This window comes from Streptomyces sp. NPDC001985 (genome assembly GCF_040296845.1).
Taxonomy (GTDB): Bacteria; Actinomycetota; Actinomycetes; order Streptomycetales; family Streptomycetaceae; genus Streptomyces.
This window is the reverse complement of the sequence record NZ_JBEOYB010000063.1, coordinates 1-50,256: the sequence shown is the minus strand read 5'-3', so window position 1 is coordinate 50,256 and position 50,256 is coordinate 1. Positions and strand designations below refer to the sequence as shown.

The following is a 50,256-nucleotide window of genomic DNA, read 5'->3' as shown; positions in this document are numbered from 1 at the left end:
GAGCTGCTCATAGCGCTGCATATCGGCGGTGGTGTCCGCGTGCAGACCGGAGACGAAGATGATCCCCGCCACCCCCCGGTCCACCAGCATCTCGGCGCGCCACAGAGCACCCGCACCGCGCGGGCCATGGTCGGGGACGAGCCCCCGGGCCCCCGTGCCTCGACACCGGCGCGGCCGGGTTCCCCCGGGCTCCGGGAGACAGCTCCGGCGGGGTCGGGAACAGCCTCCGGCCACACGGCCCCGCACGGCCGGACCGGCGACCGCTCAACCGCCCCCGCGCAGTGCGGCGCGCGCCGGCAGCGGACTCGCGGCGAGCGCCAGGACGAGCACGGACGCCACCGGACGGCTTTCACAGTGGCGGTGCGACAGCAATACTGTTGCACCGCACGGCGATCCGTGACCGGCCGGGGAAAGCGAGGCGCAGGGATGGCGACCGAGGCCGAGGAGCCGACCCTCACCATCGACGAGCTGGCCGCGCGCGCCGGGGTGACCGTGCGGACCGTGCGCTTCTACGGCACCCGGGGGCTGCTGCCGCCGCCGGTGATCGGGCCGCGCCGGGTCGGCCGCTACGGGCCGGGGCATCTGTCCCGGCTGGCGCTGATCGAGGAGCTTCAGCGCCAGGGCATGACGCTCGCCGCCATCGAACGCTATCTGGAGCGGCTCCCCGGGGACCTCGACGCCCACGATCTCGCCATCCACCGCGGTCTGGTCGCCGCCTGGGCCCCGGACCCCGCCGAGGAGACCTGCCGCGCCGAACTGGAGCGCCGGGCGGGCCGGCCGCTGGACGAGGAGGACATCGACCGGCTCGCGGCGATGGGCGCCCTGCGGCGCTCCGGTGAGCCGGAGCGCTACCGGGTCGATCCGGGACTGCTGCGGCTGGGGGTGCAGTTGCTGGAGGTTCCCCTGGCGCACGAGACGATCCTGGCGGCCCGCGCGGTGCTGGCGGAGCACACCCGCGCCGCCGCCCGGGAGCTGACCCGGCTCTTCCGGGACGAGGTGTGGAACCCGTACCGGGAGCGGGAGTCCGGTCCGGGGAGCGGTTCGGCCCCGATACGGCCGGTGGTGGTGCAGGCGCTGGTCACCGCGTTCCAGTGGTCGCTGCGGGAGGAGTTGCGCGGGGCCTTCGGCCCGGCGGCCGAGGAGCCGGGCTGACGGGTCCGCCGGGCACCGCCCCGGCGGACCGGCCCCGCGAGGGCGGCCCCCCGCGCCCGCCCGGCCCCGGCCGATCGGCCCCTCGACCGGTACGGCCCCCGCGATCAGTGCTCCCCGTCCTCGAACCGCTCCCCGCGCGCCGCCTTCTCCACCAGCAGCGCCGGAGGGTCGAACCGCTCCCCGTACCGCTCGGCCAGCTCCCGCGCCCGCGCGGTGAAGCCGGGGGGACCGCCCTCGTACCCGTTGATGTACTGGAGCACCCCGCCGGTCCACCCCGGGAAGCCGATCCCCAGGATCGAGCCGATATTGGCGTCGGCCACCGAGGTCAGCACCCCCTCCTCCAGACATCGCACACTGTCCAGCGCCTCGGAGAAGAGCATCCGCTCCTGGAGGTCGACGAACGGGACCGCCGCGTCGGACCGTGTGAAGTGGGAGCGCAGCCCCGGCCACAGCCCGGTCCGGCCGCCGCCGTCGTCGTAGTCGTAGAACCCCGCGCCGCCGCCGCGCCCGGTGCGCCCGAACTCGTCCACCATGCGGTCGATGACCGCGTCGGCGGGGTGGGCGGTCCAGGTGCCGCCGTCCTCCTCGGCCGCGCGCCGGGTCTCCTCGCGGATTCCGCGCGCCAGCGTGAAGGTCAGCTCGTCCATCAGCGCGAGCACCCTGGCCGGGTAGCCGGCCTGGGCCGCGGCCTGCTCGACGGAGGCGGGGTCGATGCCCTCGCCGACCATCGCCACGCCCTCGTTGATGAACCGGCCGATGACCCGCGAGGTGAAGAAGCCGCGCGCGTCGTTGACCACGATCGGGGTCTTGCCGATCAGCCGCACCAGGTCGAAGGCGCGCGCCAGGGCCGCGTCCCCGGTGCGCGGGCCCCTGACGATCTCGACCAGCGGCATGCGGTCGACGGGCGAGAAGAAGTGCAGACCGATGAAGTCGGCGGGCCGGGCGACCCCGTCGGCGAGCAGCGCGATCGGGAGAGTGGAGGTGTTGGAGCAGAGCAGCGCGTCCGGCTCGACGATTCCCTGGATCTCCTGGAAGACCTTGTGCTTGAGCGCGGTGTCCTCGAAGACCGCCTCGATCACCGTGTCGCAGCCGGCGAGGCCGGCGGGGCCGGCGGCCGGGGTGATCCGCGCGAGCAGCGCGTCCCGCTCGGCCCCGGTGGCGCGGCCCCGGGCGACGGCCTTCTCCAGCAGCCGGCGGGCGTGGTCCCGGCCGCGCTCGGCCGCCTCGGCGGACGTGTCCTTGAGCACGACCTCGATCCCGGCGCGGGCCAGCGCGTGGGCGATGCCCGCGCCCATCGTCCCGGCGCCCAGGACGGCGGCCCTGCGCACCGGGCGCGGTGCGACGCCGGCCGGGCGGCCCGCGCCGGAGTTCACGGCCCGGAGGTCGAAGAAGAATGCCTGGATCATGTTCTTGGCGGTCTGTCCGGTGACCAGTTCGGTGAAGTACCGGGCCTCGATGGTCTGCGCGGTGGCGAAGTCGACCTGGGAGCCCTCGACGGCGGCGGCGAGGATGTTGCGCGGCGCGGGGTAGGGCGCCCCGGCGGTCTGCTTCTTCAGATTCGCCGGGAAGGCGGGGAGGTCGGCGGCGAACCGGGGGCTGGCCGGGGTGCCGCCGGGGACGCGGTAGCCGGGGGTGTCCCAGGGCTGCCGGGACTCGGGGTGCGCCGCGATGAACGCGCGCGCCTTCGCCAGCATCTCCTCACGGGTGGCGGCCACCTCGTGGACCAGGCCGTGCTCCAGGGCCCGCCGGGGGGTGTACCGGGTGCCCTGGAGCAGCAGCTTGAGCAGCGCGTCGGTGATGCCGAGCAGCCGTACGGAGCGGACCACACCGCCGCCCGCGGGCAGCAGCCCGAGGGTGACCTCGGGGAGGCCGAGCCGGGAGCCGGGCGCGTCGAGGGCGACGCGGTGGTGGCAGGCGAGGGCGATCTCGTAACCGCCGCCCAGCGCGCTGCCGTTGATCGCGGCGACGACCGGTACGCCGAGGGTCTCGATGCGGCGCAGGGCGTCCTTGACGGCCATGGAGGCGTCGAAGGCCCGCTGGGCGTCCCCGGGGCCGAGTCCGATCATGTCCTTGAGGTCGCCGCCCGCGAAGAAGGTCTCCTTGGCGGAGGTGACGACGATGCCCCGGATGGAGTCCCTCTCGGCCTCCGCGCGGTCGGCGACGGCGGCGACGGAGTCGCGGAACGCCTGGTTCATGGTGTTGGCGGACTGGTGGGGGTCGTCCAGGACGAGGGTGACGATCCCGCTCGTGTCCTCGCGCTCCCAGCGGATGGCGGGGCTCGCGGGAGTGTCGGGGGCGGGGCCGGGTTCTGTGGCCGACGCGGGGTCCGTGGCCGACGCGGGGTCTGTGGCCGACGCGGGGTCCGTGCTCGCCGTGGGGTCCGTGCTCGCCGTGGGGTCCGTGCTCGCCGTGGGGTCCGTGCTCGCGCTCATGGTGAGGTTCTCCGGGAAGTCTGGGGTCAGGGCCTCGGGTCTGCTACTGGACGCGCTCGATCACCGTCGCGATCCCCATGCCGCCCCCGACGCAGAGCGTGGCGAGACCGTACCGCTTGTCCTGCCGCTCCAGTTCGTCGACGAGCGTGCCCAGGATCATCGCACCGGTGGCGCCCAGCGGGTGCCCCATGGCGATGGCGCCACCGTTGACATTGACGATGTCCAGCGGAACGTCCAGTTCTCGGGCGAAGCGGAGCACCACCCCCGCGAAAGCCTCGTTGATCTCGATGAGGTCGATGTCGCCGATGCCGAGACCGGCCCGGGCGAGCGCCTTGCGGGTCGCGGGCGCGGGCCCGGTGAGCATGATGGTCGGCTCGGAGCCGGAGACGGCCGCGGAGACGATCCGGGCGCGGGGCGTGAGCCCGTACCGCTCCCCGGTCTCCTTCGAGCCGACGGCCACGAGCGCGGCGCCGTCGACGATGCCGGAGGAGTTGCCCGCGTGGTGGACATGGTCGATCCGCTCGACCCAGTGGTACTTCTGGAGTGCCACGGCGTCGAAGCCGCCGAGGTCGCCGATGTCCGCGAAGGAGGGCTTGAGGGCGGCGAGGGTGTCGGCGGTGGTGCCGGGGCGCACATGCTCGTCGTGGTCGAGCACGGTCAGACCGTTGCGGTCGCGGACGGGGACGAGGGAGCGTTTGAACCGGCCCTCGTTCCACGCGGCGGCGGCCCGTTCCTGGGAGAGGGCGGCGTACTCGTCGACATCGCGGCGGGTGAAGCCCTCGATGGTGGCGATGAGGTCGGCGCCGATGCCCTGGGGGACGAAGCCGACGGAGAAGTTGGTCATCGGGTCGGCGAACCAGGCGCCGCCGTCGGAGGCCATGGGCACCCGGGACATGGACTCCACCCCGCCGGCCAGCACCAGGTCCTCCCAGCCTGAGCGGACCTTCATGGCGGCCATGTTGACGGCTTCGAGACCGGAGGCGCAGAAGCGGTTCTCCTGGACGCCGGCGACGGTGTCGGGGAGACCGGCGGCGATGGCCGCGATCCGGGCGATGTCGGAACCCTGGTCGCCGACCGGGCCCACGACCCCGAGCACGATGTCGTCGATGGCGGACGGGTCGAGGCCGGGGAAGCGGTTGCGCAGTTCATGGATCAGACCGACGACGAGATCGATCGGTTTGGTGCCGTGCAGGGCGCCAGTGGCCCTGCCGCGCCCGCGCGGGGTGCGGATGGCGTCGTACACATACGCTTCGGTGCTCACGTCAGCAGCCTTTCGGGGGTGGGGAGCCGTGATGGGTCGGGCCGGACCGGCGGGTCGGCGAAGCGTCGGGGCGGCGGGCGGAGGTGGGGGGAACGGCCCTTGTCGTGCTCCTTATCCGGCGCCCGGGCCCCCGGCGCGCGGAAGGCCGCCGCCGCCCGGGAGGCCCCAGTCGCGCGCCACCTCGGCGGTGTGCGCGCCGGGCAGGGCCGGACCGGAGCGGACGGCGGCGGGGGTGGCGGAGAACCGGGGCGCCGGGGCGGGCTGGACCACCCCGCCGTGCTCGGTGAAGGTGCCCCGGGCGGCGAGGTGCGGATGGCCGGGGGCCTCGCGCAGCGACAGCACGGGTGCCACACACGCGTCCGACCCTTCGAAGACGGCGGTCCACTCGGCGCGGGTACGGGTCGCGAACGCCTCGGCGACGGTGGCCCGCAGCTCGTCCCAGCGGGCGAAGTCCTTGCGGGCCGGGGCCCGGTCGGCGATGCCGAGAAGCCGGCTGAACTCGTCGTAGAACCGCTGTTCCAGTGCTCCCACGGCCATGTACCCGCCGTCGGAGGTCTCGTAACAGCCGTAGAAGGGGCAGCCCCCGTCGAGGAGGTTGGCGCCGCGCCGGTCCTGCCAGCCGCCGGCCGCCATCATTCCGTGGATCATGGTGGCGAGATGGGCCGCGCCGTCGACGATGGCCGCGTCGACGACCTGGCCCCTCCCGCCGTCGGAGCGGGCGTGCTGGAGCGCCGCCAGAACGCCGATGACGAGATAGAGCGAGCCGCCCGCGTAGTCGCCGAGGAGATTGGCGGGGACGGCCGGCGGTTCGTCGGAACGTCCGATCATGCCGAGGGTGCCGGTGACGGCGGTGTACGCGATGTCATGGCCGGCCCGCTCGGCCAGCGGCCCGTCCTGGCCCCAGCCGGTCATCCGTCCGTACACCAGCCGGGGGTTGCGGGCGAGGCAGTCGTCCGGCCCGACACCGAGGCGCTCGGCGACTCCGGGGCGGTATCCCTCGATCAGGATGTCGGCGCGCTCGGCCAGGTCGAGTACATGCGAGGGCCCGTCGCCGGCCTTCAGATCGATCAGTACGGAGCGCTTGTTCCGGTTGGTGAGGTCGTGGGCCGGGTCGATGCCGAGCCCCGGCCCGCCGGGCCGGTCGACGCGGACGACATCGGCGCCGAGGTCGGCCAGGACCATGGCGGCGAAGGGGCCGGGGCCGATGCCGGCGAGCTCGACGACACGGACTCCTGTGAGAGGGCCGTTCGTGGTCGGTTCCGTGGCGTTCGTGGTCATCGGGCCCCCAGCGGTGATGTGACACAAGTGATGTAACACCAGCGATGGTAAGAACGTGTTCCACCACGGGCAAGGGGCCGGTCCGGCCGGGCTGGGGTATTCACCCGCCCCCGGGGCCGCCCTCCGCCACCACGGCGGAAACCCGCTGTTGTTACCGGCGGGAAACACATCTTCTTCCGGGACGGAGGGACACGCTAGGGTCTCCCGACCGGACCGGACCGGCGAGGCCTGGGGATGGGATGTCGCGGGGCGCAGGACGGGAACGCGGGGCCTCCCGGGCCGAGGGACCGGGGTGTGGCCTCGCGGGGCGCGGGACGGGAGCATGGGGTCTCGCGGACCGAGGGACCGGGGTGTGGCCTCGCGGGGCGCGGTACCGGACGTGGGGCCGGGGGTGGCCTCCCGGATCGAAGGACCGGAGCATGGGGCCTCCCGGGCCGAAGGACCGGAGAGCACAAGACCTCCCCGGGTCCCAGGGGTTGGGGCCTCCCCGGGCCCCAAGGCCCAGGGTTGGGGCCTCCCCGGGCCCCCGGGCCCAGGGGAAGGTCGCGAGGCGGAGCATCGCCCCGCCGCCGTGGTCCCGCCCCCGCGCCGGAGGCCGCGACGGACGTGCGGCGCCGGGGCACGCGGGCCGGCATGACGCAGGCACAGAGACGGACGCAGACGCAGGCAGAGACACAGATACACACACAGACACAGATGTCAGAGGTCGGACATCGGACGAGGAGCCCCCGGGCTCACCCCGATCACCGCGCGGACGCCGGAGGAACCATTGGACACCCAGGACGGAACCGGTCGCGCGGAGCGCCCGTACGACATCGTGCTCTTCGGGGCGACGGGGTTCGTGGGCACGCTCACCGCCCGCTATCTCGCGGCCCACGCACCCGAGGGCTGCCGCTGGGCCATCGCGGGCCGCAGCCTCCCGAAGCTGGAGCGGCTGCGCGAGGAACTGGCCGCCGCGCACCCGCACTGCGCGGACCTCCCGCTGATCGAGGCCCGGGCTGACGATGCCCCGGCGCTGCGCCGGCTGGCCGCGTCCGCCGCGGTGGTGGCCACGACGGTGGGTCCCTATATGTGGTACGGCGAGCCCCTGGTCGCCGCCTGCGCGGAGTCCGGCACCGACTGTCTGGATCTGACCGGTGAACCCGAGTTCGTGGATCTGATGTACGTCCGGCACGACGCGCGGGCCCGTGAGACGGGGGCGCGGCTGGTCCACTCCTGCGGCTTCGACTGCGTACCGGCGGATCTGGGGGCGTACTTCACGGTCCGGGAGCTCCCGGAGGGGGTGCCGCTGACGGTGGACGGTTTCGTCAGCTCCAACGGGACCTTCTCCGGCGGGACCTTCGCCTCCGCTCTGCTGGCGATGAGCCGGTTCGCGCAGACCGCGCGGGCGGCGCGGCAGCGGCGGCTGCACGAGCCCCGGCTGATGGGGCGTCGGTCCAGGTCCCCGCTGGGCGCCCCGCGCCGCAGCCGGGAGACCGGCACCTGGGCGCTGCCGCTGCCGGTGCTCGACGGTCTGATCGTCGCCCAGTCGGGCCGGTCGCTGCCACGGTACGGCCCGGACTTCCGCTATCGGCACTACGCCACGTTCCGGTCGCTCCACATGGCGGTGGCCGGGGCCCTCGGGGTGGGCGCGCTCTTCGTCCTCGCCCAACTGCCCGCCGCCCGGCGCCGGCTCTCGGCGCGGCGCGCGCCGGGCGAGGGCCCCGATGAGCAGCGCCGGGCGAAGAGCTGGTTCACCGTGCGCTTCGTCGGCGAGGGCGGGGGGCGGACCGTGTTCACCGAGGTGTCGGGCGGTGACCCGGGGTACGACGAGACCGCGAAGATCTTCGCCGAGTCCGCGCTCTGCCTCGCCTTCGACGAACTGCCCCCCGCCTCGGGCCGGCTCACTACCGCGGCGGCGATGGGAGACGCGCTGCTGGAGCGGCTCCAGAGGGCGGGAATCCGCTTCCGGGTGGCCGCGCGGCGGTAGGGCCGGCGCCGGGGGGCAGGCCGGGCGCGCTCAGGTGACGGCCGCCGCGAGGGCCTCGCGGCAGAGCCGGTCGGCGCGGCGGGTGGTCTCGGGGAGGCGGTAGCGCGGGGTGAGCAGCAGGGTGTGGGCGCAGGCGCCGTCGAGGGTGGTGCGGTGGCCCGCCGAGACATAGACGGGCTTGACCCCGGGCTGGGTGCGCAGCGCCCGGCCCAGCTCCTCGCCGTCGCCGTCGGCGCGCAGGGCGGCGGTGTCGCCCCGGAGCGGGCCGAGCGGGCCGTGGCGGAGGAGGAAGGGGTTCTTGGCGACGCCGATGGCGGGCAGCCCGGTGAGTACGCCCAGGTGGGAGGCGAGGCCGAACCGGCGGGGGTGGGCCCGGCCGTAACCGTCGCAGACCACGAGACCGGGGTCCGAGGCGAGCGACCGCAGGGCGCCGAGCACGGCGGGGAGTTCACGGAAGGCCAGCAGTCCGGGGACGTAGGGGAAGGCGACCCTGCCGACGGCGGTGGCCTCCTCCACGACGGTGAGCGTGCGGGCGTCGAGGACGACGGCCGCCGCGGCGACGAGGTCGCGGTCGTCGTCGTAGGCCACGTCCACCCCCGTCACCAGCCCCGTCCCGGGCGCGGGCCCCGGCTCGTCCTGCACCACCCGGGCGCGCAGTTCGTCCTGGACGGCGCGGGCCTCCGCCTCGTCCGCCGGCCAGCCGGCGGGCACTTCGATGATCGTCATGGTGGGGTCAGCGTAGGGCGTGTCCGGATGCCCCCGAGGATCGGGCCCCGGCACGGCGGGGGTCGTCCCCGTACGGGACGCGGGCGGGCGAATCGGCCGCCGGGGCCGGGCGCCGCCGCTGTCGTCGCGGGCCCCGCGGGATCGCCCCGGACCGGGGTCGGGGGCCCGGGGGCGCCGCCGGAGGTGCCGTAGCCTGGCGGTCATGTTCGTACTGGAGTTGACGTACACCGCCCCCGTCGAGCGCGCCGACGCGCTGATGGAGGCGCATCTGGCCTGGCTGGACGCGCTGTACGAGGAGGGTGTGTTCATCGCGTCGGGGCGCAAGAACCCCCGGGACGGCGGGGTGGTGCTGGCCGTCGGGGACGACCGCGCGCGGATCGAGGAGATCGCGGCGGCCGACCCGTTCACGATCGGCGGGGTCTGCTCGTACCGGATCACCGAGTTCACGGCGACCCGTACCGCCCCGGCGCTCGCGCCGTACCGTCAGCGGCCCCTCTCCTAGGGAGTTTCTTCCGGGCCGGGCCGGGCCGGATCGGTGAGCGGGGTCCGGTGCAAGGGATCGCGAGGCGGGGGACGGGGCCCGTGCGCGGCGCCGGCGACGGACGACAGCGCGGCGAGGCGCGGTGCCGGGGCACAGCGAACCCGGCGAGATCCGAGAGAGACGCCCCAGGGCCCTGCGTCTGGATCGGGCTGGACCAGTGAGCGGGGTCCGGTGCCGTGCGTCGCGAGGCGGGGGATCGAGCCACCGCGGTGGGGGCCCTCCCGTGCCCGCCAGGGCACAGGGGGCGATGGGTCATGGACGACAGCGCGGCGAGGCGCGGCACCAGGGCTCGCGAACCCGGCGAGATCCCGGCGAACGACCCTAGGCCCCGGGTTCCAGCCGCGCGACCCTGCCCTTCTCGCCCGAGGCCCAGCAGCCCGCGCCGGGACCCGCCGCGCAGTCGACGGTGTCGTACGAGCCGGTGTCGACGGTCCGCCAGTTCCCGCCGCCGTCCACCGTGAGGTCGGTGCCGGTCGGGCCGACGGCGAGCGCGGCGCGGGTGCTGTGCGGCAGCCAGGCGACCCCGGAGCGGTAGGCGGGCGGGGGTGCGGAGGAGCGGTGCCAGGTGCGGCCGCCGTCCCGGGTGACCGACGCGGCGTGCGGGGAGGGCTGCCCGGGCCGGTAGTCCCCGCCGACGGCGATGCCGTGGGCGCGGTCGCGGAAGGCGAGGGCGAAGACCCCGCGCGCCGGATCGCCCGCCGGGACGGCCGACTCGGCGGCGGTCCAGTTCAGCCCGCGGTCGGCGGAGTGGAACACGCGGGCGGTGGCACCGCCCCCGGTCGCCAGCCAGACGTCCCGGGGCCCGGAGGAGACCAGACACTGGCCGCTCGCCGCGAACCCGGCATCGCCGGGCCGGGCGGCGGGCATCCCGGCGCTGGGCAGCGCCTTCCAGGACCTGCCGCCGTCGCGGGTGGCGAGGATGCGGTACGCGCCGTCCACCGGGTCGCTCATGGCGAGGCCGTGGTGGCGGTCGAAGAAGGTGAGACAGTCGTAGAAGGCCCGGGGGTCGGGGTTGCGGAACGACTCGGTCCAGGTGTCACCGCCGTCGGTGGTGCGGTAGATCCGCGACGCGTCGCCCTCGCCGATGGCGAGCACCACGGCACGGCGGCCGTCGAACGCCTCGATGTCGCGGAACTCCAGGCCCTCCGCGCCGGGCGGGGAGACGTCGTGCCAGCCCCGGCCCGCGTCGTCGGTGCGCAGCACGGTCCCCCGGGAGCCCGCCACCCAGGCGGTGGTGCGGCTGACGGCCGCGAGGCCCCGGAAACGCGCCTCCGTGCCCGTCTCCTTGAGGCTCCACCCCGGTCCCCCGCCGGCGGTGACCGTCTCCGCCTGCGTGTCCGCGGCGGCGGAGCGCCGCGGTCCCGCGGCGTGCGCCGGTCCGGCGAGCAGGGCGGCGACGGCCGCCGCGCACACCCCCAGCGCCACCGTGCGTCTCGTCTTCCCCATGGACGTCATGGCGCTGGAAGCTAGCCCACCCGCCGTGCCCCGTCCAGGGCGCGGCGCCGGCGAAGGGCGTCCCCGGCCCTCCCCGGTGACACACCTCACGCACCCGCCCGATGCACGGGACGCGCCCGCGAGGCGTCCTCAGGGGTATCAGGGGCATGTTTCAGCCAGGGAGCAGCCGGCCGGGGGTCGGCCAGGGAGAGGGAGTCGGTCGTGTCCACCGTCATCGAGCAGGCCGTCGAGGTCCGGATGGTCGCCTCCGCTCCCCTGATGGAGACCATTCCGGCGACGCTCCGGTACGACGGCGGCGACCCCTTCGCGGTACGGATCGACTTCCCCGGCCCGGCGACGACCGAGGGCACCGATGTGACCTGGGCCTTCGGCCGGGAGCTGCTGGCCGACGGCATCGAGGAGCCGGCCGGGAGCGGCGATGTGCGGGTGCGGCCCTACGGCTATGGACGCACGGTGCTGGAGTTCCACGCCGAGGAGGGGGTGGCGGTGGTCCATGTCCGCACCAGCGAGCTGCGCCGCTTTCTCCGCCGCGCCCAGGGTGTGGTGCCCGCCGGGGGTGAGCACATCGGGCTGGATCTCGACCATGGACTGGCCGAGCTGCTGCGCGACGCCCGCTGAGCCGGCCCTCCCCCGCCTCCGGCCCCCGGGCCCGCTCGCACCCCGCACCCCGTACCCCGTACCCCGTACCTCCGACGCACCACCGCCGGCATCCCCACCGCACCCCCGCCGGCACCACCGCCGTGACAATCGCGTTGACCGGCGCCGCGCCCGCTCTCTATGGTGGAAGTGCTTCTGTTGCCGCCGATTGGAGAAGGACGTTGCTCGTCTGAGGTCCGGGACACCGTGTGCCACCGCCGTCCACGGCGTGTGCGCTCTCGCGTGCGACCTCGGCGTTCGAGCCGTTCCTTGTGGCGGAGAGCCCTCTTCCTGAGCCTCCGGGCCCTGCCCGCTCCCGTCCGTCCGCTCCCGTCCGCGTCGTGCGCCTTCCCGGTGTCTCCACCCGTTGCCCCCACCCCTTCCACGCAACCGGGAGACCCCTGTGTCAACTGTTTCCACCCATGTGCTCTGCTCCTCCCTCTCCTTCTCCTGGCCCGACGGCACGGAGGTCTTCGACGGCTTCCAGCTCGCCGTCGGCCCCGGCCGGACCGGGCTCATCGGCCTCAACGGCTGTGGCAAGTCCACCCTGCTGAAACTGATCGCCGGGGAGCTGACCCCGGCGTCCGGCAGCGTCCGCACCACCGGTGAGATCGGCTGGCTGCCGCAGAACCTGGTGCTCGACACCGCGCTGCGGGTGGACGAGGTGCTGGGGATCGCCCCCACCCGGGCCGCGCTGCACGCCATCGAGGCGGGCGACGCGAGCGAGGAGAACTTCACCGCCGTCGGCGACGACTGGGATGTGGAGGAGCGCGCCCGGGCCACGCTCGACCAGCTCGGCCTCGGCCACATCGGTCTCGACCGCACCATCGGCGAGGTCTCGGGCGGCGAGGGCGTACTGCTGCGGCTCGCGGCGCTCCTGCTGGCCAGGCCGGATGTGCTGCTGCTCGACGAGCCGACCAACAATCTCGACCGGTACGCCCGGCGGCGGCTGTACGACGCCGTCGCCTCCTGGTCCGGCGTCATGATCGTGGTCAGCCACGACCGCGAGCTGCTGGAGCTGGTCGATCAGATCGCCGATCTGCGCCAGGGCGAGGTGGCCTGGTACGGCGGGAACCACTCCGCCTACGAGGAGGCGCTCGCCGTCGAACAGGAGGCCGCCGAACGCATGGTGCGCGTCGCCGAGGCCGATATGCAGCGCCAGAAGCGCGAACTGGAGGACGCCCAGATCACATTGGGCCGCCGCAAGCGGTACGGCCAGAAGATGTACGACAGCAAGCGCGAACCGAGGATCGTGATGAACGCGCGCAAGCGCGCGGCCCAGGAGTCGGCGGGCAAGCACCGCATCATGCACACCGAGAAGCTCAACGAGGCGAAGGAGCGGCTCAGCGAGGCGGTGTCGGCGGTCCGCGACGACGACGAGATCCGGATCGAGCTGCCGCACACCACGGTCCACCCGGGCCAGGGGGTGCTGCGGCTCGACGGCCTCGAACTGCGCTACGGAGCGCGGGTCGAGGGGCTCTTCGAGCTGCACGGCCCGGAGCGGATCGCCCTGGTCGGCCGCAACGGGGCGGGCAAGACCACCCTGCTCCGCACGATCACCGGGGAGCTGGCGCCGGTCGCGGGCGAGGCGGTGGCCCAGGTCCCGCTGCGCTTTCTGCCGCAGCGGCTCGATGTGCTCGACGACGCTCTGAGCGTGGTGGAGAACGTGGCCCGCGCCGCGCCCGCCGCGACCAACAACCGGATCAGGGCGCAGCTCGCGCGGTTCCTCTTCAAGGGCGCGCGGGCGGACCAGCCGGCCGGGACGCTCTCCGGCGGGGAGCGCTTCCGGGCGGCGCTGGCGGCGCAGCTGCTCGCGGAGCCCGCGCCCCGGCTGCTGCTGCTCGACGAGCCGACCAACAATCTGGACATGGCCAGTGTCCGCAGGCTCACGGCGGCGCTGGAGGGGTACGAGGGGGCGCTGATCGTGGCGAGCCACGATGTGCCGTTCCTGGAGTCCATCGGCATCACCCGCTGGCTGCTGCTGGACGGCGGGCTCCATGACGTCTCCGTGGAGGAGGTACGGGAGGGCCTGCTCCAGCGCCCCGCGGAGCAGCCCTGACCGGCCCGGTCGCCGTCCCCCGCCGAAGCCGGCCGGAAATCCCGACAGAAGGTGTCGGGATTATCCGGTTGGCTTCGGTGTCATGGACCGCGACATCGTCATCACCGGCGCACGGGAGAACAATCTCCGCGGCGTCTCGCTCACTCTGCCCAGGAACCGGATCACCGTCTTCACCGGAGTCTCGGGGTCGGGGAAGTCGTCCCTGGTCTTCGACACCATCGCCGTGGAGTCGCAGCGACAGCTCAATGAGACCTTCACCTCGTTCCTCAGGAACCGGCTGCCGAAGTACGAGCGCCCGCGGGCCGACGAGATCGACGAGCTGTCGGTGGCGATCGTCGTGGACCAGCGGCCCCTGGGCGGGAATGTGCGCTCCACGGTCGGCACCGCGACCGACATCCACTCGGTGATCCGGGTGCTGTTCTCGCGCCATGGCACCCCCAGCGCGGGCGAGGCGACGGCGTACTCCTTCAACGACCCCTCGGGCATGTGCCCGGAGTGCGACGGCGTGGGCAGAACCCTCCATGTCGACCCCGAGCGCGCGGTGGACCGCTCCCGGTCGCTGAACGAGGGGGCGCTGCTGCTGCCGGGGCTCACCGTGGGCGGCTGGGAGTGGCAGCTGTACGCCAACTCCGGCCTGTTCGATCTCGACAGACCACTCGGCGAGTACTCCCCCGAGGAGTGGCGGCTACTGCTCCACGGGTCGGGTTTCGCGGTGCGCATCGAGATGAAGTCGGGCTCCGCGGAGATGCAGTTCGAGGGGATCATCAACCGGTTCACCCGGATCTTCCTCAACCGCGACACCACGACCCTCTCGGAGAAGCGGCGGGAGGCCGCGGCCCGTTTCGTGGAGCAGCGGCCGTGCGGGGCGTGCGGCGGGGCCCGGCTGAACGAGGCGGCGCTCGCCACCCGGATCGACGGTCTGGGGATCGCCGACTACAGCCGGATGGAGGTGGCCGATCTGGTGCGGGTCCTCGACCGGATCGACGACCCGGTGGCCGGTCCGGTCGCCGCCGCCGCGCGGAGCCGGCTCCAGCGGCTGGTGGACATCGGACTGGGCTATCTCTCGCTGGACCGGGAGACGACCACCCTCTCGGGCGGGGAGGGCCAGCGGCTGAAGATGGTCCGCCATCTCGGCAGCGCGCTGACCGGGCTGACCTTCGTCTTCGACGAGCCGAGCACCGGGCTGCACCCGCGTGACGTGGGCCGTCTGGGCGAGCTGCTGACCCGGCTGCGGGACCGGGGCAACACGGTCCTGGTGGTGGAGCACGACCCGGATGTGATCGCGGTCGCCGACCATGTCGTCGACATGGGCCCGGGGGCGGGAGCGAGCGGCGGACGGGTCGTCTACGAGGGTCCGCCGGGTCCGCTGCGGGACGCGGACACCCTCACCGGCCGCTGTCTGCGCCGCCGCACCCCGCTGAAGGAGTCCTTCCGCTCCCCCGCCGGGTGGCTGCCGGTGACGGGCGCCGCGCTGCACAACCTGAAGGGGATCGATGTGCGCTTCCCGGCGGGGGTGCTCACGGTGGTCACCGGGGTGGCCGGCTCCGGCAAGTCGACCCTGGTGTCGGAGGTGTTCACGGCGGCGCACCCGGAGGCGGTGGTGATCGACCAGAGCGCGATCACCGCCTCCGTGCGCTCGACCCCGGCCTCCTTCCTGGGGGTGATGGACACCCTGCGGGGGCTCTTCGCGCGGGTGAACGGGGTGCGGCCGGGGCTGTTCAGCTTCAACTCGGAGGGGGCGTGCCGGGAGTGCTCGGGGCGGGGCGCGATCACCACCGATCTGGCGTTCATGGACCCGGTGACCCGGATCTGCCCGGTGTGCGGGGGGCGGCGGTTCCAGGACGAGGTGCTGGCCCTGCGGGTCGGCGGCCGATCCATCGCCGATGTCCTGGACATGACGGCGGCGGAGGCGGTGGAGTTCTTCGCCGGGGCCGCGGAGGCCGCCGGCGGCGGGTCCACCGCGCCGGCCCGGGACCGGGACCGGGCGCTGCCGAGGAAGCTGGCGGCGCTGGGCGAGGTGGGCCTCGGATATCTGGCGCTCGGACAGCCGCTGAGCACCCTCTCGGGCGGGGAGCGGCAGCGGCTCAAGCTGGCGACCCGGCTGCACCGCACGGGCAGTGTGTACGTCCTGGACGAGCCGACCACCGGTCTGCACATGGCCGATGTGGACACGCTGACCGCGCTGCTCGACCGGATGGTGGACGCGGGGAACACGGTGATCTGCGTCGAGCACAACCTGGAGGTGGTCAAGCGCGCGGACTGGATCGTCGATCTGGGTCCGGACGGCGGCAGGAACGGCGGCGAACTGGTCTTCGAGGGGACTCCCAAGGAGCTGCTGGACCACCCGGTGTCGCTCACCGCGGAGTATCTGCGGCGGGACACGGCCGGGCGCGAGGGCGGTCCGCGGGGCCGCGAGGGAGTGTGACCTGTCTCTCCGCACGCGCCCGTGCCCGGGGCCCTCGGCCCGCGCGCCCTGGCGCGCGCCCCCGTGACCTGCGGTGCATAACGGAACGTAACCGGCCGGGAGGGAGCCGGCGCGCCCCGGGCAGGGGGGTCGACTTGGTCGCGCGCTTACAGCGCCCTTAACCTACGGTTTCGTAACCTACGAATCCGTAGGTAACTCTCCCGTCCCCAGGAGCATCCGTGACCATCACCTCTCCCCACCTGGGCAGCTCGGACGCGTGGACCGACGCCCGGCTGCTCCACGCCCTGGAGGAGGTCGTGGAGAAGGAACTCAACCGGCATCTGAAGGTCGCCAAGGACTGGATGCCCCACGAGTACGTCCCGTTCAGCGACGGACGCAACTTCCCCGGCCTCTTCGAGGACGGGCAGGCCTGGGAGCAGGAGCAGTCCAAGGTCACCGACATAGGCCGTATCGCCCTCGTCGTCAATCTGCTGACCGAGGACAATCTGCCCAGCTACCACCATGAGATCGCGTCCCTCTTCGGCCGTGACGGCGCCTGGGGCACCTGGGTGCACCGCTGGACCGCCGAGGAGGGCCGGCACGGCATCGTGATGCGCGACTACCTGCTGACCTCGCGCGCCGTCGACCCGGACAAGCTGGAGCAGTTCCGGATGTCGCACATGTCGGAGGGGTTCGAGTCCGACAACCGGCACTCGATGCTGCACTCGGTGGCGTACGTCGCCTTCCAGGAGCTGGCCACCCGCGTCTCGCACCGCAACACCGGCCACCAGTCGGGCGACCCCGTCTGCGACCGGATGCTGGCCCGGATCGCGACCGACGAGAATCTGCACATGGTCTTCTACCGCAACCTGCTGGGCGCGGCCTTCGAGATCGCCCCCGATCTCACCATGCGGTCCGTGCGCGATGTCGTCGTCGACTTCCGCATGCCCGGCCACGGCATCCCCGGCTTCGAGCGGGCCGCCGCGCAGATGGCGATCGGCGAGATCTACAACATGCGCATCCACCACGACGACGTCCTCGCCCCGGTGCTGCGCTTCCTGAAGGTCCTGGAGATCGACGGCCTCGGCCCCGACGGTCTCCAGGCCCAGGAGGAGCTGGGGCTGTACATGAACGGCCTCGACGCCGAGGCGGCCAAGTTCGACGAGAAGCTGGCGGCCCGCAAGGCCCGCATGGCGGCCCGGGCGGCGGGCTGACCCCGCCTTCTCGCCAGCCGGTCTCCCGGTAGTCCTTCAGCACCACCCCGGCGACCGGGGAACCGGCCTCGCCCCGCACGATCGGATCGTGGATCGGGGCCGCGCCGTCGACGACATCGAGCGGGGCACGGGTCCCGGCCGCCGCGATCCACGCCCTGCGCGGCGCCGGGTTCTCATCGGTGATCCAGCCGGTGTCCACACCGCACATGCAGACCCCCTGGGCGGCGAGCCGCGCCGCGCTCGTGCGCGTGAGCATATTGAGCGCGGCCTTCGCCATAGGGGTGTGCGGATGGCGGTCGGTCTTGTTGCGCACCGCGAAGAGGCCCTCGACCGCCGACAACATTGACGATGCAGCGGCGCGGGCGGTCCGCGCCGCCGGCAGCAGCGGGAGCAGCGGGAGCAGCCGGTCGGCGAGCAGGGCCGGCGCGAGGGCGTTGACGAGCTGCGCCTCCAGCACCTCGGCGGGGTCGAGCGAGCCGAGCGTCGCGGTCCAGGAGTTCTCCGGGGACGGATCGGGCAGCAGCCCGGCCTCGTCCGGCTCGGGCTCCGGCTCCAGCTCCAGCTCCAGCTCCAGCTCCAGCGCCGTCTCGCTCTCGCTCTCGCGCAGAACGGGGTCGAGCGCCCGGTCGGCGCGGTCGGCGGCGGCCATCGGGGTGTAGCCGGGCGCGGCGAGCACACCGGGCGGGAGCGCACCGCGCTCACCGGCCGCCGGCCGGGCACAGGAGGCGGCCGGACGGCGGATCGTCTGCGCCGCGTTGCTGACGAGGATGTCCAGCGGCCGGCCCGCCGCGCGCAGCCGCTCGCACACCCCGATCACCTGCCGGGGATCACGCAGACCGACGGCGACGACGGTGAGCCGGTCCAGCCGGCGCTCGCTGCCCGGGACCGCCCGGAAACGCGCGAGGGTGTCCTGCGGGAAGCGGCTGGTGACCAGGGTCTCGGCGCCGTCCCTCAGCATCATCAGGGCGAGCCGGAAGCCGATCTTCACCCGCCCGCCGGTGAGCAGGACCCGGCGGCCCGTCAGATCCGTCGACAGCCCTCGGCGCGCGGTGTTGTCGGAGGCGCAGGCCGGGCAGAGCAGATGGCAGAAGCCGTCCGTGTGCCGGTACAGCTCCTTGCGGACAGAGCAGCGGCGGGGGCGCGCGAGGACACCGGGTGTCCCGGCCCCGGCGGGCAGCGGCGCGTCCTCCCGGCGGTCGAGCCCGCCGGTGGCGGTGCCCGCCACCACCCCGGCGTCCGCGTCCCGGCGCAGGCGCCGCAGCTCCCTGCGCCGTCTGTTGCGGCTCTCCCGCGCGAAGGACGAGGCCACCTCCTCGCCCAGCCGCCTGGACGGTCCGCTCGAAAGCGGCCAGTTCGTCGGTGGTGATCTGATGATCCATGGTGCTCCGCCCCCGGGTTTCTCCCGGTGATCCTCATAACCGATGGTCCGGGAGGGCATCCGGATAAACCACCACTCGTCCGGGTGACGCCGGTTGCGGCTCCGGGCTGATGATCTGTCAGGGTGTGCTGCCATGGATCTCCAGGTGGACACCGAGGAACTGGGGCGCCTCGCGCGCGCCCTGGAGCGGTCGCTGTCATCGCTGGCCGAGGCGCGCTCCGCGCTCCGGCGGGCGCGGACGGACCAGTTGGGCACCGGCCGTCTCGACCGGGCCTGCGACGGCTTCCAGGAGCGCTGGGCCCACGGAGCGGAGCGGTTACGGGACCGGATCGCGTCGATCGACGACGGGGTGCGGCTCAGCCACCGCGGCTACGCCGAGGTCGACACGGCCGTCGAGGACTCCTTCCGCCCGGCGCCCGGCCATGGCTGACCACCCCCACCTGGGCTGGGACCCGGCCCCCGGCAGCCCGCCCGCCATCGCGGCGCTGCGCACCTCGCTCACCGCCTCCGCGACGGCCCTCGCCACCGCCCACCGCCTGGTGACCCGCCTCCTCACCGAGACGTCCTCCTGGCGGGGCGAGGCCGCCGAGGCCTTCCGCGCCGCCCTCGACGGCGACCTCCCCCGCCGCCTCGACCACGCCCACCGCTCCCTCGCCCGGGCGGCCCGCGAACTCTCCCGCTGGCACGACGACCTGCTCGCCTTCCAGTCCACGGCCCGCGCGTACGACACCCGCGCCCGGCGTGCCCAGCAGTCCCTCACCCGCGCCCGCACCCACGAACACCACCTCCGCTCCACCCCCACCACCCCGGAAGCCGACCTCCGCACCGCCTCATCCGCCGTGGCGGACGCCCTGGCGGAACTGGAGGGGGTGCGGAGGCTGGCGCGCGAACTGGAGGGGGAGCACGAGGCGGCGGCGGGGAGGGTGGCGAAGGGGATGGAGGAGGCGGGGGTGGGGGTGGAAGGGGAGGAGGAGGGGGTGCTGGACAAGGTTCTGACCTGGGTCGACGACAACTTGGGTGACGCCTTGAGCCTGTTGTCGGCCTCCCTGGGGCTCTTCGCCGTCTTCATCGCGGCCCCGGTCGCCGTACCCCTGCTCTTCGCTGCCGCGGGGCTGAGCCTTGCCGCGCTCGTCTCGCACGCTTCCGACCCGGAGCACAGAGCCGCCCTCAGCGGCGGACTCAGGCAGGGCAGGTTCGATGGTCAGTTCTGGTCCAGCGCGGTGACTCTCGGCGGTGACGCCCTGGGGACACTTCCCGGCGTGGGGGCTGTCGCGCACGGAGCCAAGAGCATGGTCAACACGACCCGATCGGGTATCGCGGCCGACGAGGGGGCGTCGGTGAGTCTTCGAAATGGCGTACGGGCCTTCGGGACCGGCTCGTCCGAGGCGATGCACCAGATCAACGAGGCACCGAAGCCGGTACTGGACTGGGTGGTCCGGAGAACCAGCCCTCGCGTGGAAGTGCCCCTGCAGGCGGGCGTCGCGGGCAGTGCCGTGGTAACCGCAGGAGTCGGGCTCACCCCGGCTGAGGACAGTGACGGCGCCAAGACCGCGGCGACCGGCGTTGACGGTGCCCGGATCGCCGCGTCCGACGCACCGAGCGCCGGCCTCAACGCGGCTCGCATCTGGGCCCAGCTGACGAGATAGGACCAAACGACATGCCACCCGCTCCTTCTGCCGAATCCCGGTGCGAGCCTTGTTGGTTCGGCCTGCCACCGGGATTCGTCGACCTCCCCCACGATGACGTGAGCGAGGTGAAGGAGCGCATGAAACATGACGTTCTGGCACTGCCTCTTCCCTCCCACGTCCGTGACCAGTACACGCGCGCAGCCGAATTGCTCAGCGGACTACTCGAAGATCTATGCGGACAAGGAGCCATGCACTTCGCCTTCGGCCTCCACTCAGGAGGAGCTCAGAGGGTCTCCATGTCGGTCCTGACCCTGTCGGAGATCTGCACCAGCCTGATGACAAGCAACCTGGCCGCTGCGCAGTGCGCGATTCATCTCGTACGGAATCCCCTGGGCGCCATTCTCCGGCGCGACCTCGTGGACCTGCCGTGCAAGGCACCAGCGGCACTGGTGACGTGCCTTCTCCCGGTTCCGTCGCTGGAGATCGGTCCCGCGAGAATCCCCGCCCGCAGCGATGGTGTCTTCCAGGCACGGCTGGCGGTCGGGCGCCCCGCCAGTTCACGTGTGATCCTCGTCGACCTCACCACCGCATCGACTGATCTCTCGGAGGAGTACACCGAGATCGTGCTCGGGATCGGCCGTACTCTGCGCTTCACCGACCCCGTCGCACGACCGACTGGGCCACGGCCCAGAAGCCGACTCTCGGAGATGTAACCCGTCATGTGTCGCGGAATGCCCACCAGGGAGCAGCCGGCCTTCGCCCATGCGCCAACGGCAGCGGGGTACCGCCGGCTCGTGGCAGGACGAAGGCTCGGCGTCGCCGCGGCTCTCGGCGTACCGGCCGCGCTCATCTGGGCCGCAGAGCTCACTGCCTTCCCTGACGAAGCGATTCCGCTCCTCGCCGTGGCGCTTCTGGCCAGCCCCTTCCCTCTGCTGGTCTCAGTTCTCGCCCTGATTCACACGCCCAGGACCGCGCGCGTTCTCCAGTGCTACGCGTGGCGGTCCTATCCCTGTCGCTACCCGCAGGGGCGTCAGAGGCGGAGCTTCGCCATCGCCGTCACCGTCGCGCCCGGGAAGGAGATCCTGCTCCGGACCACGCCGTACCGGCGCGGCCTCGGGCGCGGGCGGAGCGATCGGCTGGACACCATCTGGTTCGCGGGCGACCCCGCAGCGGGAGGCGTCCTCTCCCCGGTCGGCGGGGCCCGTCCCGTCAGGGCCCTGCGCACGGCCCTCTGGGAGAGCGGGGCACAGGTACCGCCCGCCGACGCCCAGGCCGAGCGGGCGGGTCTGGCGAGAGAGGGGCGATTCGTGCGGCGCTGGTTCTGAGAAACGTCAGCCGCGCCCCCTCCGCAGCACATCACGCTCCTGCTCCGACATCCCACCCCACACCCCGAACTTCTCGTCATGCCTCAGCGCGTACTCCAGGCACTCCACCCGCCCCTCACAAGCCCCGCACAGCCGCTTCGCCTCCCGTGTCGAGGACCCCGGGGCCGGGAAGAAGAACTCGGGGCCCGTCTGGGCGCACAGGGCCGTCTCCTGCCAGGAGAGGTCGTCGTCGGTGGTGGTCGTGGTGTTGGTCGGCATACCCGACACCCTCCCTCGCACCGATAAACGCCGGATCAATGACCCATCAACACCCTGCTGGAGCGCACCGCGCCCTCCCGCGCCCGCGCACCCTCACCCCTCCCCCTGCATCACCGCGAACCGCGCGCCCCACGGGTCCGACAGCTGGGCGAAGCGGCCCACGCCCTGGAGGTCGACAGGGGGTGTGATGACCGTGGCGCCGGTGGAACCGGCGCGGGTGACGGTGGCGTCGCAGTTCTGGACGGCGAAGTAGGGGAGCCAGTGGGGGGTGGTCCCGGAGGAGGTGGCGGCGAGGGGGACCAGGCCGGCGAACATCGCCTCCGGGGACTCGCCCGCCGGGTGGGTCATGGTGTAGGAGCCGGAGCCGTCGGGGTAGGGGACGGCGGTGGTCTCCCAGCCGAAGACCTCGGTGTAGAAGGCCAGATCGGCGTCCGGGTCCGGGGTGTACAGCTCCAGCCAGCACAGGGCGCCGGGGGCGTTCACCACGTCGAGGCCCTTGGTCAGGGCCGGCTGCCAGATGCCGAAGCCGACGCCCGCGCGGTCCGCGAGGACCGCCATGCGGCCCCGGTCGAAGACATCCATCGGTTCGACGACCACCGTGCCGCCGGCCCGGCGCACCGCTTCCGCCGTGGCGGCGGCGTCGGCCGACTGGAAGTAGATGTTCCAGGCGGGCGGGCCCTGCTCCGGCGGGACGGTCATGCCCGCCGCCGCGGTGCCGCCGTCCAGCGTGAACATTCCGTAGCCGCCCGCCTCCGGCCCGGCGGACGCGAAGGTCCAGCCGAAGATCCCGGCGTAGAAATCGGTCGCGGCCTCCAGATCCGGTGTCCCCAGATCGAGCCAGTTCGGGGAGCCGGTGACATAACGCGTGGTGAGCATGGTGCGCTCCTTCGCGGGGTCCCGTTCGTCTCCCTGTCGAGTCTGCTATCGATGCCCGGGGCCCGCATCCCTGGGGGCCGGGCGCGGCTGTGCGCCGGGCGCGTGCTCCCGGGCGCGGTGCGGCTCGTACCCCGGGATCGTGCCGTCGGGCTTGGCCACCAGGAGGAGCCCGGCCATCCCCATGTCCGAGTGGCTCTGGACATGGCAGTGGTACATCCACGCGCCCGCGCCCGCGTTCTCGCCCGCGATGATCTGGAAGCCGAAGGAGTCCGCCGGGCCGGTGATCTTGTTGTCGATGACCCTGCTGACATCGCCGGGGCCGCTGAGCAGGCCCGTTCTGTTGTCCGCCCAGCGGTGCCCATGGATATGGAACGTGTGGTACAGCTCACCGTGCGTGATCATGATGATCTCGACACGGTCACCGACCGTGACCCGGAAGTCGGGACCCGTGTGGCCGGGCTTGTTGTTGATCGTCATGTCGTTGAAGACGATGGTGCACTGGTGGTCGGGGAGCGGATCGCCCTGGCGGCGGACGACCACCGGACCGTACAGGCCCTTGCGGATGCCGCCCGTGCCGTGGTCCGTGCCCACGACATGGTCGTGGTAGTGCCAGTAGCCGGCGCTCCCGGCGCGCCAGGTGCCGTCCGCGCGGCGGCCGGGGAGGTGGGTGCGCCAGGTGTACGTACGGGTCGCGCCGGGTTCCACATGGCTGCGGCTCATCCGGGTGCCGTCGTTGGCGATGTCGTAGTCGACGCCGTGGACATGCAGGCTGACCGGCACGTCCAGGGTGTTCTCGAACTCGATGTGGAGGGTGTCGCCCTCGGTCAGTTCGATCAGCGGGCCGGGGACGGACGCCTTGCCCTTCTCCAGGCCGTACCCCATCCCGCCGTCGGCGAGCTTCTCCGCGTAGAGCTTCATATGGCGTATCCGGCCGCCCGCCGGGGCGGTCCTCAGGCCGCCGGCGGCGGCGGGAGCGCCCCGCGCCCCGGGGGCGGTGGCGAGCGACAACGATGTCGTCCCCGTCGCCGCCACCGCTCCCCCGGCCAGCAGCCGGCGGCTGAAGCCCCGTCTGTCCATGCCCTGACCACGACCCTCGCCCATGCCGGACTCTCCACTCCGCTCGGGGAGATGACGGGGCTCAGCCCCCGGGAACGGCCATACGGTAGCCGGGCGACCAGCGTTTTTCCACACTCAGGACAAAGTTCGTTCTTTTCCGGCTCCACCTCTTGGCGGAACCGGCGAACAGGTCTAACTTCCAAGGCTGTTGATGTGACCACAGAGGGGTGGGTGACCATATGCACCGCACACCGCGTCGCGGGCCGAGATCCCCGGGACGCCCGGTGGCGGCGGTCCTGGGGGCCGGCGCACTGATCGTCTCGCTGCTCGGCGGGGGTGCGTCCGCGTCCGCGCAGGAGCCGCCGGAGCCGCCGGACCCGAGGAAGACAACGTTGTCCCTGCCCTCGCCGCCCGGCGGGCGCGCCGTGCGGGTGCTGGTCTTCCACGGCTCCGCCGGAGCCGAGTCGCCCACCGTGGACGCCGGGATCGCGGCGATCGAGTCCATCGGTCTGACCGGCCCGGCCGCCGGGCGGTTCGCCACCGTGGCGACCGACGACGCCGCCGTGTTCACCGACGCCCGGCGGCTCGGCCGGTTCAACGCGGTGGTCTTCCTCACCGGGGGCGGCGATGTGCTCGACCCGGAGCAGGAGGCGGGTCTGGAGTCGTACATGGAGGCCGGCGGGGGCTTCCTGGGCATCCATGACGCGGCCAGGACCGAACCGTACTCCGACTGGTTCACCGGGCTGGTCGGCGCCCGGCCGGCCGGGGCCGCGAGCACGGTGCAGCGCGCGGTGGTGGAGGTCGGCGACCGCCGGCACCCGGCCACCGCGTCGCTGCCGCTCCAGTGGAAGCGGCCGGACAAGTGGTTCAACTGGGCGGCCAACCCGTCCGGCGGCGTCCACACGGTCGCCCGGCTGCGGGAGAGTTCGTACACCCCGGCGGCGGGGGCGAACGGCTGGGACCACCCCATCTCCTGGTGCCGCGACTACGACGGCGGGCGCTCGTTCTACACCGGGATGGGCGGCACCGCCGACAGCTTCGCCGAGACCGGCTTCCGCGACCATCTGCGCGGCGCGCTCGCCTGGACCTCCCGGCTCGCGCGGGCCGACTGCAAGGCCACCATCACCTCCCACTACACGGCCGAGCGGGTCACCCGGCCCAACCAGCCGGGGCAGAACGACCAGATCGGCGAGCCGCACGGACTGACCGTCGCCCCCGACGGCACCGTCTTCTCCATCGGGCGCGGCGGCTCGGACGGAAGTGTTCCGGTCGTCACCGACTGGAACAGCCCCGACGTCGGCAGGGGCCGGGGCGAGATCCATGTGTACGACCCGGCCACCCGGGAGGTGACCCTGGCCGGGGCGCTGACCGTCTTCGGCAACAAGGGCGGCGGGGACGAGCTGACCAAGAACGAGGAGGGTCTGCTCGGGATCGAGCTGGACCCGCGCTTCGCCTCCAACGGCTGGGTGTATCTGCATTACACCCCGCACGAGCGGATCGACCGCGAGAAGCGGATCGGCGACCGGCGGGTCTCCCGCTTCACCTGGGACCGCACCACCCGCCGGCTGGACCCCGCCAGCGAGAAGGTGCTGCTCTCCTGGCCGGTGCAGCTCCACAGCTGCTGCCACGCGGGCGGCGGGATGGCCTTCGACTCCCGGGGCAATCTGTACATCGCGACCGGCGACAACAACTCCTCCGGCTTCAGCGGCGGCTACTCGGGCAACAACCCCCTCCCCACCTACCGGGGCACCGCCTTCGCCGACGCCCGCCGCACCTCGGGCAACACCAACAACCTCAACGGGAAGATCCTCCGCGTCCACCCCGAGGACGACGGCACTTACACCCTCCCCGAGGGGAATCTCTTCACCGGCCGGGAGCCCGACGAGGGCGGTGGGAAGACCCGTGGCGAGATCTATGTGATGGGGGTCCGCAACCCCGCCCGGATCTTCGTGGACCGGACGACCGACATCCTGTACGCGGGGTGGGTGGGCCCGGACGCCGGGGCGCCGTCGACGACCTGGGGCCCCGCCAAGTACGACACCTTCGCGGCGATCACCCGGGCGGGCAACCACGGCTGGCCGTTCTGCATGGGCAACAACCAGCCCTACCGTGACCGCAATCTGCCGGACCCGGCCACACCGCTCGGCTGGTACGACTGCTCCGCGCCGAGGAACGAGTCGCCGCACAACGACGGCCTGGTGAAGGTGCCGCCGGTGACGCCGAACACCATCTGGTACGCGCCCCAGGGCGGCGCCCCGGACTTCCCGCGCGACGCGGCCGGCGTGCCCAGCTACCGGGAGTCCGAGCAGAAGCTGCTGCTGCCCTGGCTCAAGGGCGGCGGGCAGGCCACCATGAACGGCCCGGTCTACCGCCACGACGGGTCGAGCACGAGCGCGGTGCGGTGGCCCCCGTACTGGGACGGCAAGTGGTTCGTCGGGGACTTCTACGACGGGGACCAGCCCCGGCACGCGGTGCTGACCGACCCCGCGACGGTGGGCAGGGGCGGTCTCCCGGTGCACGCGGAGTCCCTGAAGAAGATCGTCCCGGTCGGGGCGAACGGCATCCGCAACCTCATGGACTGGAAGTTCGCGCCCGACGGCTCGCTCTACGTCCTGGACTACGGGCGCGGGTTCTTCACCTCCGACTCCCGCTCGGCGCTGTGGCGGATCACCTATCACGGCGGCGGGGCGACCCCGGCCGCCGACGGCCTGGCGCGGAAGGCGGCGGTCCGATGAGCGGCGGTCCGATGAGCGGCGGTCCGATGAGCGGTGGTCCGATGAGTCCCGGCCCGGCGAATCGGGGCCGGGGTCCGGGGAGAGGAGGCCCGGCAGGACACCGTCCGGGGGGAGGCGGCTCCCCGAGAACGGCGGGACGGCTGTGGACGGCCCTGGTGGCCTCGGTGGCGCTGGTCGTGGGCCTGCTGTCGACAGCCGCGCACGGCCGGCCGGAGGGGGCCGCCGGGCGGGCCGGGGCGGGAACGGCGGCGCGGCAGACGCTGACCTGGACCGCCGGTGACCCGATCGACCGCTATCTCTCCTTCCCCGCGACGGCGGTGGAGGGCCGGACCACCATCGTCTTCGAGAACAGCCGGGCGAGCGGCAACACGACCGGGATGCCGCACTCCCTGACCTTCGACGTCTCGGACCCGGAGTACAACAACGACGTACCGCTGAACATCCTCGCCAACCCCGGGGACGACCGGGGCGGCCGGCACACGGCGGAGGTGACGCTCACCCCCGGGCGGTACCGCTTCTCCTGCGCCATCCCCGGCCACGGCACCATGCGGGGCGTCCTCACCGTCACCGAGAGCACCGGCGGCGACACCACACCGCCGGACACCTCGGCGGCCGTCACGGGCGACCGCGACGACCAGGGCGCCTATGTCGGGCAGGCGACGGTGACACTCACCGCGACCGACGAGGGCTCCGGAGTGGAGCGCACCGAGTACGCGCTGGGGGCGGACGGCCCCTGGCAGCCGTACACCGCCCCGGTCGTGGTGAACACCGTCGGCGCGCACACACTGCGCCACCGGGCCACCGACCGGGCCGGGAACACGGGGGCCGGGAAGAGCGAGTCCTTCACGGTGGCCGCGCCGCCGACCGGCGACACCACACCGCCGGACACCTCGGCGACGGTCGCCGGCGACCGCGACGGCCAGGGCCGCTACCGGGACACGGCCACCGTGACCGTGACCGCGTCCGACACCGGCTCGGGCGTCAACACCATCGAGTACGCGCTCGGGGAGGCCGGCGCCTGGCAGCCGTACACCGCCCCGGTCGTGGTGGACTCCCCCGGCGCGCACACGGTCCGCTACCGGGCCACCGACCGGGCGGGCAACGCGGCGGCGGTGAAGTCCGCCTCCTTCACGGTGGTCGCGACCCCCGCGCCGGACCGGGAACCGCCGGTGACGGCGGCCTCGGTGAGCGGACGGCTGAACTCCGACGGCGCCTATGTGACCAGCGCCCGGGTCACGGTCGACGCCACCGACGCGGGCGGCTCGGGGGTGGAGCGGATCGAGTACTCGCTCGACGGCGGCCCGTATCTCGCCTACACCGCACCCGTGCTGATCGACCGGGTGGGCTTCCACTCGGTGCTGCACCGGGCCACGGACCGGGCGGGCAACACCTCGCAGGCGCGGCGGGTCACCCTCACCGTCGCCGAGGGCGGCGGCGTCCCGGCGCCCCACTGCCCCGAGTGGGACGAGCGGCTCACCGTGATCGTGGGCACCGTCGACTCCGGGGTGCCCAACCGGATGACCCGGGGCCGCTGCACGGTCAATGAGCTGATCGAGGACGAGAAGTCCTGGTCCTCGCACGCGCTCTTCCTCAAGCACGTCGACTCGGTGCTGGACGGGCTGCTGGCGGAGGGGGTCGTGGACGCGCGCGAGCACCGGGTGGTGTACCGGGCGGCCCGGCAGTCGGGCATCGGCAGACCGGGCCAGAACACCGGCTACCGCCCGCTGTTCGACGGCTCCCGGGCGTCCTTCGACCGCTGGCAGCACGTGGGCGGCGGCTCGTTCGCCCTCAACGACGACGGGACGATGACCAGCGGCACCACCCGGGCCGGTCTGGGCATGCTGTGGTTCCCCGGGACGCGGTTCGGGGACTTCTCGCTGAAGCTCCAGTGGCGGGACGACGCCCCCGGCGGCTCCCACGCCAACAGCGGGGTCCTCGTCCGCTTCCCCGGGGTGCACGACCACCCGGAGGAGCCGCGCCCCGAGTGGGTCGCCATCACTTTCGGCCACGAGGTGCAGATCCTGGACCGGCCGGACGGCGACCCGTACAAGACGGGCTCGGTCTACGGCTTCGACCGGGTCGGGCTCGGCGGTGCCGGGGTGACGCCGAAGGGCACCTGGAACGAGTACGAGATCCGGGTGGTCGGGCAGTCGTACGAGGTGCTGCGCGACGGCGTGCTGATCAACCGGTTCGAGAACACCGGCGGCCAGGAGTTCGTCCCGCCGCGCGCCGGCGACCCCGGGACCGACGGCCGGCGGTACGCCACCGGGTACATCGGGCTCCAGGTCCACGGCACCACGGATGTGGTCTCGTACCGCAATATCCGGATTCAGGAGCTGTGACCGGGGCGGCGGCCCTCCGTCCGGGGGCCGCCGCCACTCCCGCCGTCACTCCGGGTCGCGCGCGCGGCTGGGCTGGACCCGTTTGGGCTCGCCGGGCATCTTCGGGTACTCCGGCGGATAGGGCAGATCGCCCAGGCCGTGGTCCGCCTCGTCGCGGCGGGCGGTCTCCAGCAGGGTCTCCAGGCTGAAGCGGTGCTCGTCCATGTCGGCGTGGACATCGCCCTCGCGCGCGTAGCGGCCGGGCATGGTCCTGATGTCGAAGTCCTCCGGGCGGGCGTCGTCGATCTCCTCCCAGCGCAGGGGCGCGGAGACCGGGGCGTGCGGCCGGGGGCGGACCGAGTAGGCGGAGGCGATGGTGCGGTCGCGGGCGGTCTGGTTGTAGTCGACGAAGATCCGCTCGCCGCGCTCCTCCTTCCACCACTTGATGGTCACCCGGTCCGGCATCCGCCGCTCCAGCTGCCGTCCGCAGGCGATGGCGGCGCGCCGGACCTGGGTGAAGGTCCAGCGGGGTTCGATGGGGACGAAGACATGGAGACCGCGCCCGCCGGAGGTCTTGGGCCAGCCGCGCAGCCCGGCCTCGTCGAGGACGGCGCGCAGTTCGTGGGCGGCGCGCACGGCGTCCGCGTAGTCGGTGCCGGGCTGGGGGTCGAGGTCGATGCGGAGTTCGTCGGGGTGGTCGGTGTCGTCGCGGCGGACCGGCCAGGGGTGGAAGGTGACGGCGCCCAGATTGGCGGCCCAGATCACGGCGGCGGGTTCGGCGGGGCACATCTCGTCGGCGGACCGGCCGCTGGGGAAGGTGATGTGGGCGGTGGGAATCCAGTCGGGGAGGTGCTTGGGGGCGCGCTTCTGGAAGAAGGACTCGCCGGTCACCCCGTCGGGGTAGCGCTCCAGGGTGGTGGGGCGGTCGCGCAGGGCGCGGGTGATGCCGTCGCCGACGGCGAGGTAGTAGGTGACCATGTCGAGCTTGGTGTATCCGTGCTCGGGAAAGTAGATCTTGTCGGGATGGGACACGCGCACGGTGCGTGTCCCCACGTCCAGCTCCACCGCTCCAGCCATGTCCGTCAGGGTATGCCGTGCCGACATTCACCGCATACCGGACACTGTTCCCATGGATCTGCCGGTGATGCCGCCCGTGAAACCGATGCTCGCCAAGTCCGTGAGGACCATCCCGCCCGGTATGCAGTACGAGGCCAAGTGGGACGGCTTCCGGGCGATCGTGCACCGCGACGGCGACGAGATGGTGCTGGGCTCCCGCACCGGCAAGCCGCTCACCCGCTACTTCCCCGAGCTGGTCGAGGCGCTGGCGGCGAATCTGCCCGCACGGTGCGTGGTGGACGGCGAGATCGTCGTCGCCCATGAGGGGCGCCTCGACTTCGACCGGCTCAGCGAGCGCATCCACCCCGCCGACTCCCGGGTGCGGACCCTCGCCGAGCGGACCCCGGCGAGCTTCATCGCCTTCGACCTGCTGGCGCTGGGCGACCGTGCGCTGCTGGACGCCCCGCTGTCCGAGCGCCGGACCCGGCTCGCCGAGGCACTGCGCCCCGCCGCTCCCCCGGTCCATCTCGCGCCGGCCACCACGGACCGGCAGCTCGCGGCGGAGTGGTTCGACCGGTACGAGGGCGCGGGGCTCGACGGGATCGTCGCCAAGCCGCTCGATCTGCCCTACCGGCCCGACGCGCGGCTGATGTACAAGATCAAGCACGAGCGGACCGCCGATGCCGTGCTCGCCGGCTACCGCTTCCACAGGAGCGGGCCGGTCCTCGGCTCGATGCTGCTGGGGCTGTACGACGGGACGGGCACGCTCCAGCACGTCGGCGTCTGCGCCGCCTTCCCCATGAAGCGGCGGGCGGAGCTGATCGCCGAGCTGGAGCCGCTGCGGATGGACCCTCCGGACGGCCACCCCTGGGCCGCCTGGGCGCGGGAGAGCGCCCACGAGGGGGCCAGGCTGCCGGGCGCGCCGAGCCGCTGGAGCGGGAAGAAGGATCTGTCGTGGGTGGCGCTGCGGCCCGAGCGGGTGGTGGAGGTGGCCTACGACCACATGGAGGGGGACCGATTCCGGCACACCGCCCAGTTCCGCCGCTGGCGCCCCGACCGGGACCCCTCCGGATGCACCTACGCCCAGCTCGCGGAGCCGGTGCGCTACGACCTCGCGGAGGTGCTCTCGGCACCCGGGGGCTGAGAGACGGGCGCCGGCGCCGAAGCCGCCGGGGAATCGGGCGAGTTGATCGATTCGGATGCCCGTGCGGCGTTCGCGTAAGGTGTGTCGCCGGTGCCGCCCGAGACGGAGGGCCGGGCGAGCCGCGCTGTGCGCACCTCTCGTACGACACCGTGGTCCCGGTCGCCTCGACGGGGGCGCGGGCTGCGGGGTTGCCGCGCTGCTCGGGCCCTCCTCGCATCCTCGCGCACGCCCGTGTCCGGCTCCTGTGCGCGCCGCGCGGAGGGGAGTCGGCGGGAGAGGGCACCGCTCACTGCCCGGGGGGTCGCACCGCCGGTGCGCAGTGGGAGATCGAGGGGCGGCCGGCGACGGTTGCCCCACCGGGACATTCCCGCCGCCGAACGCGGACCTCGCTCCGCTAGGTATGGAGGGACAGGGTCCGCCGGGAGCCCGGCGGACCGCTGGAGCAGAAGAGAAGGACTACGCCGTGACCGCCTCGCCCTCACCCCTCGTCCCCGTGCCGATCCCGGACCGGGTGGCCGTGCTGATCGGATCGTGCATGCCCGACCATGTGCTGCGCGCGGAGATCGAGGCGGACAGCGCCGCACGGGAGATCGGCCGCTTCCGGGGCCCGCTGTGCGCCGAGGACCGGGCCGACCGGGAGTACGCGCTCTCCGTGCTGGCCCGGGCGAACAAGGTGCTGGCCGCGCACCACCCCCGGCTGGTGATCGGCCCGTACCAGGGGTGCTGAGGCGCGGGCGGAGCGCCCGGCGCCGTGCCGGGATGTGAGCGCCGTGGGCCGCCGCTACCCCGGGCGGACTCCCCCCGCATGCGGCTGACCTGGGACGGTGTGACGCTGCGAGGGTGACCTCCGGGATTGACACCGCAAGCGGCGCCGCCGCGCCGCCCGTGCTCGACGCGCGGCAGCGGAACATCGTCTTCGGCACGGTTCTGCTCGGGGTGCTGCTGGCCGCGCTGGACCAGACGATCGTCGGGACCGCGCTGCCCACGATCGTCTCGGAGCTGGGCGGCGCCGCGCACATGTCGTGGGTGGTCACCGCGTATCTGCTCACCGAGACCGTCGCCACGGTCCTGGTCGGCAAGTTCGGCGATCTCTTCGGCCGGAAGCTGATCTTCCAGATCTCGGCGGTCATCTTCATCACCGGCTCGTTCCTGTGCGGGCTGTCCACCACGATGGCCGCGCTCATCGGCTGGCGGGGGCTCCAGGGCATCGGCGCGGGCGGGCTGATGGTCACCTCGATGGCGCTGATCGCCGATGTCATCCCGCTGCGCGACCGGGGCAAGTACCAGGGCGCGATCGGCGCGGTCTTCGGTGTCTCCACGGTGGTCGGCCCCCTCATCGGCGGGCTCTTCACCGACCATCTGACCTGGCGCTGGGCGTTCTACGTCAATGTCCCGATCGCCATCGCCGTGGTGGTCGCCGCCGCCCGCACCATGCCGTCCGTGCGCGCGGCGGGCCGCCCGGTCATCGACTACGCGGGCATCGCGCTGGTGACGGCGGGCGCCGGAGCCCTGATCCTCGCGACGAGCTGGGGCGGGAACCAGTACGCCTGGAGCTCACCGGTCGTCCTCGCGCTCTTCGCCGGCGGACTGCTCTCGCTCGTCCTCTTCTGCCTGGTGGAAGTACGGGCCGCCGAGCCCATGCTGCCCATGCGGCTCTTCCGCAATCCGGTCTTCACCGTCTGCTCCGTGCTGAGCTTCGTCGTCGGCTTCGCCATGCTCGGCGCGCTCACCTTTCTGCCCACCTATCTCCAGTACGTGGACGGGGACTCGGCCACCCTCTCCGGGGTGCGCACCCTGCCGATGGTGCTGGGGCTGCTGGTCGCCTCCGTCTGGAGCGGCAACGCGGTCAGCAGAACCGGCCGGTACCGGATCTATCCCATCGTCGGCAGCGTGGTGATGGGCGCGGGCCTGTTCCTGCTCTCGCTGATGGGGCCGGGGACCGGGGCCTGGCTGGAGTCGCTGTACATGGTGGTGCTCGGCGTCGGCATCGGTCTGTCGATGCAGGTGCTGACGATCGCCGTGCAGAACACCGTGGAGTACGCCGATCTCGGCACCGCGACCTCCGGGGTCACCTTCTTCCGGACGCTGGGCAGCGCGTTCGGGGCGGCGGTGTTCGGCACCATCTACGCCAACGCGCTGACCCCGAACCTCACCCGGGCCGTGGCGCGGGCGGCGCGGGAGGTGGGCGCCGACCCGGCGGTGATCGCCCGGCTGGCGCGCAGCCCTCGGGGGCTGCACCACCGGCTGACGGCCGCGCAGCGCGAGCCGATCGTGCAGGCGTACGCGGACACCCTCCAGACGGTCTTCCTCTGGACCGTGCCCGTCGCCGCGCTGGGGCTGCTGGTCGCGCTCTTCCTGAAGGAGGTCCCGCTGCGCGACACGGTCAGGGCCGCCTCCACCGACATGGGCGACGGCTTCTCGTCGCCGACCACCGGGGACTCGGAGAAGCTGCTGGAGGGGGCGGTGGCGAAGATCGTCTCCCGGACCGGGCCCGCGACCGCGCGGCAGGTGGTCACCGGCTCCGACAGCAGGCTGGACATCGCGGGCGCCTGGGCGGTGATGGAGGTGGAGCAGATGACCCGGCTGGTCGGGCACGCGAGCGCGGGGCTGATCGCGGCCCGCCACCGGCTGCCGCCCGAGGTGCTGGTGCCGGTGTTCGCCCGGATGGTGGACGAGGGGTTCCTGAGCCGGGAGGGAAGCTACTTCTCCCACACCGAGGCGGGGCGGCGGGAGGCCGGCGCGATCACCCGCGCCTGGCAGCAGTGGCTCGGCGACCAGCTGGAGCACGACATCGGGCGGCCTCCGGGCCCCCGGCTGCACGCCGCGGCCGACAGCATCGCCAAGCGGCTCCTCGCCGAGGAACTGGAGGAGGGCCTGCCGAGGAAGTGACCACCGGGACCGGGGCCCGGCGGTGCCGGCCGGCGCGGGGGCACGGCGGTGCGGGGCCGGGCCGGTGCCGGGCCCGGCGGATCACTCCAGGAAGACCCCGTCCACGTACACCCACAGGCCCCGCACCCGCTCGAAGGCGCTCCTCTCGTGCAGCGCCCCCCGCTGTCCGTGCTGCCGGTACCGCGCGCGGAAGGTGACCGTCCCCGTGGAGTGGAAGGGACTGCCCTCGGTGGTCCCGGTGATCTCCAGCCCGCTCCAGCGCGTCGCCGGGTCGAGCTCCAGCTCGGGGGGCCTGGTCGCCGGGTGCCAGGTGCGCAGCAGATAGGCCGGGTCGTGGGCGGCGAAGGCGCTGTAGCGGGAGCGCATCAGCAGTTCGGCGGTGGGGGCCTCGGCCCCGCCCGTGTGGAAGCGGCCACAGCACGCGCCGTAGGCGGCGGGCAGCCCGCAGGGGCAGGGCGAGCCGGCGGTGAGGACCGGCGGGGCGGCGGGGGCGCGCCGGGGACGGGAGCTGCGTCGGGACATGCCCCCATTCTCCAGCGGCGCCCGCCCGGAGAACCAGCCGGGGCGCCCGGGCCCCGCGCCCGGTCCCGCGTCCGGGACGCCGGACCCCGCGCCTCAGCCCTGGCCCGTCCGGTGGTCCTGCTGCCGTGCGCGGGGCGGCGGGAAGACCGGGGCGCCGGGGCGGGTGGTGGTGACGCGGCGGGCACGGGCCAGCACCTCGGGCTCCACCGCCGCCAGCGCCTCGTCCGAGCCATGGGCCAGCAGCTCGGCCACGGCCTCCCCGAGCACGGTCCGCGCCTGGGCCGACCCCTGCCGCTCCGACCAGAGCGCGAGCAGCCGCTCCGGGCAGCTCGTGGCCGCGTGGGCGAAGGAGGCCTCCGCCCACGCCCGTACCGCCGTGTCCTCGCCGTGTGCCTCCAGCGCGGTGAGCGCGACCCGCGCCATCAGCCCCACACCGACCGTGTCGTGCGCCCCCGATTCGATGACGCCCAGGACCCGGCCGACCACCGCGGCCGGCAGCCGGGCCGCGTCGGTGGCGAGCTGGCCCAGGAGCAGCCGGGTCACACAGCGCTGCGAGGTGTCGTCGAGGCCGCTGCCCGGTCCGATGAAGGTGGCGCAGCGCTCGTACTGGGCGGCCAGCTCCTCCTCGGGCGCCCCGAGCCCGCTGGCGAGCCAGAGCGAGGTCAGCCCGTGGGCGACGGAGGTGGCGCTGCCGTCGGCGGTGCCCACGAAGGTGGTGACGGCCGGGGCCAGCCAGGTGAAGACGGGGTCGATGGCGTGGAGCACGATGGCATCGTCGGTGCCGGCGGAGACGGTCATCTTGTGGCGGATCTGGTCGGGGAAGGCATGAATCCAGCCGACGGTCCGGCTCCGGTCCTCGTGCGCCGGCCAGCGGCCGTGCAGCCAGTACACATCCACCGGCTCGGGCAGGTGCAGCAGGTCCTGGGCGGGCCGGATGTCGAGGTCCCGGTCCTCCCCGTCCCAGACCTGCCGGATGCTCAGCGCGAGGGCGAAGTCCGTCCACTCCGGCTCGGTGAGGGCGGCCCGCCAGAGCTGGACCCGCCGGTGCCACAGGGCCGCGCAGGTCTGGACGTCGGGGAAGAGCCTGCTGGCCCGGACTCCCCCGGTGACCAGCAGGGTGAGGATCAGCAGATTGGCGGAGTAGACGCCGTGGCGCGAGGCCGTGGACCGGACGGCGGGGCGGTAGCCGGCGTAGCGGTGCTCGGTGCGGTGGTGGTGGCCGGCGATCACGGTCAGCAGCGGCTCGCCGAGCCGGTGGCGGTCGCGGGCGGAGATCCGGCCGATCCGGGCACCGACGAAGCGGAGCATCTGCCGGGAGGAGAGCGGGGCGTACGACAGCAGGACGTACAGCAGGTCGTCGTCGACGGTGGTCCGGCCCACCGAGAGCGCGGGCCGCTGGTCGAGGAGCTGTTCGAGGAGCTGTACGGCGAGCCGGGCCGCGAGGTACTCGCCGAAGGTGGCGTGGAGGAACTCGTAGGTGGCGAGCCGGTGGTCGTCGCGGACGGCCTGGGCGCGCTGGACGAAGAAGAACCGGCCGAGGGCGATCTCCCCCTGGCCCAGCGGGGCGCGGAAGCCGTCCTCGGCGGGTTCGGGGCGGCCGAGGACGGCGGTGAGATCGGCCTCGGCCTCGGCGGTGGTGATCCACTGGCGGTGCCGGTTGAGCATCCCGAAGGAGATCAGGGAGAGCCGCTGGAGCTCCTGTCCGGCGCGCTGCCGCAGCTCCGCGTGCGTACAGGCGACGGCCGACTTGCTGACCTCGCGGACGGCGAAGGACTCCAGCAGCTCCTCGTACAGCTCGGCCTCGCCGAGGGGTTCGTCGCCGCCGGCGCCGCGCTGGAGGGCGTTGTCCGTGGCGTCGTAGAGGGCGAGCATCAGCAGCAACAGCGGCTGGGAGGCCAGCGCCTGGTGGCGGTGGGCGACATCGGCGCTCAGCGGGCGCAGTCCGCGTTCGCAGAGCGACCGGGCGTTGAGGCGGTTCCACAGCTCCAGCCAGTGGCCGATCTGGGGGCGGCTGAAGGGTTCGAGCCGGAGCGCGACGGAGCCCTCGGGGTAGCGTGCCCGGTCGGCGACGGCGGTGCGGCTGGTGACGACCGCGAAGACCGGCCGGCCCTGGTCCGCCTCGCGCTCCTGGAAGCGGGCGACCCGCACCAGGAAGTCGGACTGGCTGACGCCGGTGGCCTGGAGGAGTTCGTCGAATCCGTCGAAGAGCAGCACCGGGACGGCGCCGCCGGCCGCCCGGACCAGCTCGGGCCAGGAGGCGCGTTCACCGGTGCCGGCGCGGACGGCGTGCTCGATCTGGTCCTGGATGTCGGCGTCGGCCGGGACCTCGCGCAGCACGATCCGCACCGGGAGGTATCCCGCGCCCGGCAGCCGGGCGGCGAGGATCTTGGTGAGGACGGACTTCCCGGCGCCGGGCTGGCCGAGGACGATCAGCGGTGCGGTGGTCGCGGCGATGGTGGTGAGGGTGCCCGCCAGGTACTCGGTGAGGTCGGAGCGCACGGGCACCGACTCCCACCAGCCCTCCTCGGCGGGGCCCTGGGGGCTGTCGAGCACCGGGCGCACCCGGAAGTCGGGGTCGACGTACCCCTCGCCGAGGGTGGGCAGACAGACGCCGGCGGGGGCCTGCCCCTCGGACAGTATCGGCCGGGGCAGGGTGGCGCGGTAGCCGGTGGTGAGGGCCTCGGCGACCTGCCGCAGCGGGCTCGGCGGGCTCAGTCCGGCAAGGGCGGTCTCGATGCCGGTGAGCGCCCGGCGCAGAGCGACCCGGGTCGCCTGGTGCTCCGTCTGCCCGGACCAGAAGCCGAATTCGGGCACGTCCCGGGCGAGTTCGGTGTACAGCTCCTGATAGCGCTCCACGGCCTCCACGGCGAAGCCGCCATCGCCGAAGAGCTGATCGACGGCCTCGCGCTGCCGGTCGTCGAGTCCGTCCCAGACGGCGAGCCCCCGGACGAAGGAGGTGAGTTCGTCGCCGCGCGACCCGTACCAGCGGCGCAGTTCGCCGAGGACGGTCTCGTACGGGGTGTGGGGCGCGGGCTGGGGGGCGCCGGTGGTGAGCAGGGAGGCGAGGAGGTCGCGCCCGGCGCCGCCGGCGATGGTGAGCTGCTCGCCCCGGGTCAGCTCCAGCTCGTCCAGCCGGAACGGCAGGCTCCGGGTGCCGAGGGTGTCGAAGAAGGCGGTGATCACCAGCACCGTGTGGGCCGCCGCGATGCGTTCGGTGCGGGTGGCGCGGTCGGCACCGGCGAGGTGCTCGCGCAGACCGGCCGTCAGATCGCGGCCGAGCCGGAGAATCCGGCCGCGCGCGTCCAGGGCGTTGAGCACCACATCGCTGACTCCGCCGGTCGCCACGGTCAGCGCGCCGCCCAGTATCCGGTCGGCGGCGGCGAGACCCGCGCTGTCACCCGTCAGAATCGCCACCGCGTCGCTGTAGCCGACCAGTCGCCGTGCTCGCACCGCTACCCCTGACCTCGGCCGTCGTTGCCCTTCCGGTTTACCACGCGAATCACCTGTCTCGTGGTGAAATCGGTCGGATACGACACAGTGTGCCCGACCGGGTCCGGTCGGACACACCGTCGTACACCTCAGGAGCGGCCGCGGCTCCGGGGGTGGGCGTGACCCACCTGGATCTCGTCCACCCGGAGTTGGCGGTGGAACCGGGGCACGGTCTCCTTCGCCCAGGTGCTGTCGATGTCCAGTCTGATGTAGCGGGTCCGCAGCGTGCCGAGGTCGATGAAGCGGGTGCCCCGGGCGCTCTCCAGGACCGCGCTCCGCACGGGCGCGCCCCAGGTGGTGCCGTCGCGGCTGACGGAGACCCGGTAGTCCTTGATCCTGGCCGAGTCCTCGGCCCGGCCGAAGGTCTCCCGGCTGTGGGTGGGCGACCACTCCTGCTGGCTGACACCGAGATGGGTGACCTGCTTCACCCGGCCGAGGTCGAGCGTCACGGAGACCGGGACCTGGCCGTCGGAGTCCCAGTGGGCGGAGAAGTCGCCATCGCTCAGGGCGCTCGCCGGGAAGCCGGCCTTCGCGGAGGTGGCGGTGGCCCGCACCGACCGCGCGGGGTACACGCCCTCGCGGTCCGGGTGGGTGTCCACGGTGAGGACGGTGTCGTAGGGGTCCCAGGCGGTGATGCCCTTGACGGTGACGGTGCCGTCCCGCTGGTCGAAGGCCAGGCGCTCGCCGGTGCGCAGATCGGTGACCCGGCGGACCCGGTGGCCGTTGTCGCGTATCCGCACCTCGTCCGCCGTGGCGGGCCGGGTCGTCACATGGACGTACTGGCGGGTGCGGTCCTTGGCGCTGACGGTGACATAGCCGTAGGCGCCGTCGTTCCAGGAGCCGGGCTGGAGGCCGCCGTAGCGGTAGCCGCCGCCGTGGACGCCGGAGAGCGACTTCCAGATCGGCGGGAGGTACTCCTTCATGAAGTCGGTGAACTTCTGCTGCTGCGGCGGGAAGGTGCCGTTCACCCGGGCGGTGAGGTTCATCAGCGATTTGATGGAGGTGCCGGCGTTGGCGGCGTAGCGGCCGACGTTGAGTCCGGTGGAGATGGGCCGGTCCTGGCCGTCGTACCACCAGGCGCCGGTGTCGGGGACCTTGTAGCAGGACTCGGTGAGCCGGGGCATGGGGGTCCAGATCGCCGACGGCTGGTCGTAGGCCGGGGTCATCCCGGTCTTCTGCTCATGGGACACCATGTCCATGATCGCGGTGTCCTCGTTGTTGTTGCTGAGGGTCATGTCCGGGCGGCGCTCCCGGATCTGCTCGTAGAGCCGGTTCTGCTCCCAGTACTCGTTGTCGTTGTCGATCCAGAAGCCGGAGAGCCGGGGGTATCCGGCCATGACCTCGAAGAAGAGGTCGTAGGAGAACTCGCCGAAGCCGGGCCGGGTGGTGAGGTCGACCTCCTTGCCCTTGTGGGCGGAGTAGGCGGCGGAGTCCAGGGTGTTGAAGCCCTGTTCGCTGTGCCACTTGGGGTCGTCGGTCATATAGAGGATGACCTCGACGCCCTTGGCCCGGGCTGCGGTGATCAGCTCACCGAGGATGTCGCGCTCGGTGGCGCAGCTGCCGGGGATCTTCGACGGCCAGGGGCGGGCGTAGCCGAGCCGGGAGTGGAAGGTGGCGAGGACGATATAGCTCGCCCGGAGCTTCCTCGCCTCGTCGACCCAGTAGCCGGCGTTCCAGCCGCCGTCCGTGACGGACTTCTCCCAGGCGCGGCAGTCCTGGTGCATCGGGCGGGTGAACATGCCCCAGTGGAGGAAGAGTCCGGCGGTGGAGTTCCGCAGCATCCTCTGCCGGGCCGGGTGGGCGGGATCGGTCGCGGAGGGGCGGGAGGCCGGGAGATCGGCGGGGCCGGCCGCCCGGTCGGGGGTCCGGGCCGCCGGGGCCTGCGGGGCGGGGCTCCGGAGGGCGGGGCTCTGCGGGGTCGCGGCGGAGGGCGCGGAGAGCAGCAGCCCGCCGAGCAGGGCCAGGACCGCCGCGAGCACGATCGCGGGTGTCCGGTGTCTCATGGGTGCACCACCTCGGTTCCATTGACGAAGACCTGACGGATGGTCAGGTCACGGGTGAAGCCGATGACATGGGGCTGGGTGATCCCGGTGAACCGGCAGCGCTCGATGTGGACACCGGTGAAGGGATCGGAGTCGAGCCCTTCGAGGTTGATGGCGCGCCGGGCGCCGTCGTGGACCATGTCCTCGATCCTGATGTTGCGGATGACGGCGGGCCGGGTGCCCTGCTGGCCGGCGTAGCGCGTGGTGAGGTAGATGCAGTCGCGGTCGATCGCCCGGCCGGTGAACCTCCTCACGTACACCCCGTCGATGAAGCCGCCGCGCTTCTTGTTGGTCTTGATGAAGACCGGGTGGCGGGGGTTGTACCGCCCGGGGAAGTCCAGCGGGTTGATCCGGCAGTCCTCGGCGAAGACCTCGCTCACCCCGCCGGACATCTCGCTGCCGACGGCGATCCCGCCCCAGCGGCCGGAGAAGACACAGTTCCGTACGACGATGTTCCGGCTCGGCACACCGACCCGGATGCCGTCCTCGTCGCGCCCCGACTTGACCGCGATGGAGTCGTCCTCGGTGTGGAAGCGGCAGCCGGTGATGAGCATGTCGGAGGTGCACTCGGGGTCGACGCCGTCGCTGTTGTTGATCCGGCCGATGACATCGACGTCCCGGAGGGTGACATTGCGGCAGAGCACGGGGTTGATGGTCCACATGGGCGGTTCGAGGACCGTGATGTCCCGCATCAGGATGTTGCGGCAGCGGTAGAACTGGATCATGTTGGGCCGCAGATGGTGGCCGGCGCCGAAGACGCGCTCCTCGACCGGGACGCCCTCGGTGCCCATGCGGCGCAGCTCCGCCTGGTCGGCCAGGGCGTTTCCGCCGGGGTCGCGCCAGCTCTTCCAGGGGCCGTCCATGCCCTGGCCGTCGAGAGTGCCCCGGCCGGTGATGGCGAGGTCGTGCTGGCCGTGGGCGTGGATGAAGGAGGAGTAGTTGTAGCACTCGGTGCCCTCCCAGCGGGTGAGCACCACGGGCAGATAGTCGGCCGGGTCGGTGGAGAAGAGGACGGTGGCGCCCTCCTCCACATGGAGTTCCACCCGGCTCAGCAGCCGGATCGCACCGGTGAGGAAGCGGCCGGGCGGGACGACGACCCGGCCGCCGCCGGCCCGGTGGCAGGCGGTGATCGCGGCCCGGAAGGCCCCGGTGTTCTTGGTGGTGCCGTCGCCGACGGCACCGTACCGGGTGATGTCGAAGCGCCGCCGGGGGAAGCGCGGGGGCCGAATCCGGGCGAGGATCGCGGGGACGCGGTCCCAGGGGTCGCGGGCGAGCCGGGCGACGGTGGTCTCGGCGGCCCGGACCGTGCCGGCGCCGATCGAGGGCGGCAGGAGCGCGGCGGCGGTCACCGTGCCCGCGCCGCTGAGGAGACAGGCCAGGAGGGAGCGTCTGCCGAGGGGGCCCACGGCGGTCACCTCCCGGTCGCCGGGCGCGGGACGGCGATCATGTCGTAGCGGTCCCAGCCCTGGGAGATGCGGGTGAGGTACTTGTCGGCCTCGGCGGCGTCCCGAATCCAGTCCCACTCGCCGGTGGCCGCCTTGTCGGGGCGGGCGCGCATCTCGGCGGCGACGGACTGCGAGGCGTCGAGCCCGGCCCAGATGAGCCGTCGCAGGGCCTCGGTCCGCCGCTCGGGGCCCTGGACCCAGATCCGGTAGCCGAAGTAGGCGGTGGTGATGGCCTCGTGCAGCCGGGCGGTGAGCAGGGTGCGCTCGAAGTGGTGGCTGAGCTGCTGGTAGTGGGCCGGGGAGAGGTCCGGTTCGGCGCGCCGGATGTCGCGCAGCGCGGCCCGGGCCATCGCGACTCCGTACGCCTTCTCCTTGCGCACATCGCGGAGGTAGGCGTGGTTCATCGTGTTGCGGTCGGTGAGCCAGCCGTTCGCGAGGACATGCGGGTTCTCGCGCTTCATCGTGGCCGAGGTCTTGCAGTAGGCGGGCGCGAGATGCTCGATCACCCCGGTCCAGAAATGGTAGGTCCTGTCGACCGTGTGGCGGACCCGGGTCACCGGCGGGTCGATCCACTTGCCCGAGATGCTGCGGTCGTAGCTGGAGCAGTACGGGTCGTAGTCCAGCCGGGAGTGGTTGGCGTTGTTGGTGCCCAGGGTGTACATGACCGAGGTGACGATGGCGTGCGACCGGGCGAGCGCGGCGCCGACCCGGCGGGCCGCCCTGGCGCCGTAGGCGCGGGCGGCGAACTCCCGGTACATGGCTCCGGGCCGGGCCCCGCGGTCGCGGTCGGCGCGGGCGAGCGCCCAGAGGTTGATCTCGGTGGGGGTGCCGATGATCCTCGACTCCCGGTACCGGTCGGTGCGCGCCACATAGCCGATGACATTGCGCTGTTTCTGGTAGTAGCGCATCCGGTCGACATGGTCCTCGGTGAAGGCGTTGGCGATCTTCCCCTGCCCGTGGTACTCGCCGGTGGCGTCGTACTCGACGAGGACGGGCCGCTTGATCCGGGTGACGGTGGTGTCCACGGGGTGGGTGAGGAAGAAGTCGTGCGGCATCGCCTTGATCATGACCTTGGCGGCCCGGTTCTCGACCAGGTCGATGGCCTTGATGGTGCGCTCCATCTCCTCGGGGAAGTAGCCGAAGGTGCGCAGATAGAGCCCGAGTCCGCGCTCCTCGTCGACCACGTCGGCGACCTGGTCGACGAGGTGGGCGAGTTTGGCCTCCTCGGTGGTGAGCCGGGTGGAGTGCTGGCGCTCCACCCGGGCCCCGGTCTCGATGAAGGTCAGCACCACGGAGTCGATGTCGGGGACCAGGTCGAGCATCTCCCGGTAGTCGTCCTTGAACCACTCCCAGAACGCGGGGTTGTCGAGGTCGATGGTGCCGCCGGGCCCGGTGCGGAACTCGGCCGGGTAGTAGTCGAGCGGATAGAGGGCGTGGTCCCAGATCGCGACCTCCCCGATGCCCGCGCGATGGGCGGCGGCGGTGATCCGGTTGGCCTGGTCGCGCCGCTTCTGCTCCCGCACCTGCCGCAGGTCGTGGACGATGTGGTGGCTGATCTGGAGGTGGTTGATCCGGTACGAGGGGGCCGCGGCGACCACGTCGTCGGCGCCCCGGTCGCTGTCGGAGAGGATGGTCCAGCCGCGCACGGCGGAGCCGGTCCCCGACGGCTCCGCCGTGCCGGCCCGCGCCCCGGCGGCCGGGCCGGGGCGGTCGGCGGCTCCGGCCCCAGGGCCGGAGGCTTCGGTGGGCTGGACGGCCCCGGCGAGGGCGAGCACGGCCGCCGCCAGCAGCGTCACCCAGCGTTTCATTATCATGCTCATGACACCTCCACCCCGTTCACGGACACCTTGTGCCGGGTCAGGCCATCGGTGAAGACCACCGAGTCGGGGCCGCGCACCGAGGTGAAGACCGAGCGCGCGAGATGGACCCCGCTCAGCCGGTCGCTCTCCAGGCCCACCAGATGGAGCACCGCGCGGGCCCCGTCGATCCGCGCGTCGGTGAAGTGGACATCGCGCACGGCGACCGGATGCGTACCCCCTTCGCCGTTGTTGTAGTTCATGTTCACGAAGACGACATCGCGCTCCACCCCCTGCCCGCTGAAGCCCCGGACGTACACCCCCTCGACGGCGCCGCCGCGCTTCTTGCTCGCCTTGATGTAGAGGGGGTACTTCACCGGATAGTGGCCCGGGAAGTCGGGCGGGTTGATCCGGCAGCGCTCGGCGAACACCCTCCGTACGCCCCCGGACATCTCGCTGCCGACGGTGATACCGCCCCAGCGGCCGGAGAAGTCGCACTCCTGCACCACGATGTCCGTGCTCGGGACACCCACCCGGTGCCCGTCCTCGTCCCGTCCGGACTTCACCGCGACACAGTCGTCATTGGTGTTGAACCGGCAGCCGGTGACATGGACGAAGCTCGACGCCTCCGCGTCGACCCCGTCGGTGTTGTACAGCAGGCTCTCCACGGTGATCCCCCGGACCGTCACATTGGTGCAGAGCACCGGGTGCACGGTCCACATCGGCGGGTCCACGATGGTCAGATCGCTGATCAGCACGTCCCGGCAGCGGTTGAACTGCACCATCTTGGGGCGCAGATGGTGGCCGGCGCCGAAGACCCGGTCCGCGACCGGAACGCCCTCGCTGCCCATCCGGCGCAGCAGCCGCTGATCGGGCCCCTGGAGGGAGCCGGTGCGGTACCAGCTCTCCCATGGGCCCAGCCGCGCCTGGCCGTCGAGTATCCCCGCCCCGGTGACGGCGACCCGGCGCCGGCCGTAGGCGTAGATGAAGGGCGAGTAGTTGTAGCACTCGGTTCCCTCCCAGCGGGTGCGGACCGCGGGGAGGTAGTCGGCCGGGTCGGGGCTGAAGGCGAGGATGCCGCCCTCGCTGACATGGAGATCCACCCCGCTGCGCAGATGGATCGCCCCGGTGACGAACCGGCCGGCCGGCACCAGCACATGGCCGCCGCCCGCCCGGTGGCAGGCGGTGACCGCCGCGCGGATCGCGGCGGTGTTCTTGGTGGTGCCGTCGCCGACGGCGCCGTACCGGGTGATGTCGAACCAGCGCCGGGGGAAGCGCGGGGGCCGGATCCCGGCGAGGATGCGCGGGACCTGACTCCAGCCGTCCCCGGCCGGGGCGGCCGGGCCGTTGGGCAGCGCGTCGGCGGCGCCGGAGGCGACGGCGGGCAGTGCGGTGCCCGCCGCCAGCGCTCCGCCGGCCCTGAGGGCCGAACGACGCGAGGGGTGCGGATGCATGACACGTCACCTCTCCACAGATGGTGCCGGGTGGGGGTCAGCCGGTGGTCCGGTCCTCCTTCACCCGGGTCACCAGCTGGGTCGGATTGACGAACCGCAGCGCGATCACCAGCAGCACCAGCATCGACAGCGTGTACATCACCGCCATGGCGTCGATGGACTGCTGGGTGCGGATGCCCGCGGAGAACACCGCGTAGTAGAGCGCCACGATCAGGGTCTGACTGTCGGGTCCCGCGGTCAGGAAGGTCAGCTCGAACATGCCGACGGTCCTGACCAGGACGAGAACGGAGGCGGCGAGGATGCCCGGCACCAGCAGCGGGGCGAGAATCCGCAGCAGGACGGAGGAGGTCCGCGCCCCGCACATCCGGGCCGCCGCCTCGATCCTCGGATCGATCTGCTCGATGAACGGGGTCATCGTCAGCACCACGAAGGGCACCGAGGGCACCAGATTGGCCAGCACCACTCCGGTGAGCGTGCCGGCGAGCTGGAACTTGTAGAGCACGGTCGCCAGCGGAATGCCGTAGGTGATCGGCGGGACCAGGATCGGAAGCAGGAAGAGCAGCAGCACCAGCCGCTTCCCGGGGAAGCCGCGGCGGGCGAGCGCGTAGGCCGCCGGCACCCCGAGCACCACCGAGACGGCCACCACCAGCACCGAGACCAGTGCCGTGGTCCAGAAGACCTGGCCGAGACCGAACTCGCGCCAGGCCGAGCCGTACCACTTCACCGTCCAGCCGTCCGGCAGCCAGCTGGTGAACCAGCGGGTGCCGAAGGAGTCCACCAGCGGGACCCCGACGACCCCGGCGAGATGGACGAAGAAGAAGCCGAAGACCAGCACCGTCACCCAGGTGCCGGGCCGTCCGGCCCGGCGGCGCCCTCCCGGCGGCCGGGCGGGGGCCGTCATCCCTTGCCTCCCGTCGAGCCCCGGTAGAGCAGCGAGCGCCAGCCGAGCACCACGAGCACCACCGCCGTCATCACGGCGGCCATCACCATCGCGATGGCCGAGCCGAGGGAGTAGTCGAACTTCTGGAAGGCCGCCTGGTACGCCTCGATCGAGATCACATGGGTCTCCCCGCGCGGATCTCCCACCAGCTGCGCCGACGGGAACACCGCGAAGGCCAGGACGAAGGAGAGACAGAAGGTGATCGCCAGGCCGGGGGCGAGCAGCGGCAGCAGCACATGCCGGAAGCGCTGCGGCCGGTTCGCGCCCAGGGTCGCCGCCGCCTGCTCCAGGCTGGGGTCGATCCCGGTCAGATAGGAGAGGGTGAGCAGATACGAGAACGGGAACCCGGTGATCACCAGCGAGGCGAACACACCCCAGTAGGTGTGGACCAGCACGAGCGGGTCGTCGATGACCCCGGTCGCCAGCAGGGCCTTGTTCAGCCAGCCGTTCGGCCCGAGATAGCCCAGCAGCCCCTGCGCGGTGAGGACCGTGCCCAGGGTGATCGGCATGACCAGCAGGGTGGTGATCAGCCGCCGTCCCCGGAAGGGGCCCCGGGTGCGGAAGGCCACCGGGACGGCGGCGAGGCAGTTCACCAGCGCGACCGGGACGGCCAGCCGGAGCGTGAGCCAGACCGTCTCGCGCAGATACGGGTCCGAGAGGAACTCCCGGTAGTTGGCGAGCGCTCCCCCGCCGCGCGGCGGCTGGAAGGAGAGCTGGAGCCCGTAGAGGAAGGGGTAGCAGAAGAGCAGCGCGAGAAAGACCGCCCCGGGGAACAGCAGCAGCAGGACGCGGTCCACACCGCGCTCCGCGAGCCGGTGCCGCAGCGCGGGCCGGGCCGCTCCCGGCGGGGCCGCCGTCACGGGGTGCCCGCCGTGGCGCGCGAGGCGGTGCCGGACGGACGGGCGGGGTCCGCGCCGTCCCCGGCGAAGACGAGCACCCGCTCCGGGGCCGCGGTCAACTCCACCGCGTCCCCCGGGGCGAGGGCGCGCGGGGTGCGGAAGTGGACCGGCCCGCCGCCGCCGAGCCGGGCCCGCACGGCGAACTCGCGGCCGTGGTACTCCACGACCTCCACGACGGCCGGGACGCGCCCGGGGGGCGGGGCGTCCGCGCTGCGGCTGCCGGGGGTGCCGGTCCCCGCGACCGTCAGATCCTCCGGCCGCAGCGCCGCGACCCCGGCGCTCCCCGCCGTGAGCCCGCCCCGGTCCACACCGGTCAGCTCCGCCGCGCCCAGCCGGAGCGCCAGCCGCCCGCCCGGCCGCGTTCCGGTGACGGTGACCGGCAGCATGTTGCGGTAGCCCATGAAGGAGGCGACACAGCGGTTCGCGGGGTGCCCGTAGACCTCCTCGGGGGTGCCGGTCTGCTGGGTCACCCCGTCGCGCAGCACCACCAGCCGGTCGGCGAGGGAGAGCGCCTCCTCCTGGTCGTGGGTGACATAGACGGTGGTGAGACCGAGGCTCTGGTGCAGCCGCCGGATCTCGGTGCGCATCTCCAGCCGGAGGGCGGCGTCCAGGTTGGAGAGCGGTTCGTCCATCAGCACCAGCCGGGGTTCGAGGACGATGGCACGGGCGATGGCGACCCGCTGCTGCTGGCCCCCGGAGAGCTGCCCCGGCCGCTTGTGCGCGTGCCCGGTGAGCTGGACCAGACCGAGGGCGCGGTCGGTGCGCCGGAGCAGCTCCGCCCGGGGCACCTTCGCCATCCGCAGCCCGAAGGCGATGTTGCCGCGGACCGTGAGATGCGGGAAGAGCGCGTAGTTCTGGAAGACCATGCCGAATCCGCGCCGCTCGGGCGGGACCCGGTCGATGCGCTCGCCGTCGAGCAGGATCTCGCCGCCGGTCAGCGGCAGCAGCCCCGCCAGACAGTTCAGGGCGGTGGACTTGCCGCAGCCGGACGGCCCGAGGAGGGCGATGAACTCGCCGCCCGCGATGTCGAGCCGCAGGTCGCTGAGGGCGGCGTGGCGGCCGAAGCTGCGGGAGACCCTGTCCAGCCTGAGCGTGCCGAAACGGGACATCATTCCCCTGCTCTCCGATGAGTCCGGGTCTTCTCCATGGACCGGTCCGGGCCGGCCGGACCTCCACGGGCTCCGGTTCCGGCCGCCCCGGAACGCGCCGCGGGTGGGCGTCAGCCGCCCGCGACCTCGCGGTTCCACAGGTCGAAGGCCTTGACCTGCTGCTCCGCCGGGAGCGAGGGCTTCTTCGGGAACCGCTCGATCCACTGGTCGAACTCCGGAACCCCGAACTCCTCGATGGTCCTGCGGGACTTCCCGGGGGCCATCTCCAGCGGTACGCCCTTGATCGCCGGGCCGGGGTAGAAGTACCCCTCGTCGTAGGCCTTGGCCTGCTGTGCGGGGGTGAGCATCCAGTTGATCAGCTTGAGCGCGGCGGACATGGTGTCGGCGCTCACGCCCCGGGGGACCACCGCGTACTGGGCGTCGGTCACCCAGGTCATCCCGTCGAAGCGGCCGGCCCTGACCTTCTTCGGCACGGTGCCCAGCGCGCGCGGGTTGATGTACCAGCCCGTGGTGGTCATGATCATGTCGTGGCTGCCGGAGGCCAGGTTCTTCATGGTCTCGGTGGTCCCGGAGCCGTAGACCCCGACGTACTTGTCCAGCTCCTTGAGGTACGCCCAGGTCCTGTCCCACCCCGCGACCGGGTCCAGCGGGTCCTTGTCGCCGAGCAGATAGGGCAGGCCCATCAGAAAGGTCCGCCCGGGGCCGGAGTTGGCCGGATCGGCGTACTGGAACCGCTTCGGATGCTCCTTGGCCCAGGCCAGCAGCTCCTGCGGGGTCCGGGGCGGGTTCTTCACCCTGTCGGGGTCGTACTGGAAGAGGGGGCCCGAGGGGTAGTAGACGACCGCGGTCCCCTTGCCCTGGGCGAGCTTCTGCATCTCGGCCGCGGGCTCCAGATAGTCAGGGGTGCCGATCGCCGCGGAGTGCTCCGCCAGAGAGCTCCAGAGGTTCTGCGAGAGCCCGGCCGCCAGGCCGTCGGTGCCGGTGAGGACGAGGTCGATCTGCACCCGCCCCGCCTGCTGCTGTGCCTTGATCTTTCCGGCGAGGTCGGGGGCCGGGGCCTTGGAGTAGGTCACGTCGCCGACGATGTCCGGGTGCTTCTCGGCGAACTCGTCGATCATCCCCTGGGTCAGCTGGAGATTCCCGGCGACATCGAGGATGTCGAGGGTCACCGGCTTGGCGGGCCGGTCCGGGATCTTCCGCGGCGTCCGGTCGCCGGAGCCGGAGTCCCCGGAGCCGGGTGCGCCGCAGCCGGCGACGGCCACCGCCAGCAGAAGTCCCGTGAGCGCGAGCCTTGCTGAACGGTGGCGCAGTAATCGGGACATGGCGTGAGACACCCCTCTGGTGAGACGGCTCCCCGGGCGATGGGTGAGATAGCGCTTACTCGGCCCTGTGCCCGAACAAGGTCCACCCCACCCGGTGCCCTGTCAAGAGAGTGCGCCGGTGGAACTGCGGACCCGCAGCTCAACAGGGATGGTTTCGGGCTCGATGTCCTCGTCGCCGCTCATGATCCGGCCCAGTGCCTCGCCCGCGGCCTGGCCCAGCCGGTCGCGCGGAACCGCTACCGTCGTCAGAGGCGGAGCGGAGAATCGAGCCATGTCTATCTCGTCGAATCCGGTGAGCGACATGTCCTCGGGCACTCTCACTCCCAGCTCCGAGAAGCGGGCGAGCACCCCGAGGGCCACGAAGTCGTTGTAGGCGATCACGGCGGTCGCGCGGGTGTCCAGGGCCGCGGGGGCACCGGCGTACCCCTCGTCCGTGGTCGAGCCGCAGGGCACGGTGACGACTTCGAGGCCGAAGGCCTCGGCGCCCGAGAGGGCGCGCAGCCGCTCGCTGTTGGCCCAGGCGTGCGCGGGCCCCTCCAGATAGACGACGCGGCGGTGGCCGAGCCGGGCGAGATGGCCGCAGAGCGCCATGATCCCGCGGAAGAAGTCGACCGTGATCGAGTGCAGGGCGAGGCCCGGCACCTGGCGGTTGGTCACCAGCACCGGCGTGGACCGGCCGGCCATGGCGGCGAGGTCCGCGCGGGGCATCCGGGGCGAGCAGAGCAGCAGCCCGTCGGCGTACCGCAGCAGGTCCTCGGTCAGCTCCCGCTCCACCGACGGGTCCTCGTTGGAGTCCATGACCAGGACCCGGCCGCCGGCGTCCCGGGCGACGACGGAGACCGACTTGATGATGTCGTGGAAGTAGGGATTGGCCAGATCCGGTACGAGCACCCCGATGGTGCCGGACCGGCCGCGCGCCAGCCCCTGGGCGGCGGCGCTCGGCCGGTAGCCGAGTTCGACGATGGCGGCGCGGACCCGCTCGGCGAGGCCCGGGGCGACCGTGTCCACCCCGTTGAGCACCCGGGAGACGGTCGCCACGGAGGCCCCGGCCTCCCGGGCGACATCGGCGATCGTGGCCCTTTTCGCGCGCTTCGAGGCAACCATCGGTCCGCTCTCCTTCGGGGCACTCTGCTTGCGCACGGTTGTCCGCAAGGAGTGAGAAACCGGTTTCTCGCTCCAGGAAACTAGCAGAGTCCGGGGCGCGCCGGACCGGTCCCGGCAGGAAGGAACCCTGGCCGGGGGCCTGTTGGGGCCCGGACGCCCGGCGTGCGGGGCGCGGGCGCGGGGCGGGGACGCGGGTGCGGGGCACGGGTGCGGGTGTGGGGGGGCGGGGGGGGGTGGGGGTGGTGGCGGTGGGGGGGTTTTTTGTGGGTGGGGGGGGGGGGGGGGTTGTGGGGGGGGGGGGGGGGGGGGGGTTGCGGCGGGGGGGGGGGGGGGGGCCCCCG

Annotated in this window: 38 protein-coding genes and 1 pseudogene; 18 read left to right on the top strand and 21 right to left on the bottom strand. The window is 72.8% G+C overall.

The features are described from left to right. Positions 1 to 426 precede the first annotated feature (426 nt). A complete protein-coding gene (locus ABT122_RS25445; RefSeq protein WP_351556651.1) occupies positions 427 to 1,152 on the top strand; it encodes a MerR family transcriptional regulator in 726 nt (241 codons plus the stop codon). A gap of 104 nt (positions 1,153 to 1,256) precedes the next feature. On the opposite strand, the gene ABT122_RS25440 is transcribed toward ABT122_RS25445, so the two are convergent. The 3 genes from ABT122_RS25440 to ABT122_RS25430 all read right to left on the bottom strand — a co-directional run bounded on the left by ABT122_RS25440 (position 1,257) and on the right by ABT122_RS25430 (position 6,123). Continuing rightward, positions 1,257 to 3,584: a 3-hydroxyacyl-CoA dehydrogenase NAD-binding domain-containing protein gene (locus ABT122_RS25440; protein WP_351556648.1), complete on the bottom strand. Its 2,328-nt coding sequence runs from the start codon at positions 3,582 to 3,584 to the stop codon at positions 1,257 to 1,259. 43 nt (positions 3,585 to 3,627) lie between these two features. Continuing rightward, entirely contained in the window at positions 3,628 to 4,845 is a 1,218-nt protein-coding gene (locus ABT122_RS25435) for an acetyl-CoA C-acetyltransferase (protein ID WP_351556645.1), read from the bottom strand. A 111-nt stretch (positions 4,846 to 4,956) separates the two neighbouring features. Beyond that, complete coding sequence (locus ABT122_RS25430; protein WP_351556642.1) at positions 4,957 to 6,123, bottom strand: CaiB/BaiF CoA transferase family protein; 1,167 nt, start codon at positions 6,121 to 6,123, stop codon at positions 4,957 to 4,959. Positions 6,124 to 6,892: 769 nt separating this feature from the next. Between ABT122_RS25430 and ABT122_RS25425 the strand changes: the two genes are divergently transcribed. Next, positions 6,893 to 8,092, top strand: a complete 1,200-nt coding sequence (locus ABT122_RS25425; RefSeq protein WP_351556638.1) for a saccharopine dehydrogenase family protein — start codon at positions 6,893 to 6,895, stop codon at positions 8,090 to 8,092. 30 nt (positions 8,093 to 8,122) lie between these two features. Here ABT122_RS25425 and ABT122_RS25420 read toward each other — a convergent pair whose 3' ends face one another. Then, positions 8,123 to 8,818, bottom strand: coding sequence for an endonuclease V (locus tag ABT122_RS25420; protein WP_351556636.1), 696 nt, complete (start codon positions 8,816 to 8,818; stop codon positions 8,123 to 8,125). Between the two features lie 202 nt (positions 8,819 to 9,020). On the opposite strand from ABT122_RS25420, the gene ABT122_RS25415 reads away from it, so the two are divergent. Next, positions 9,021 to 9,320, top strand: coding sequence for a YciI family protein (locus tag ABT122_RS25415; protein ID WP_351556634.1), 300 nt, complete (start codon positions 9,021 to 9,023; stop codon positions 9,318 to 9,320). Between the two features lie 360 nt (positions 9,321 to 9,680). Here the strand turns inward: ABT122_RS25415 and ABT122_RS25410 are convergent, their stop codons facing one another. Continuing rightward, positions 9,681 to 10,814: a WD40/YVTN/BNR-like repeat-containing protein gene (locus ABT122_RS25410; RefSeq protein WP_351556631.1), complete on the bottom strand. Its 1,134-nt coding sequence runs from the start codon at positions 10,812 to 10,814 to the stop codon at positions 9,681 to 9,683. 201 nt (positions 10,815 to 11,015) lie between these two features. Between ABT122_RS25410 and ssgD the strand changes: the two genes are divergently transcribed. The 5 genes from ssgD (at position 11,016) to ABT122_RS33670 (ending at position 17,786) form a co-directional block, all read left to right on the top strand. Next, positions 11,016 to 11,432, top strand: a complete 417-nt coding sequence (gene ssgD, locus ABT122_RS25405) for a spore wall synthesis regulator SsgD (RefSeq protein ID WP_351556628.1) — start codon at positions 11,016 to 11,018, stop codon at positions 11,430 to 11,432. Positions 11,433 to 11,853: 421 nt separating this feature from the next. Continuing rightward, positions 11,854 to 13,509, top strand: coding sequence for an ABC-F family ATP-binding cassette domain-containing protein (locus tag ABT122_RS25400; protein ID WP_351556625.1), 1,656 nt, complete (start codon positions 11,854 to 11,856; stop codon positions 13,507 to 13,509). A gap of 82 nt (positions 13,510 to 13,591) precedes the next feature. Then, on the top strand, positions 13,592 to 15,934 hold the full coding sequence (locus ABT122_RS25395; RefSeq protein WP_351556622.1) for an ATP-binding cassette domain-containing protein: 2,343 nt from the start codon (positions 13,592 to 13,594) through the stop codon (positions 15,932 to 15,934). A gap of 218 nt (positions 15,935 to 16,152) precedes the next feature. Then, entirely contained in the window at positions 16,153 to 17,127 is a 975-nt protein-coding gene (locus ABT122_RS25390; protein ID WP_351556619.1) for an acyl-ACP desaturase, read from the top strand. A gap of 248 nt (positions 17,128 to 17,375) precedes the next feature. Further along, positions 17,376 to 17,786 carry a hypothetical protein gene (locus tag ABT122_RS33670; protein WP_502976203.1) on the top strand — a complete coding sequence of 137 codons (411 nt, stop codon included), beginning with the start codon at positions 17,376 to 17,378 and terminating at the stop codon, positions 17,784 to 17,786. 122 nt (positions 17,787 to 17,908) lie between these two features. Here the strand turns inward: ABT122_RS33670 and ABT122_RS33665 are convergent. Then, positions 17,909 to 18,085: pseudogene (locus tag ABT122_RS33665) on the bottom strand (short-chain dehydrogenase); the annotation flags it as partial. Here ABT122_RS33665 and ABT122_RS33660 point away from each other — a divergent pair. From ABT122_RS33660 to ABT122_RS25365, 5 genes are all read left to right on the top strand, one after another. Beyond that, positions 18,054 to 18,536 (top strand): hypothetical protein, encoded by a 483-nt coding sequence (locus ABT122_RS33660; RefSeq protein WP_502976202.1) that lies wholly within the window; start codon positions 18,054 to 18,056, stop codon positions 18,534 to 18,536. The pseudogene ABT122_RS33665 and the gene ABT122_RS33660 sit on opposite strands and share 32 nt — an antisense overlap. Positions 18,537 to 18,638: 102 nt before the next feature. Next, positions 18,639 to 18,935 carry a DUF6317 family protein gene (locus ABT122_RS25380; protein WP_351556616.1) on the top strand — a complete coding sequence of 99 codons (297 nt, stop codon included), beginning with the start codon at positions 18,639 to 18,641 and terminating at the stop codon, positions 18,933 to 18,935. Next, complete coding sequence (locus ABT122_RS25375; RefSeq protein WP_351556613.1) at positions 18,928 to 20,151, top strand: hypothetical protein; 1,224 nt, start codon at positions 18,928 to 18,930, stop codon at positions 20,149 to 20,151. Before ABT122_RS25380 ends, ABT122_RS25375 begins: the two co-directional genes overlap by 8 nt. A gap of 278 nt (positions 20,152 to 20,429) precedes the next feature. Further along, positions 20,430 to 20,846, top strand: coding sequence for a hypothetical protein (locus ABT122_RS25370; protein WP_351556610.1), 417 nt, complete (start codon positions 20,430 to 20,432; stop codon positions 20,844 to 20,846). A gap of 81 nt (positions 20,847 to 20,927) precedes the next feature. Further along, positions 20,928 to 21,458: a hypothetical protein gene (locus tag ABT122_RS25365; RefSeq protein WP_351556607.1), complete on the top strand. Its 531-nt coding sequence runs from the start codon at positions 20,928 to 20,930 to the stop codon at positions 21,456 to 21,458. 6 nt (positions 21,459 to 21,464) lie between these two features. On the opposite strand, the gene ABT122_RS25360 is transcribed toward ABT122_RS25365, so the two are convergent. The 3 genes from ABT122_RS25360 to ABT122_RS25350 form a co-directional block, all read right to left on the bottom strand. After that, on the bottom strand, positions 21,465 to 21,716 hold the full coding sequence (locus ABT122_RS25360) for a WhiB family transcriptional regulator (RefSeq protein WP_351556604.1): 252 nt from the start codon (positions 21,714 to 21,716) through the stop codon (positions 21,465 to 21,467). A gap of 93 nt (positions 21,717 to 21,809) precedes the next feature. Beyond that, a complete protein-coding gene (locus ABT122_RS25355; protein WP_351556601.1) occupies positions 21,810 to 22,592 on the bottom strand; it encodes a VOC family protein in 783 nt (260 codons plus the stop codon). A gap of 45 nt (positions 22,593 to 22,637) precedes the next feature. Next, positions 22,638 to 23,669 carry a multicopper oxidase domain-containing protein gene (locus ABT122_RS25350; protein WP_351556656.1) on the bottom strand — a complete coding sequence of 344 codons (1,032 nt, stop codon included), beginning with the start codon at positions 23,667 to 23,669 and terminating at the stop codon, positions 22,638 to 22,640. A 275-nt stretch (positions 23,670 to 23,944) separates the two neighbouring features. On the opposite strand from ABT122_RS25350, the gene ABT122_RS25345 reads away from it, so the two are divergent. Then, positions 23,945 to 26,383 (top strand): ThuA domain-containing protein, encoded by a 2,439-nt coding sequence (locus ABT122_RS25345; protein ID WP_502976201.1) that lies wholly within the window; start codon positions 23,945 to 23,947, stop codon positions 26,381 to 26,383. Positions 26,384 to 26,523: 140 nt separating this feature from the next. Continuing rightward, positions 26,524 to 28,725 (top strand): OmpL47-type beta-barrel domain-containing protein, encoded by a 2,202-nt coding sequence (locus ABT122_RS25340; RefSeq protein ID WP_351556654.1) that lies wholly within the window; start codon positions 26,524 to 26,526, stop codon positions 28,723 to 28,725. 45 nt (positions 28,726 to 28,770) lie between these two features. Here ABT122_RS25340 and ligD read toward each other — a convergent pair whose 3' ends face one another. After that, positions 28,771 to 29,781, bottom strand: coding sequence for a non-homologous end-joining DNA ligase (gene ligD / locus ABT122_RS25335; protein WP_351556595.1), 1,011 nt, complete (start codon positions 29,779 to 29,781; stop codon positions 28,771 to 28,773). A 52-nt stretch (positions 29,782 to 29,833) separates the two neighbouring features. On the opposite strand from ligD, the gene ABT122_RS25330 reads away from it, so the two are divergent. The 3 genes from ABT122_RS25330 (at position 29,834) to ABT122_RS25320 (ending at position 33,793) form a co-directional block, all read left to right on the top strand. Beyond that, positions 29,834 to 30,904, top strand: a complete 1,071-nt coding sequence (locus ABT122_RS25330) for an ATP-dependent DNA ligase (protein WP_351556592.1) — start codon at positions 29,834 to 29,836, stop codon at positions 30,902 to 30,904. 463 nt (positions 30,905 to 31,367) lie between these two features. Next, positions 31,368 to 31,631 (top strand): hypothetical protein, encoded by a 264-nt coding sequence (locus ABT122_RS25325; RefSeq protein ID WP_351556589.1) that lies wholly within the window; start codon positions 31,368 to 31,370, stop codon positions 31,629 to 31,631. A 113-nt stretch (positions 31,632 to 31,744) separates the two neighbouring features. Beyond that, positions 31,745 to 33,793, top strand: a complete 2,049-nt coding sequence (locus ABT122_RS25320; protein WP_351556586.1) for an MDR family MFS transporter — start codon at positions 31,745 to 31,747, stop codon at positions 33,791 to 33,793. An 81-nt stretch (positions 33,794 to 33,874) separates the two neighbouring features. Here the strand turns inward: ABT122_RS25320 and ABT122_RS25315 are convergent, their stop codons facing one another. From ABT122_RS25315 to ABT122_RS25265, 11 genes are all read right to left on the bottom strand, one after another. After that, positions 33,875 to 34,315 (bottom strand): YchJ family protein, encoded by a 441-nt coding sequence (locus tag ABT122_RS25315; RefSeq protein WP_351556584.1) that lies wholly within the window; start codon positions 34,313 to 34,315, stop codon positions 33,875 to 33,877. A 93-nt stretch (positions 34,316 to 34,408) separates the two neighbouring features. Then, positions 34,409 to 37,765, bottom strand: coding sequence for an NACHT domain-containing protein (locus ABT122_RS25310; protein WP_351556581.1), 3,357 nt, complete (start codon positions 37,763 to 37,765; stop codon positions 34,409 to 34,411). A gap of 128 nt (positions 37,766 to 37,893) precedes the next feature. Continuing rightward, on the bottom strand, positions 37,894 to 39,807 hold the full coding sequence (locus tag ABT122_RS25305; RefSeq protein WP_351556578.1) for an alpha-L-fucosidase: 1,914 nt from the start codon (positions 39,805 to 39,807) through the stop codon (positions 37,894 to 37,896). After that, positions 39,804 to 41,252: a glycoside hydrolase family 28 protein gene (locus ABT122_RS25300; protein WP_351556575.1), complete on the bottom strand. Its 1,449-nt coding sequence runs from the start codon at positions 41,250 to 41,252 to the stop codon at positions 39,804 to 39,806. Before ABT122_RS25300 ends, ABT122_RS25305 begins: the two co-directional genes overlap by 4 nt. Before the next feature lie 5 nt (positions 41,253 to 41,257). Continuing rightward, positions 41,258 to 43,111: a hypothetical protein gene (locus tag ABT122_RS25295; protein WP_351556572.1), complete on the bottom strand. Its 1,854-nt coding sequence runs from the start codon at positions 43,109 to 43,111 to the stop codon at positions 41,258 to 41,260. Continuing rightward, entirely contained in the window at positions 43,108 to 44,541 is a 1,434-nt protein-coding gene (locus ABT122_RS25290; protein WP_351556569.1) for a glycoside hydrolase family 28 protein, read from the bottom strand. Before ABT122_RS25290 ends, ABT122_RS25295 begins: the two co-directional genes overlap by 4 nt. A gap of 37 nt (positions 44,542 to 44,578) precedes the next feature. Next, positions 44,579 to 45,442, bottom strand: coding sequence for an ABC transporter permease (locus ABT122_RS25285; protein WP_351556566.1), 864 nt, complete (start codon positions 45,440 to 45,442; stop codon positions 44,579 to 44,581). Continuing rightward, on the bottom strand, positions 45,439 to 46,341 hold the full coding sequence (locus ABT122_RS25280) for an ABC transporter permease (protein WP_351556563.1): 903 nt from the start codon (positions 46,339 to 46,341) through the stop codon (positions 45,439 to 45,441). The genes ABT122_RS25285 and ABT122_RS25280 overlap by 4 nt, the downstream gene beginning before the upstream one ends. Continuing rightward, positions 46,338 to 47,492, bottom strand: a complete 1,155-nt coding sequence (locus ABT122_RS25275) for an ABC transporter ATP-binding protein (RefSeq protein ID WP_351556560.1) — start codon at positions 47,490 to 47,492, stop codon at positions 46,338 to 46,340. Before ABT122_RS25275 ends, ABT122_RS25280 begins: the two co-directional genes overlap by 4 nt. Positions 47,493 to 47,599: 107 nt before the next feature. Next, positions 47,600 to 48,811, bottom strand: coding sequence for an ABC transporter substrate-binding protein (locus ABT122_RS25270; RefSeq protein ID WP_351556557.1), 1,212 nt, complete (start codon positions 48,809 to 48,811; stop codon positions 47,600 to 47,602). Between the two features lie 102 nt (positions 48,812 to 48,913). Next, entirely contained in the window at positions 48,914 to 49,915 is a 1,002-nt protein-coding gene (locus ABT122_RS25265) for a LacI family DNA-binding transcriptional regulator (RefSeq protein ID WP_351556555.1), read from the bottom strand. Positions 49,916 to 50,256: the final 341 nt, after the last annotated feature.

Coding starts and splice junctions, on each gene's coding strand:
- ABT122_RS25445 (WP_351556651.1), top strand. CDS start 427: ATGGCGACCGAGGCCGAGGAGCCGACCCTCACCATCGACGAGCTGGCC.
- ABT122_RS25440 (WP_351556648.1), bottom strand. CDS start 3,584: ATGAGCGCGAGCACGGACCCCACGGCGAGCACGGACCCCACGGCGAGC.
- ABT122_RS25430 (WP_351556642.1), bottom strand. CDS start 6,123: ATGACCACGAACGCCACGGAACCGACCACGAACGGCCCTCTCACAGGA.
- ABT122_RS25420 (WP_351556636.1), bottom strand. CDS start 8,818: ATGACGATCATCGAAGTGCCCGCCGGCTGGCCGGCGGACGAGGCGGAG.
- ABT122_RS25415 (WP_351556634.1), top strand. CDS start 9,021: ATGTTCGTACTGGAGTTGACGTACACCGCCCCCGTCGAGCGCGCCGAC.
- ABT122_RS25410 (WP_351556631.1), bottom strand. CDS start 10,814: ATGACGTCCATGGGGAAGACGAGACGCACGGTGGCGCTGGGGGTGTGC.
- ABT122_RS25395 (WP_351556622.1), top strand. CDS start 13,592: ATGGACCGCGACATCGTCATCACCGGCGCACGGGAGAACAATCTCCGC.
- ABT122_RS25380 (WP_351556616.1), top strand. CDS start 18,639: ATGGATCTCCAGGTGGACACCGAGGAACTGGGGCGCCTCGCGCGCGCC.
- ABT122_RS25375 (WP_351556613.1), top strand. CDS start 18,928: ATGGCTGACCACCCCCACCTGGGCTGGGACCCGGCCCCCGGCAGCCCG.
- ABT122_RS25370 (WP_351556610.1), top strand. CDS start 20,430: ATGTCGGTCCTGACCCTGTCGGAGATCTGCACCAGCCTGATGACAAGC.
- ABT122_RS25360 (WP_351556604.1), bottom strand. CDS start 21,716: ATGCCGACCAACACCACGACCACCACCGACGACGACCTCTCCTGGCAG.
- ABT122_RS25355 (WP_351556601.1), bottom strand. CDS start 22,592: ATGCTCACCACGCGTTATGTCACCGGCTCCCCGAACTGGCTCGATCTG.
- ABT122_RS25350 (WP_351556656.1), bottom strand. CDS start 23,669: ATGGACAGACGGGGCTTCAGCCGCCGGCTGCTGGCCGGGGGAGCGGTG.
- ligD (WP_351556595.1), bottom strand. CDS start 29,781: ATGGCTGGAGCGGTGGAGCTGGACGTGGGGACACGCACCGTGCGCGTG.
- ABT122_RS25330 (WP_351556592.1), top strand. CDS start 29,834: ATGGATCTGCCGGTGATGCCGCCCGTGAAACCGATGCTCGCCAAGTCC.
- ABT122_RS25315 (WP_351556584.1), bottom strand. CDS start 34,315: ATGTCCCGACGCAGCTCCCGTCCCCGGCGCGCCCCCGCCGCCCCGCCG.
- ABT122_RS25305 (WP_351556578.1), bottom strand. CDS start 39,807: ATGAGACACCGGACACCCGCGATCGTGCTCGCGGCGGTCCTGGCCCTG.
- ABT122_RS25295 (WP_351556572.1), bottom strand. CDS start 43,111: ATGAGCATGATAATGAAACGCTGGGTGACGCTGCTGGCGGCGGCCGTG.
- ABT122_RS25290 (WP_351556569.1), bottom strand. CDS start 44,541: ATGCATCCGCACCCCTCGCGTCGTTCGGCCCTCAGGGCCGGCGGAGCG.
- ABT122_RS25285 (WP_351556566.1), bottom strand. CDS start 45,442: ATGACGGCCCCCGCCCGGCCGCCGGGAGGGCGCCGCCGGGCCGGACGG.
- ABT122_RS25275 (WP_351556560.1), bottom strand. CDS start 47,492: ATGATGTCCCGTTTCGGCACGCTCAGGCTGGACAGGGTCTCCCGCAGC.
- ABT122_RS25270 (WP_351556557.1), bottom strand. CDS start 48,811: ATGTCCCGATTACTGCGCCACCGTTCAGCAAGGCTCGCGCTCACGGGA.
- ABT122_RS25265 (WP_351556555.1), bottom strand. CDS start 49,915: ATGGTTGCCTCGAAGCGCGCGAAAAGGGCCACGATCGCCGATGTCGCC.